Consider the following 46,384-nt stretch of genomic DNA (forward strand, 5'->3'; position numbering starts at 1 on the left):
CAGCACTCTGAACACTTGGTTCTATTTATGATAATTTCAAGTGCTGATCCCATAATTTCTATAAATACCGGTGAATTCCGCACATTTTTTCCATCATAAACATGTTTATAGTTTTTGTGAGCAGTATTGATACATAGCTTTACATTTTCTTCGTCAAAAGAGTCCTCCTGCGGATCAGTCCATGAGCATACTATCCACCATAAGGGTTTATCATTTTCTGCTACTTCAACTATAGGAAATATTGAACCGCTTCCCTCAATAACAACGTTAAATCTATTAATTGTTCCCAGAATTGTACCAGGAAGGTCGGCGAGCGCTTCTTCTTCTTCTGATAAAGCCTCCGCACTTTCTTTAACATAAATTACTATTTGAATACTAAGTTCTTTCTGCAGAAAACCTTCCGGAAACTTAAGTTCCAGTTCCGGCGTTAATGAGTTCCCGCCGTCTGTGAAGTTGCATATTTCTACAGCACCCCGATGATTGGAGCTTTTACAGGTCCAGATCGCACCCATTCCCAGAGTACTTCTTTTACGGGCTACTCCATCTGAACCGAACAAAAAGCTAGGCTGTGTAACTGTCATTTTCTGCCGGATAGTCAAATTATGCTTATCCGGTTCCCAAAAATCTTCGTGATCTTTTAAAAAAATGGTCTGGCTTGATTTGTTTCCATCCGGGTATTGAGCGCTCAGCTGATAAGTTTTATTTTTATAATAGCTGAAATTAACTTCTCCGAGCTGAACCCCCATCTTCACTAAAAGATCATCATCGATTTCCGGATAAAAACTTAACTGCACACTCATTTTATTCACCGACCTCATCCATATTAGAAATTGTAGCTTTCAGTGACCTTTCTGAGGACTGAAATTCAATTCTCCCGCTAATTATTGCAGCTGCTTCTACAGTCTTATGAAAAGATATCCCATATGGGACTTTAAATTTAGAGGTGTATATTAATTCTGGCTCAATTATTTCAACACCGTCAATTGCGCTCTTCTGACCCATAACATTGTGGACACTGATTGCATTATTTTTTGTTTCGATTTTTTCAATTTCCAGATTTGTAACTTTCAAAGGGAAAGGAGTCCCTATCTCCTTTTCATCTTCCCATTTCATTTCACTGATATTTCCAGTTTCAGAACTTACCAGCAGCTTTAAAGTTGCCTTTTCTACTTTACCCCCAATATTTAGTTGAAAAGGAATAATTGTCTTTCCTTTATCGTATTGAGCTTTCCCATTAATACTCAAACTGGACTTTTTACTCTTATCAGTTAACTTTGAATCGCTTTTTTTCTTTATTCTATTCCCATTTGAAGCAGCTTTACCAAACTGTTCAGGAGGAAGCAGAATAGAGGCGAGCGAACGGCCCATTCCTGTCTTTACTACTTCTGAGGGGCTCTGTTCTGATACTTTATAAAGGTCATTTATTTTTTTGCCGCTTTGATTTTTAATTTTTGCTACAATATGCGGATTAATGTCACCAAAAGTATGATCGTTCCAAGAAGTATGGTCTGCTTTTTCCCCAGCTCTCAAATATTCTTCCAAAGAGACAGAACCATATTCGTTTTTCAATAAATTTTTTGAATTTGGGACAAAGATTCCAATAATGTATTCATCACCGGTAGTTGGCTGGATATTGTTAACCCAGGAACCGGTAGCGTCGTAATTTATCAGCATGCCTGCCTGCCTAACAAATGTGATAACAGGCGGATTTAAATCACCTTCATTATAAATAACATCCGCCTGAGCATATGGAGCAGAATGATTATCAGGAGGATCCATTTTAAGATCCGCTTTTTTTAACTTACTGAAAACCATTTGCCCTGCTTCTCCAGACTTTTCAAAAATATTACGCAGGTGGATTTTTTCAACCTTTATTTTTTCTCGGTTGATAATAAGTGAGGGCATTTTATCCCCCGTATAAGACGATGCATTATATAGATCCTGGACAAGCTTAAATAAGGGAAGCATCTCTGTCCGGGAAATAACTTTGTTATTTATAGATACCTTCATCCATTTATTTAACTTATAATCTCTATTTTCGATTCTGGGAGCATACCATCTCTGTACTGCAACTTTCAGATACTCCTCAAGGCCGTTTAACCACCAATATCGTTCACCTTCATAACTGGCTTTTGCAGTTTGCATTAATTCCTCTTCGCTTACAAAAGGCAGAATTACAGCTGTGCCTGTTTCCTCCCCTTTAAAGGGGATTACATTCATATCTTTAAGAATTTCAAGCACTTCAGCCTCGTTGGTAACTGGAACAGTCTGATTTTCTTTACGCAGCTCCCCCCACCAGGCAATTCCGCGCTTAGGTCCTTTAGATTCAGGCTCTAGAAGTGTATTTTCTTCTTTTTCATTCTCAACTAAACATGCAGCAAGCCGGCTCTGAAAACTACCGTCTGAAAGTTTAATTCTAGTATAATATACTACCAGTCCCATACCTGCGCGGAAATAGATAGTCTTCCCAAGACCCCAGGAACCTCCGGCTCCCTCTTTCTCCTGAGGCTTACTTATCTCATAAATCAGAGTAAGCAGGTTTCCGTATTTATCACCTTCTACCTCATCGATATGAAGAGGCCCTTCCAGACCTGTCGTATTTTTATCTTTTATAACGAGACTTTGGTTCTCACCGCCTCCATAACGCTGCACCAGCTGTTTATCGATCCCATGAAAATGACGGCTCATTTGATCTGTTCGAAATTTCCTGATATTAAAGGTAATGTCCAAGTATTCTTTATCCTCCAGTACAGCATCTGAACTGTTCTGAATCGATTCTCTAACCAGCAGATCCAGAGTTGGAAGTTCATCATTTTGTATCAATCTGAGAAGAGAGCTTCCACTCTGCGACATTCTTTCCGGTTTAGCTATCTCTATATCCATTATCAACTGTCTCCAATCTGCTCCTGCGGTATATTAATAGTTAATGCACCTGTTCCCCATCCGTCTTCACTTTCCAACTCTGGAATCATTAGGGCCAAACCAATAATGTCTTCTTTTGCCTTCAGATCTCTTCTTAAATCAGCGTCTTCTATGGTTCCATCATTGGTACGGGCTGTAGAATCCTGATCAATACAGTAGATAATGAGAAGTGGTGTTCTACCAAGGTCCGCATCACGACGGGTTTTCATAACTGCTTCCTGTTTAGTGCTCGGCGTACTCTTTCTCAATTCCTCTTTCTGTTCAGAAGAAAGACCTGGATGATCGATATCAACATCTGCATAAAGGTCTGAAGGAGCTCTCAGAACTCCGATATTTATAGTATCTTCTTCTGTGGAGGAAGCTTTACGCGTACGTGTTACTTTCCCTACTTTTTTCCCGTTGGAAAGGCTCCATATGTCTTCTGTCCCACTGTCCGCTTTCTTTCCTGAGACGATAATATTCCATGGTCCTATTTTTTCATTATCAGTCATATACTGAACCCACTCTAACATCTGTGGCATCTCATGATCATTAAAAACTCTTGCCCGCTCGTGGAATGACATCTTTTTAAACAAATTTTCTTTAATTGTTTCAAAGGGAATACCCTTCCATATATATTTTGTTTTATAAGCCTCAGGTTCTTCTAGTTTGTTCAGAAAGATTTCTGCCGTGGACTTATTTTGCTTCAGCACATTCTTATCATTATCAAACAGAATTGTCTGAGGCCTAACACCACCAAAATCCATTTTCACATGCATGGCTGACTGCTGACGGTTCGCCGCTGTAATTCGAAGCCATGATACACCAGGGGAGTTTTTGACTTTTGGTCCATATTCTGAAGGGTCTACGAGAGACCGGGAATATAATGAAAGTGTTTCTCTCAATTCGTATTCCAGTGTGGCCAAAAATTCAAATTTGCTCTGCAGATCTTGGCCCATCCAAATCCGTGGATACAGTTCATATCGAAGACGGTACCCAAACCACCTGCCCATCTGCATTAATGTATCTGCCTGCTTGGAGTTACGATGAAAAAAAGTACTTATTAAGCCTTCCATAGTTAATCCCCTGGATAAAGTTGTTCCTCCGACCACTATAAAAGCCGGGGGGAAATCGAGTGTTTCTAATTTTTCTTGGGAAGGATAGGCAAGTCTTACATGCATTCCTTCATCATTGATCCCATTATTTGAACAATTGTCTATGCACAAATGTAGGTGTTCGTGATAATCAAGGTCTCCGTACCCGTCCAGCGGTATTGAAGTAATATCTTTAACCAGCTTTTTTATATTAGGAATAAAAAGGTCAAAGTCCTGAAATTGATATATTTTATCTTGATCTCCCGAATAATCTTTGTAGGATTTCTGAAAATGTCTTAAGTTAAATTTATGAGTTTCTTTTTCCCAAACCGCTCGGCATTCTCTGATTATTTCTTCGGTAGAGGTGTTTAACAAATAGTTTTTTATAGCCTCTGCTACAGCGGTATGATGGCGCTGATTTTGGCTTGTATGTACCATCATTGTCAATGGCTTCTTATACCCATGAAGTTTTAAAGAGCTGTGAGCACCCAAAAACCAGCATAGGCTCTCTTTGAGTGAAACAGGCAGTTTGATGGAACCTTGGTGCAGTGCTTCAATCTCCTCCTGATCACCGTCATATATATTTCTAACAATATTCATCCCTTGAAACTCTTCCACGCCCTCGATGCCAAATATTTCTTTAGGACCGAAATAAGTGTTTGTTGTACTCAGTGCTTTAACAAAATCTCTTGGATAAAGAGCCTCTTCTCCAAATTCATTTAAGAAATTTGCATAAGGTGTAGCGGTGTAACTTACGTAATTCACAGCTTCGGGAGTTTTATTCATCACTTTATTCTGTTTATCTTTACTGTTAACTAGGTTTACAATCAACCGGTTAATGGCTTTTCGTTCAATTTCATTATTCTCATTTGTATCATGAACGTCTGCAGTATTAATACTGCCTTGATCTGCTTCATCATCTATAATTAATATCTTCATCTGCTGATATTTAGCAGTATTTTCTTGAAGAGCATCCAATAAGTCCTCAAGTCTTTTTCGGTTTTTTAGACATACGTATAAATGCGCATTTTTCACTTCACGAAAATGCATTTCGGATATCCCTTGTCCGATGGGAGCATTCTTTTTAACATTTTCCAGCGATATCCAGTTAATGTTCCCTGGGTGATTCAAATCGCTGATCAACCTTTCTTGCGTTTGTTTTCGCAGATTTTCTACAAGTCCTGAAAGCACAATGAACATATTCCACCCGTGATCAGCCGCCATTGCCATAAGTCCTGCCATGTTAGCAGTTTTTCCTGATTGAACATTCCCTACAACCATCCCTTGAACAGGTCTTCTATTCCTAGTATCTGTGCTGAGACGTCTCAATACGCTGAGACTTGCCTGTTCAATTTTAGTGACCGCTATCTCTGGAAGTCCTTTACTCTCAAGTTCTTCCCTATAAAGTTGCCATGATGTTCTAGGATCTTCAGGAACTACAGCAGTGTTATTGTCATAATCTCCAGTAAGCATGGCCCCTTGGTTTCTATGTTCTGAGGCGATAGTTAGTTCCTCGATTTCCTTTACTCCTGCTACTAGGTCAAACCATTTTTCTGTATTCATATTAGGCCAATGATTTAAATCCTGTTGCTGGCTGATAAATTCTTCGAGCCCTTTCATGTCATTTCTTTTAGCGTATGTAATGCTAGCCCAGTCTCGTCCTCTTTGACGTTCTTCTTTAATCCATCCTCTGGGCTTATCGTAGATAACTTCAAATGTACTCATAATCTGCACTCCTTATATTATCTTTTCTTATCTTTTTAGTCCTATATCATTGGTACCTATATTATAACAAAAAATGTACCTCCTAAAATGTTTATAAGGAATTCTATATGTGAATATTAATTAAAAAGGAGTTCCAATGAATAATCTTACTGCAGAAAATCGGTGAAAAAACATAAGGCTATTAAATTAGGATCGCAGATTAAAAATTTTATTTTAAAAGAATTGTATAGAAAAGGACTCCGTTACCAACGTAATTTATGCTCTCTTTACGGTTCACCAAACTTTGCAATTTAAAATTAAAATGGTTAATTTTGCAGATTCATGCTTTTGACACCAATGTCCTCAATATGGGTATATGTTTGAAACGAATCACGATTTCTAGCAGAAGTCACTGCATAGTTATGTTCAATAGGCACATGAAGTAAACAACTTTCATATTAAAGAAGACTAGCATTAATTAAGGCTTTGAAAACACGAATTTAAACAGGATTTTCACAAGGCCAGCGATAAAATAGAGAAATTTGTCCTTCAATATAAGAATAATACCTTTAGTAAATAGTTTGAAAGCTGTAAAAATTCACCATGGTAAATTAATGATATCTTATAAAGATATATAGTATTAATGTAACTGAAGTTGCATTATTTTTAAGAAAATTTGTGATTCTTAAGATAATTAATAAGATTGATAAATCGTCTAATAATACAAAAAATAATAACTTACGGCTGACCAGTCCTTATACCTTGTTAGAGGAAAATAAGAAGAATATAGCAAGAATAGTTACATACTATTAGCAATTTTCTATTCTCGTTTTGGTCAATTTCGTAAGTTATTATTAAGTTTAATGGATTACAATTTTGGGGTTAGTATACTTTCTCCAGCCGCACCACACATTCCACATGCGTCGTCTGAGGAAACATATCCACCGGCTGCACTTCCTTCGTTGCATACCCTTTTTCACCTAAGATCTTCAAGTCCCTTGCCAGTGTTGCCGGGTTGCACGATACATACACAATCCGCTCCGGCTGCATTTCCACCATCGTATTGAGCAGCGACTCGTCACAGCCTTTTCTCGGCGGGTCTACTACAATCACGTCTGCTTCAATCCCCTGCGCTTTCCACCATGGCATCACATTTTCTGCTTCTCCGACGAAAAACTCTGCATTGTCGAGATGATTCAGCTTTGCGTTTTCCTTGGCGTCCGTAACTGCTTCCGGTACCACCTCTACGCCGTACACCTGCTTTGCCTGTTTCGCAAGAAACAGACTGATCGTACCGATTCCACAGTAGGCGTCAATCACGTTTTCTTTGCCGGTCAGCTGGGCGTACTCGAGTGCTTTGCTGTACAGAACTTTCGTCTGGGCCGGGTTTACCTGGTAGAACGACCTCGGCGAAATCGCAAAGCGGATGTTATCGATCTCATCGTAGATTACGTCTTCTCCCCAGAGCGTGGTTGTTTTATCTCCAAAGATCACGTTCGTACGCTTCGGGTTCACGTTGTGTGCAAGCGAAGCAAGGTTCGGAAATGCTTCTCTGAGCTCGCGGATGAGGTGTTTTTTGTTGGGAATCGAATCATTTTTCGTTATCAGCACGATCATCAGCTGATCGGTTGTTTTTGCATGGCGGATGACGACGTGGCGCAGCTGTCCTTTATGCGTTTTGTCGTCATAAGCGCGGATCCCGTAGTCTTCCGCAAGCTTCTTCACGAGGTTCATTGCCTTGTCTGCATCCTGCCCCTGGATCAGGCACACATCGGTATCGACAATCTCATGGCTCCGCTCTGCGTAAAAGCCGGCTTCGATTTTGCCATTCCGCTCTCCGAAAGGAATCTGGGATTTGTTGCGGTAGCGCCACGGGTCTTCCATCCCGAGCGTTTTGTGTACGGGAATGTCTGTGAGCCCGCCGATTCTTGCGAGTGTTTCTTTTACGAGCTTCTGCTTGTGCGCAAGCTGGCCTTCGTAGCTCAGGTGCTGGAGCTGGCAGCCGCCGCAGCGGTTAAATACCGGGCAGGGCGGATTCGTGCGTTCGGTGCTTTCTTTCTCTATATGAACGAGCCGGCCGAAGCCGAAGTTTTTCTTTGTGTTAATGACTTTAATTGCGGCAGTTTCGCCTGGGAGCGCCTGCTTCACGAAAATCGGGTAGCCGTCCACCTTGGCAACCCCTGCCCCATCGTGGGTTAAATCCTCAAATGTCACGTGGATTTCTTCATTTTTCTGTACGGGTATCTGTTTACTCATATACGTCTATCCTTTCCTCTCTGGCTTTGTTGATTGTACCATATTCTGTAGTGGGAAAATACGATGCGAACTGGTATGATTAACGTGGTACGAGCAATTTTAAAGAGGTGGAAAACATGGCAGCATTAAAACGGAATGATCCGTGTCCCTGCGGCAGCGGCAAAAAATATAAAAAGTGCTGTCTGAAAAAGCTGGAAACAAAATCCCGCTTTGATCAGGCAGAGCTTCGCGCATTTAACGAGCTGCTCCCAAGGATCTTTGACTACAGCAAACAATATGATGAAGTTTTAAAACCCGCCTATGAGGCAAAAATAGCATCGTTTGAGACCCTTTCCGTCCCGGACGCCCGGGCATTTTCCCAGCTTCTGTTCCACTGGATGCTGTTCAACTGGAAAGGCGGAGAGAAGCAGGCGATTCTGGATGACTATCTGGAGGAACACCGTGATAATTACACAAAGAATTTCGCAGAGTTTCTTGATAACTGGAAAGGGATTGAACCGCGCTTATTTTACGTCGTGCATTCCGACAGTGACTACCTTGCTTTAAAGGATATGTGGTCGGAAAAATCGCAGACGATCCAGAAGACCCCGGTCGCAGATACGATCGGCGCGGAGCAGTATGTGATCGGCTACTTATATCATACCCCGGACGGACCTGCGCTCGGCAGTGACGCGATTGAGCTTCCTCCGAAGCTTGGGGAAGCGTTCCAGAAAGCGTGCAAAACAGCTTCCGTGAAAAAGCAGAAGCATTTCACGAAGCACTTTGACCAGGTGCTGCAGCTGCTTGCCGTCTTAATCGAGCATGGCGCTGCACTCAAGCAGGAAAAGGAATACGAGGAGATTCTGGAAAAACTGGATCTTGATTCGAAAAATTCCCACGCGGCAGCGGCAGTAGTGCTGAGAAAATTCCTTGCTGCAAACGAACCGCGGATTACGAAAACCGAAGCGTTCGCTGCAACACTCGAATACTGGGCAGGCCAGACGCTTTCTCACGAAGAGCCCCGCTCCCAGCGCGGACTCGCGAAAAAGTACGGCGTATCCCCAAGCACGATTGCAGCAAAGTACAAACAGCTGACAGCATAGCTGGAATTACGAGAGGACTGATGACGACATTCGTTATCGGTTCTCTTTTTGTTTCCGCAGCAGGCGCTTTTTACACCCTGCACTCCCTCCTGCTGCCCCTGCCATATCGTTCATCATTGTATTTTTCATCAAAAAAACAGCCTGCAAAAGAGGAACAGCTCCCCGCTTTTTACAGACTGTCGAAACATTCCTTATGTAATGAGAAAAAGAGAGGAAAAACTCCTCTCTTCTCTGACATATTACTGTTTAAATGTGTGCTGGCCGATCACTGTTTCTGTCGCAAGCGTATCGAGCCATCTGTTTGTTGCGATGTGTGGATTGTAGAAGAACAGGGCATTTCCTGCATAGGAACTTCCGCCAAGTGCTTCTTCTACTGCCTGTGCAGATTGACTTGTTGCTGCATTATTGATGGAACCGTTTCTGACAGGATCGAACTGTCCCGGCTGATGAATCACAGCGCTGACAGAGTTAGGAAACTCTCCTGCTTCCACGCGGTTCAGTACAACTTCTGCCACTGCTACTTTTCCGCTGTAAGGCTCTCCCTGTGCTTCTGCAGTAACAAGGCGTTCAAGCATTGCCTGTTCAGAAGCAGTGATGTCCACGCTGGAAGAAGTATCTGCAGCGCTGCTGCTTTCTGAGGAAGTATCAGTTTCATTACTGCTGCTTTCGCTGCTTCCGCTGTTACCATCCGTATTGATCTGCTCGCCGATGCTGATCACTGCAGGATCATTTATCTGTGGGTTAAGTGCGACAAGCTCATCGAGTGACATATTGTTCTGGCTTGCAATATTATACATTGTATCTCCGCTCTTTACCGTATGCGCTGAAACACTTGTAGCAAATAACATAGAAGCACCGATCGTTAATGCAGTAACTCCCGTTAGTAATTTTTTCATAATGTGAAACACTCCTAGCTGAAAAATATTTGAAGAACATCTGAACGGCGGGCTTTTCTTAAATACTGAGCCGCGTTCGCTGTGACCTGTTCTTCATTCCAACGCACAGTCTGTCACAGGTGAAGAATCCATGTCAAACTGCTTTCGATAATATGCGGTGTGTTCTTACATATTGAAAAACTTCTGTAACATTCACTTATTTTCTATAAATCAAGTGAACTATGTTTAGGAATTTTCACTTCTCCTGCCATCTCAAAAAACTGCAAAGCCTGTATTACAGGAGACGCAGCTGCCGGGGGAATTTAGTATCCGGCCGATTCTCTTTTCTTTTCTGGCCAGAAAGGATGCGAAAATCCTGGAATTCTTTGGGACACACCGAATTTTTTGCGTAAAGTTCTCTCCCGTGAATGGCAGGCATGACAAAATGCTGCAGTACACTCACAGCAGGCACTTTCGCAGCTTCTGCAAGATTCTTTGCAGGATTCTTTGCCCCTGATTGTTACAGCGAAGTTAAAAACACATTTCAAGCAGAAAAAATGGTTTATTAACCTGATTTTCAGCAGATAATAGTTTACTTTTTCTTTGGAAAAGGCAGATAAATGACAGGAGGGAAATCATATGATAGAAAAAGTGATCATCGTAGAAGGGAAAAATGACCGTGCCCGCATGCGGCAGGTGCTCGATGAACCGGTGGAAATCATCTGCACACACGGGACGCTCAGTGTGGAAAAGCTGGAGCGGTTTATTTATCCGGTGGAGGATCTGGATGTGTTCATTCTTGTCGACGAGGATGATGCCGGCATAAAACTGCGCAGACAATTAATGCACGAGCTTCCAAATGCCGTCCACCTGTACATTGAAAAAGAATTCCGCCAGGTGGAAACGACACCGCTGCATTACCTGCAGGATCTGCTCGGAGAGTATTTTGCGGTAAAAAATTATTAAAAGAAGCAGCTTTGCCTTTCTGCACAGAAAAGCTAATCACTTTTTTCAATCATTTTAATGATGAAAGGCAGTGACAGGAAAATAGCAATCACTCTTAAAATCTGCAGGCTTGCGACCAGGGTCGGTGCCAGTCCTAGTGCAAACGCAGTCGCAGACATCTCGGCCGCTCCTGCAGGCACGATACTCAGCAGGCTGACCACATAGGAGGCGCCGGAAAGCACGTGAAACACATACGCCAGCAGAAACCCGAGCACCAGAAACAGAAAAATAATACGTGCGCTGATAAAACCAACCTGCTTTAACCGCAAAAAGGTTTTCCGGTCAAAACGGACGCCTACCATGACCCCGATCAGCGCCTGGCCGATTCCTCCTATATAGCTCGGCACTTCCTCGATATCAAATACAAATTCCCCGAGAAAGAATCCGAGCAGGATCGCATATAAAAGTGCCCCGGCCGGAATCTTCCATCTGCTGTTTAAAAAAGAGGCAGCTGCAATGACCAGAACAAAAATCACAAAATGCTCGACGGTAAATATGCTGCTTTCCTCCGGCAGCTCAAATGTGTCTCCGGGAGACCATACTCCGGCAATTAAAGGAATGAGCAGTACAAAAAAGGTGATTCTCGCGGTATGAAAAGCGGCTACAATCCGGCTGTCGGCACCGTAGTCTCCGCTCACGCTGATAATCTCTGAAGCTCCGCCGGGAATGCAGCAGAACAATGCCGTGCGTTTATCAAGCATCGGCGCCCTCTTAAACAGGAGCCAGCCGAGACAAAAGCTGCCTGCAAACGTCAGCAGAAGGCTGATAAATAACGGAACAAAATAAGTGCCCAGGACACCGAACAGCTCCCGTTCCATTAAGATGCCGATATTCGCCCCGACGAGCGTTAAGGCAAGCTTGAAGGGTACTCCGTCATACGTTACGTCCGACCGGGAGAGCCCGTACAAAATACCAAACAATAGCGCGCCGAGCAGCCATCCCGCCGGTATATTTATATAATCAAACATAAACCCTGCAGTCAGCCCGAAGATCAATACGGTGAAAGCCCGGATCATATGTATCGACTCCGTTCTTTAAGTGAAATCCGTTTCGTTACGTTTTAAAAGATTTTCTGCTCACAGCGCTATTTTTTCTTTACCCACTTTATCAATCTGATGAATAAAGGAAGCAGTAAAGAAACAGCTGCTAATATTAACAGAGTGAAAGAAATCGGCTTATCAATAAAGATCATCCAGTCCCCCTGGGAAATCTGCAGAGAACGCCTCATATTTTCCTCCATAATCGCTCCGAGAATCATTGCTAAAATAAGCGGAGCGGCTGGAAACCCGTACATTCTCATTGCAAAACCAATTAAACCAAATATCAGTACAAGCATCAAATCAAATGGATTAAAACTCAATCCATATACCCCAATCATACAGAAAACAACGATAAGGGATAACAGCATGGCCCGCGGTGTATTAAGAATTTTTGATATGAGCGGAATAAGAGGGAGATTTAAAAGCAATAAAATAATATTGCCGATATACATACTCGCTACTACGCCCCAGAATACATCAGGTCTGTCTTCGAGCATTAATGGTCCCGGGGTAACCCCCATCACCAGCAGTGCGCCCAGCAGAACAGCGGTAGTACCTGATCCCGGCACCCCCAGAGTCAGCAGCGGCACGAAGGAACCGCCACTCGCTGCGTTGTTTGCAGCTTCCGGAGCTGCCACTCCTTTGATATTTCCTTTTCCAAAAGTGTCTCCGTCTTTCGCGATTCTTTTCTCCATAGAGTATCCAAGAAAAGATCCAATGGTTGCGCCCGCCCCTGGCAGCACGCCTGTAAAAAAGCCCAAGACAGAACTCCGGCCGATCGGCGGTGCAATGGCTCTTACTTCCTGGCGTGTAAGTTTAAGCGATCCCAGCGGATTTTGTTTAGAAGCACCTGTTCTGTTCTTAAGGAGAACAAATACTTCTCCCAGGGCAAAGATTCCCAAAGCCACTATCAGGAAATCTACCCCGTCCAGCAGGTTGATGTTTCCAAATGTATACCTTGCCGTACCTGTCTGCAGATCCATTCCCATTAAAGAAACCATCACGCCAAAAACGGCCGCAATCAAACCTTTGATAAGAGATTTTTCAGATAAGCTGACGACGGCTGTTAAACCGAATACCATCAGAGCAAAATACTCTGCAGGCCCAAAAGTAACTGCTACGCGCCCAAGCAGAGGAGCAATTAACATTAAGCCTATGACACTGACAGTTCCGCCGATAAAGGAAGCATATGCAGCAATTGCCAGCGCTTTTCCGGCCTTTCCTTGCTTTGATAATGGGTAGCCATCAAAAGAAGTGGCCACTGTCCCCGCTACCCCTGGAGCGTTTAACAGAATAGAAGAGGTGGAGCCTCCAAAAATTGCTCCATAATAAACCCCTGCCATTAAAATGATCCCTATTGCAGGATCCATTCCATAGGTTACGGGGATCATCAACGCTAATGCACTGATGGGCCCGAGTCCCGGAAGCATCCCAATCACGGTTCCTGCCAACACTCCAATAAACACGAACATAAGAGCTTCCGGCTGAAGCGCCACTTCAAATCCATATAATAAATTTTCCCAAGCATTCATCGTTGCATCACCTCTTCTCTAAGCTGGGAGCAGACCAGGAGGCAGATAAACCCCAAGTCCCCTTGTAAGCAGCACATAAAAACCAATACTGACAAATAAAGCTACAATTAAATTAGATACATAATGTTTATAACCGTAAAAACGAGTCATTCCAAAGATAAAAATGAACGTAGTTAATACGAAACCTGCTCTCTCCAACAGAAAAATATAAGCGCCGATAGCTATAGCAGTTACTACAATCTGTGTATTGGAACGAGCCCAGAAAGGAAGACTTTTTTCTTCTTTTTCCTGCTCGCTTTCTTCTTTTTCATTTGCTGCATCTTTTTCGAAGAAAAGCCCAATAGATAAGAGCATCATGAAGCTTCCTAATATTTTAGGAAATAAGTCCGAATCAACGGGACGGGGAAGAGCATAATCAGGTATTTGAAAAGCAAGAAATAAATAAAAGCAGGAAAATAAAAATAATATGATAGAGATTGTTTGATTTGGCTTCAGCTTTGATACGTGGTTCACCTGGTTCACCTCCTATATGTATTAACGAAAGAAAAGGATCGCTGAAAGAAATATTCAAGCATCCTTTTCTTTCATTTTTCTGCTTAAATTAATCAATCAATCCCACTTCGGATAGTACATTTTCAAAAAGATCAAACTGATCATCCAGGAATTCTTCAAATTCTTCACTTGACTGATAGTTATCAATCCATCCTAATTCCTCTGTCTGTTCCTGCCAGGATTCTGTTTCAAGCATTTCTGCATACATTTCTTCATAGTATGCTACTGCTTCTTCCGGCATGTTCGGCGGCCCCATTATTCCTCTCCAAATATCAAACGTATAGTCAATGCCCTGATCAATAAAGGTCTGTCCGCCTGCTTCTTCCAGAGACTCAATTGGCTCTTCCGAAGAATAAGCGATTGGCCGGAGCTCTCCTGAATCGACTTGTCCCGTAGATTCACCAACTCCTGTAACTACTACATCCACATGTCCCCCGAGAAGGTTTGTCATAGCTTCTCCGCCGCCGGAGAACGGAACATAGTTAACTCCACTGGCATCTAATCCATATTCTGCTGCAGCCCCGGCGATGGAAATGTGGTCCATGCTGCCGGCAGCTGACCCGCCACCGATAGAGATAGAACCTGGATCCTCTTCAATTGCTTCAAATACATCGTTAATGGATTCAAATTCAGAATCAGGCTGCACAAGCACGATGGAATAATCAGTAATTAAATTCGCCACTGGTGTAAAATCTGTATGATCATATTCAGATGTTTCTGTTAAAGGAACCAATATAATAGGAGGACTCGCAGCGAATAACGGCTGTGCTTCCCCATCATGTGAAGCTACTTCCGCCCATCCGATAGCGCCCCCGCTTCCTGGAATGTTTTGAGGAGCGAAATTAACAGGAGCCAGTTCTTCTTCATCGATGACCCGCGCAGTCGTTCGAATAAGTGTATCCCATCCGCCCCCTGCATCTGCTGGAGCAATATACTCTACATCATTTTCCGGTTCCCACTCACCAGCTGCCTGAGAATCGTTATTCTCTCCATTTTCTTCATTCCCATTATTCTCCATGTTTTCGCTTTCCTCATTCGTGTTCTCTTCTGTGTTTCCGGCAGTTGCCTCTGTCTCATTGCTGTTATTCGGTTCTTCCGGCGGATCTCCACATGCAGAAAGCATAAGTAAAGTAGCTGCTGAAATTCCTGCTGTCCTTGTAAAGCGCTTACATTTTTGATTCATAAAAAAACCTCCCTGAATTTATCTTTTGATGTTTTCGTCTTCACATCATAATAGATAATTCAGAGAGGAATAAATATTGTCTGCATAATTTGTATATTGTTCATATTGTTCACGACAAAACAAAAAATTATTGGAAAAAATATCTTCTTTCCGGCCGGCCTACTTCGCCATAAATTAATTCCGCTTTTGCTTCCCCTGCTGTAACAGCAAATTCCAAATATCGACGGGCAGTAGAACGGCTTGTTCCTGTACTGTCTGCACAGGACACAGCCGTCACCCCCTCTGAAAGATGCTCTTTTAAACATTGGTGCACCTTTTCCAGCGTGATCGGGTCTATTCCTTTGGGAAGCTCTTTAAATACTTTGGAAGGAGCAGGCGCGGCTTCACCGCTGCGTAACTCGTCTAATTCTTTTTGAGAAATACTTTCTTTCTGAGACAGTGCCTGTCTTTCTCTGTGAAATCGATGAAGCATGCTGTGCACTCTTTCTTTTTTAACAGGTTTCATTATGTAGTCGAAAATACCTGCGCGTAATGCTTCCTGGATAGTGGATGTTTCTTTTGCTGCGGTTATCATAATAATCTGTATGGAAGGATAATTTTTTCTGAAAAACCAAAGCAGCTCCAGCCCTGTCACGTCCGGTATATAAATATCAAGTAAAATTATATCCGGCAGCGTGGAAGATGCAATAAAAGATTTTGCTTCCTCTCCACTTTTCGCTATGTGCACTGGTTCAAAGCCGGGCATTTCCGAGACAAAAGCTTTGTTAATTTCGGCTATATGAAAATCATCTTCTACAATAAGCACTTGATACATGGCTGCACTTTCCTTTCGTTTAAGGTTTTTATTCAGATTCGTCTTTAGGGAGGATAATAACGAAACGCGTCCCCTTGCTGCTTGTTTCTTCAATAAAAATATCACCGTTTAAATTTTGTACAGCTTCCATCACTAAAGCTAATCCTACTCCACGATGCTTGGATGAGGACTTCGTTGAATATCCGCGCTCGAAAACCTTTTGCATGATTTTTTCATCAATTCCAGGCCCATTATCTTCCACTTCAAAAACAATCTCCCTGCCGATGTCTGTAAATGAAATAGAAACTGAAGGAATGCCTGATTGATGTAGGCTCGCCGCTTCCACGCCATTTTCTATAATATTTCCTAAAATGGTTACTATATTTTCTTGCTGCCGTTTATTCAACTCTACCGTTAACTGGCTGAACTTGTCGATAGACATATATACTCCTAATTCACTGGCCCGGTTAAGTTTTCCGAGCAGCACCCCGCTTACCATCGTATCAGAAACATTCTCTACTAAAAATCGCACCCAATCCTGCTGGTTCTTCGTTTCCTGATCAATGAACTCCACTACCTCTTCCACTTTATCCAGCTGCAGAAGACCTGAAATAGTTGAAAGTTTGTTTGAAAACTCATGTGTCTGCGCACGGAGCCCTTCTGTATACTGCTGCACTTTTGACAGTTCCTTTGACAGTTCACGAATTTCTGTGCGATTTCTAAAAGTGGAAACAGCCCCGTTTATATCTCCATTACTGAAAATAGGCACTCTGTTAACTATGTAAAGTTCATCGCCAATCCAAAGCTCGCTGTTAAAATCAGGCTTTCCCGTCTTTATTACTTCCAGTAGGCCTGATTGCGGAAGCACGTCCAAGAGCAGCTTTCCTGTATATTGATAATCTTCTTCCTTTTCCGAAGTCAGATAACTTCTTGCTGTCTGGTTTATCATCGTAATGTTTCCATCCTTGTCGATAGCAATCATTCCTTCATGAATCGACTGAAGAACAGCCTGGTTTGTATCAAACAAATGACCAATTTCTTCCGGTTCCAGCCCATGGATCGATCGTTTCACATGCACGGAAATTAAAAAGGCTCCTATTACTCCTATGCCTAAAATAGAAGCAGTAATTACCCAGGTATCGGATAAAAACTCTGCTACACTAAGTTCCACATCTTCTTCTAAAAATCCTACAGAGACTACGCCGATAATTTCTCCATTTTCGCTGAACACTGGTGTTTTCCCGCGGATGGAAGGACCCAGGGAGCCTACTGCTGTGGAAACATATGATTCTCCATGAATCAGAGCCCTGTCATTATCCTCTCCCACCATAGGTTTCCCTAAACGGTCCGGAAGCGGATGGGAATATCGTATTTCATCTCTATTTCCTACCACTATAAATTCTGCTCCAATCTCTTTGCGAATCCCATCTGCCAGTGGTTGAATTGTTTCGGCCGGGTTTTCGTCTTCGAACGCATCTCTAAGTGCAGGTATGGAAGCGACGCTTAGTGCAGCGCTCAGGGCCTGCTGGCCGGTGTGATCCCAAACCTGATTTGAGTACTGCTGATTAAAATAAAAACCCAGAGAAAGGATTAGCAGAGTTACAAGCATCACTACTAGTAAAGTGATCTTTTTCAATAGGCTGAGCCTGAAAAATAAAAATTTATTTTTGTTTCGTTTTGGCCCTTGTGCATCCAAGTTCATTCTTTCACCTTTCTTTCTTTAAAATCTTTATTATGAGACTGCCAAAACTATTAAAACGCTTTCAACGTAAGTGAATATCAATTACAGAAACTTATAATTTCATGTAAATGCAGGTTTTAAAGAATATGGTTATGAACTGATTAGTAATAACGATTTTAAAAATAAGGTATGAACATACGAGGGAAAATATGAAATTTCAATTATAAGCTCTGATCCTGCAAGGTTTCTTCTTTCCGTAATGAACCAGATCATATGTCGCGTTCCCGCTCTATTAGTAAAGTTTAATACACGAATCTTGAATTGAACAGGACAGACTTTTTTACTCTGCCGCTAAAGTATCCGGGGAGTTATAAAGTGAAAAATACGAATCGTTTCCTGATGCTGATTTGAAAAGAAGCCGTGGGCGTATCTTTCTTATTAACACCGGTAACAAAGCTTTTTAAAAAGCGGAATCCATAAAAAGCAGCATATAATTTCCTGTTAAAGAACAAAAGTTCTATTTTTGTATTTTCACTCGATAGACTGGTTATGCAAAAATTCAGTACGACTTTTGTGCAGGGATAAGGTCCTCGTATTCTGTCATTAGCAGCAGTTATCTGTACACGATGACGTATTATCTGCTTTTAGCAGTGGGTATTCTGTTATTAGTGTGTGTACCTGTTACTAAAAGGGTGGAATCTGATTTTAAGAACGCAGTTTCCCTGTTTATCTGTCATTAGTAGATGATAATCTGTTATTAGCAAATAAGTACTACACTCTCCTCTTTTATCGATTAGCAAATTACCCACAAAAACAGCAATATATAATTTCCTGCATCACGAAAAAAAGAGCCCCGGCTGCGGAGCTCTTTTCCCTTCACTAGTGAATATCTATTTTACGGCCATCTGCCCGGCCGGTGTCGTCCTTCGGCACTTCCAGCTGCAGGACGCCATCTTCAAAAATCGCTTCAATGTCTTCGTCTTTTACATTCCTCATCTGGAAGGTGCGGACGAATTCACCATAGCTGCGTTCCTGGTACACATAGGACTTGCCATCGGACTCTTCTTTCTGTTCCCGTTTGGCGCGGATTGTCAGCTGCGGTTCCTTATACTCCACGTCAATATCTTCTTTCTTGAATCCTGGCAGCTCCGCTTCTACAAAGTAGCGGTCTCCCTCATCGCGGATGTCGATCTTAAGCTTATTAAAATTCTCAAAGGGAGCGGAAAATCCTTCGTTAAACAAACTTCCAAACGGTGAAGTGAAATCCGGAAAAAGCTCGCGATTTCTTTTTCTTGGCTGTAAGTCTGCCATCAGAAATTCCTCCTTTGTTAAATTTTAATAATGTTTTCACAGATTTTATATCCAGGGTTCATGAATTTTAAACGTAAAAAAAGAAGATTTTTACGAAAAATTTATCCCCCTGCCCGCTTCTCTTCCTCTCTGTCTTCTCTGTTGCGGCCGCGGTTCTCCATCGTTTCTTTCTGCGCCTGCGTATCGGCGTCTTCCTGCTCCTCGCTTTCTCCGTCCTGGTAACTTTTCACATAACTGGACTGCTGCTGATGCCAGAGGAGGTCAAAGATGGCGCGTCCGTTCGTTGGCTGGCCGTCGGGAAGATACACCGGCAGCATATCAAATAAAACAAAGTAAAATACGTAAAATAAAAACGTCTGCCAGAAAATATTGCTTGCAAGAATCCCCTGCCCCACCAGGAAGTTTACGGTCAGCCCGACAATCATGTTGCTGAGAATCGGGGAGGCATACAAAAGGAGGGTCCAGAACCTGCTTTCCGGCCGCACTTCATCATATTCCACCCAGCTGTACATAAAAAAGTACCGGCGGATTTCAATCGTTTTCAGTTTAAGTACCGTCGGTCCGCTGCCGATAATCAGCTTTTTCTCCGTGGCACCGAGCAGTGTCGCCACTACATAATAACCTGTTTCCCGAATTACGGTAACCATAGGCAGAATAAAAAATATCGCCAGCAGCAGGCGGATCAGATCTCCAAATCCAAACATGGCAGGGACCTCCTTTCTCTGGTGCAGTAAATTTCCATTTGTACGTATTCCACTTTTTCTCTTTCAATATGCTGTTTTTGCATAAAAAAACCGCAAGATTTTTACATCTGGCGGTTTCGCTTATATATGATTAAATTAATAGCCATTTTGCTGCTTCACTTTTTCAATTAACACTTTCGCTGTATATTGATCTGTAATCAGTGTGTTGGCATATTTTCCGTGCAGGGCACCCATAATTGCGTCTACCTTCTTGAGTCCTCCTGCAACGAGAATCGCATGCTCCTTTTCCCGCAGCTCTTTTAAGTCGACGCCGATCGTACGTGAATCAATGCCTTCATCGCATATATTGCCTTCGATATCAATCATGCGGGAACAGATATCCCCGACCGACTGGCGGCGCTTCAAAAGCGCTACATCTTCCTCTGTTAAGTAGTCCGCTTTGACGAGGGCTGACTCTTCATGCCGGTGCCCTACCGTGAATAAAGCGATATTCGCTTTTTTACCGAGCTCCAGGACGTGCCGTATATGGCGGTCAGACACAATCGCCTGCTTTACCACAAGATGGTCCACCACCGCCGGAAGCGGCAGAAAGTGGGGCGATGTATGAAAAGCACGGCCGAGATAATTTAAAATTTCCGCAGCGTGGGTATTCGTTTCTGAATAGCTGACGCCGCCATTCAGCTGGGTTACACTCACATCGTGGACGCTTTTCTGCTTCATCTGCTTGGCAACTTCAAAAATTGTCGTCCCCCACGTGGTTCCTACGATATCCCCGTCCTGCACAATCGAATATAAATATCCTGCGGCACTGCGGCCGATTTCTTCTTTAATTACCTGTTCATCATTTACCGGAGAATCAACAATCACGCACCGCTTCAGCTGGAACTTTTCCTGCAGCGTTTCTTCCAGCTCCTGCACATCCTGCTCCGGATCAATTATACGGATCTGGACAATGCCGCGGTCTTTTGCTTCCTGGAGAAGCCGGGATACAGACGGCCGGGAAATTTTCAGTTCTTCTGCAATTGACTGCTGGCTGTAATCCAGCTGATAATACATTTTTGCTGCTTTTACGACCCGGGCTAATTTATCTTTCGCCATATCTGCGGCACCTCCATCAACTTATGTAAACTAATGACAATTCATTTATGAACATTATTTCATATACACTGTATAATAGCAATAGTTTTTTGCAGAAAAATACTCGTCAGAGCCTGCTGTGACGCATTTTCCGGCACAAAAAAGCATAAGCAGAAAACCGCTTATGCTTCGTTTTATTATGCGGGTATGGTTAACACTGCTCCGATCTGGAGAAAGCGCGGATCGGAAATATTGTTTTTGTCCTGAATTTTCTTTACAGACGACCCATGCCTGTTTGCAATCGAATATAAGGTATCCCCCGCTTTTACTTTGTACGTCGTGGCAGATTCTTTCTGCGTGGTCTGATTCGGCACGGTGAGCACCTTGCCGATCTGCAGCGTATGAACGTTTGTGATATTGTTTGCTGCTTTCATCTGGTTTACAGTCACGCCGTATTTCCTTGCAATCGAATACAGCGTATCTCCTGCTTTCACTTTATAAGTCACTTTACTTGAGGAAGGTGGTGACGAAGCAGGCGGCGACGATGTTCCTTTTGGAATTGTCAGCACCTGTCCCACACGGATAAGATTGGCGTTGGACAGCTTGTTCGCAGATACCATCTGACTGACAGTAACTCCATGTCTTTTCGCAATAGAATAGAGCGTATCTCCCGATTTTACTGTATACTTCGTGCCGGAGACCGGAGCAGTTCCAGGATCTTTTTTCAGGTTCAGCATTTCTGAAATAGTAACGAATTTATAGCCTTTTGCTTTCAGCTGTTTAATCATGTCCGGAAGCGCTGCCGGTGTTCCCGGAGCCCCCGCGCCGGTATGCATGAGCACAATGGATCCTGGCTGGACATTATTGACCACTTTATTCAGAACCTGCGTTTTTGAGAGGCCCCTCCAGTCGATCGTATCGATATCCCAGTGCAGGGTATGCGTGTAGCCTGCTTCCCCTACTGCTTTCAGCACTGCGCTGTTTGTGGCGCCATAAGGAGCTCTGAAAATCGGCTTTGTAGTTTTACCGGTGACCCTTTTTACAATAGCTTCTGTTTTCTCCAGCTCTGTTTTTATTTTGGAAGCACTGATCGTCGTGAAATCCGGGTGGGAATAAGAATGGTTGCCAATCTCATGGCCCTGTGCAGCAATATTTTTAATTGACTGCGGATGGTGTTCCACGCCTTTTCCGGTAAGAAAGAAAGTAGCTTTTACATTATGGTTCGAGAGCGTATTCAGGATTTTGTTAATATTCGTTCCGTCTGCACCATCGTCAAACGTGAGCGCTACCACTTTGCTGGACGTATTTCCCTTCACAATGAATTTAGAACTGGCAGCTTCTGCGGTTGTCGGCATAAAAGAAAACATGGCTGCAAACAGCAGGACCGAGGCAATGAACAACTTGAACACCCTGTTCTTCATCTTATCCACCTCTTTCTACACATGCCAATCCTATGCAGCATATGTATTGCCGGAACCGTTTTTGCATATATGTAAAAAATCATTGTGGTAAAAATGTTCTTCCCTTACATTATACTACGATCTCCACTTAAATAACTGAAAATTAAAAATATATTGTACTTTATTAAGAACGGTTTTTCTCTCCCGTCAAAGCAGATATTTTTCGCCGATCCGACGCTGTTTCTGCTAAAAAATCTGCTTCTTCCTCTCTTTCTCAAAAGGATGCTTTTTATTGCTCCGGCAGCTGCTGTTAAAATCTGCTTCTAACGCGAAAAAGCACTGAAACCGCAGCCGGCTTCAGTGCATTGTATTGAAATTAGTAATCTGACGACGCCTGTTCACCTTTTACAATCTGTACGCCGGCGCTTGCGCCGATACGCGTCGCACCCGCTTCAATCATTCCTTCAGCATCTTCCAGGGAGCGGACGCCTCCGGAAGCTTTAACGCCGGCATGTTTTCCTACAGTTTCCCTCATTAATCTTACGTCTTCGACCGTGGCGGCACCTGTAGAGAACCCAGTGGATGTTTTTACAAAATCCAGTCCTGCTTTCAGGGCAATTTCGCACGCTTTAACTTTTTCCTCATCTGTAAGAAGGCACGTTTCAATGATGACTTTCGTCAGCGCTTTTCCTTCTGCAGCCTCCTGTACGGCTTTCATATCACGTTCTACAAGGTCGTAGTCTCCGCCTTTTAACGCGCCGATATTCATTACCATATCTACTTCAGCTGCGCCATTCTCGATTGCATTTTTCGTTTCAAAAGCTTTCGTTTCGGGCGTGGAAGCTCCCAGTGGAAAACCAATAACGGTGCATACCACCGCTTCTGCATCTTTTAATTCTTCTGCTGCAAGCGCCACCCATGTCGGGTTTACACAGACAGAAGCAAAATTATATTCTGCTGCTTCCTGGCACAAAGAAAGAATTGCTTCCTTTGTCGTTTCCGGCTTCAATAATGTGTGGTCAATCAATCCTGCGATAGAGTTCGCCATAATCAATCTCTCCTTATAGTTGGTTTTATTTTAGAAAAACATTCCTGCAATAGATGCGTTCAGCAATGAAGCAAGCATCCCTGCAAATACTGCTTTAATTCCAAGCTGGGCAATGTCTCCCCGGCGTGATGGTGCAAGTTTCCCAAGACCCCCAAGCAGAATCCCGAGAGAGGATACGTTTGCGAAACCGCATAACGCAAAGCTTACAATCAGTGCTGTTTTCGGATCGAGCTCGTCAATCTGCGGTGCAAAGGAAGCGTAAGCCACGAACTCATTTAAAATAAGCTTCTGGCCGATAAAAGTACCTGCCTGTAACGCTTCGGACCAGGGTACACCGATGGCAAATGCAAGCGGCGCAAAGATAAATCCGAAAATATTCTCCAGTGTCAGTCCTTCTATCTGGAACGTGGTAAAGAATTCAAGTACATAATTGATTCCTGCCTGCAGTGCCCCAAGTCCCCCATTCAGTAGTGCCACAAGAGCGATAAAGGCGAGCAGCATCGCACCGATATTTAAGGCAAGCTGCAATCCTGTGCTGGCACCTCTGGCTGCGGCATCAATCACGTTATAGGATTCTTTGTCGTCATCCATTTCTACCTCTGCAAAATCAGAGGATTTCTCCGGCGTTGTCTCCGGCATAATCATTTTTGCCATTACCAGTCCGGACGGCGCGGCCATGAAACTTGCTGCAAGCAGGTATTCCAGCGGTACCCCGAGCTGGGAATAGCCGACAAGAACGGAACCGGCTACAGAAGCAAGTCCACCGGTCATTACTGCAAAAAGCTCCGAACGGGTCATCGTTGGTAAAAACGGCTTTACAACAAGCGGCGCTTCTGTCTGCCCGACAAAAATATTTGCCGAAGCTGAGAGCGACTCTGTTCTGCTCGTCTGCAGGAGCCAGGAGAGCGCCCCGCCGATAATTTTAATGAAGAACTGCATTATTCCTAAGTAATAAAGGATCGATATTAAAGAAGAAAAGAAAATGATAATCGGCAGTACTTCAAAGGCAAAAATCGATCCCATGCCTTCTGCTTCGTACAATCCGCCGAATAAAAAGTCAATCCCTTCTCCAGTATATCCGACGATAGCGTTTACAACTCCCGTAAACCACAGCAGTATTTCCCGGCCGACTGCAGAATACAGTACAATGTACGCAAATAAAATCTGAATTGCGAGTCCGCCTAAAATCGTGCGCGGCTTAATCGCCTTACGGTTGGAAGAGAGTATTAAAGCGATTCCAAGAACGACCGCAATGCCTAATATTCCCCACAATATATTCATATTATAGCCCCCGTATCTATGTTAGTTTCACAAGCTGCAACCCTACTATAGCAAATTAATTAAACAAATGTAAATATCAAATTAATCAAAATTTCATTTTATACTAAGTGAAACAATATCAATTATATTGGTCGAAAAAATAAGCGGAAGTCTGCACCTGAAGGCCCTTAACATTCGGCTGCACTGATCCACTGCTGCAGTGAACTGTTTTTTCATAAAAGTATTTTTCTTATCAACTTACATTCCAGTGTTTATAATTAATATGAAGCGGGAACGAATAAGGTATCTAAACTTTAGTCATTGCTTCGCCGGAAAAAGGATTGTTTTTAAGGAAATTTATTTAGGAACATGCGCTTGAAGCACTGTTCCGGCAATGAATAGCAGCATGCAGGAAAGGCCGCGGCTGTTTGCCAGCCTGCCGCTTACCGGATTTTTTTGCTGAATCGCTTGATATATTCTGCGTAAGCGGAGATGATGAAGAGGGAACGAAAATTTTGAAAAGAGGTGTTACATATGGATTGGTTAGGAATTGGAGTATTCATTTTAGCAATTGCCATTTTTGTAGGGGTGCTTTTATTGATCCCCGTACTCAAAAAACTCACAGACACGCTCGGTAACACAGCAGATACGGTTTCGACGTTAAACAAAAGCCTGGGCGAGATCACTTCTGAAACGACATTGATTCTTTATAACACAAATGAAACGCTGGTGGATGTAAACGACAAGATCGGGAAGCTCAACCCGCTGTTCGATATTATTCACGATACAGGCGAAGCAGCCCATCACCTTACAGGTACGCTTGCCAGCTACACTTCCGTAAAGCATGACCGTGCAGAATCAGGTATTTCTTTTATCGACCGTAAAAATCTGGAAGGCATTATGCGGGGCGCAGCATTTATCTACTATCTGCGCCAGGTAAAAAAAGAATCCGACCGTGTCTCCCAGCCGCGTGAAACGGTAACGAGTAATCACGATCAGCCGGTGGAAGGCTCTCCAAGCCAGCCGGTATAAAGAAAAATCCCATCCTTTACCGGGTGGGATTTTTTTCGTCCTCATCTGCCTGAAAACATTTATGAAACTGATCTGGAACCATCATTCTGATGTGACGATGAAGATTGACAAACCGTTCCTTCAGCGCACCACCGTTTTCTCCATCAAGGTTCATCTGCAGCTGGTTTTTCGCCTGAATATCTATATCGGCAGCCTGAATATAAATGACTCTCTCATCCTTTAAATGCTCTCCACGCATGGCAGCTCCGGTTAATCGGACGACGTCTGCCAGATTTGTTTTCTTAATAATAATCAGGTCAAATAACCCGTCATCCAGGTACGCATCCGGTGCCAGCTTTTCAAAGCCGCCGACAGAATTTGTGTTGGATACGAGAAAGAGCATAATTTCCCCTTCGAACGTCTTCCCATCATATTGAATATTTACATGGGTCGGCTGAATACGCGGCAGTTTTTCAAATCCTTTAACATAGTACGCCATCTGCCCCATCATCGTTTTCAGACGGCTCGGCACTTCATACGTCAGCTCTGTCAGCGTTCCCGCTCCCGCAATATTGATGAAGTATTTTTCACCGACCTGCCCTACATCAATCTCTCTTTCTTTTCCAGAAACGAGCGTGCTGCATGCGTCCGGTATATTTTTTGGAATGTGCAGCGCTCTGGCAAAGTCATTGGTCGTACCTCCCGGTAAAAGTCCGAGCATCGGTCGATTCGTCTGGCCGGCCATTCCGTTTACTACTTCATGGATCGTACCGTCTCCTCCGGCTGCAATGATAAAGTCGAATCCCCGCTCACAGGCTTTTGCTGCTGCCCTTTTTGCGCAGTCCGGTCCTGTAGTCGCATGTGCAGATGCCTCATACCCTTCCTGCTCCAGTGTTTCCAATATTAATGGCAGGTGCCGCTTTACTTGTTCCCTGCCTGAACTGGGATTATAGATTAACCTCGCCTTTTTGTTCATGTGACATCCTCCGCATTTCCTCATTAAGTAATCCTGCTTATTATACCACTTTACGAAAAAATACGCACAGAAAAGCGGTCCTTTGTCTCTACCCTTTCTTCAGACAAAGAACCGCTTATGTTATCGATTCATCTTCCATTAAGTTAATAATTCCCTCCTCCAGCAGTAATATTGTCTTGCCAGGTTTGGTTCAGTCGCATAACCCCTTTCGTTATGTGTTAGCAATGATGTATTGCTTGAGTCTTACTATATATCATTAATTATTTATTGTAAATATTCAGAATTATTAATTTTAAGGGGTACAGCTGGTATATCTTCCTTCTTTCTCTCTTTATCAGCCATTTACCGACTTTTTCAAAAAATTCACTAAATAGTAATGACAGCTTTTTCATCCTCTTGTTACAATATAACCATATTTGATTTGGGAGGGAGATATATTGTTGGCAACAGCTCGGAATCAATGGACATTTCTATTGCTGCTGGCTGTGCTGCTTCTCGTGGTGGTGCTCGTAGGGATGAATGAAGCAGGTGTGCAGCAGGCCCAGGAAATGTGCCGCAATGCTGGTGGTGTACCGGAGGTTTCCAGAGGTTATTTTGTGATTCAGCCGGAGTTTCAATGCAAGGGGATAAATTATTAATGATGAAAGGCCTCCTGAAAATATCAGGAGGCCTTTTTTATGCTTATTCTGCAGAAATCTGCACTGTCGGTGTTTTATATTTTCTTACAGACCGTACGAGCATGGTGTAGGCTATTCTTGCAATAATCGTCACGCTCATAATAACTGCAGCGAGACCGACCGCTGAAAAAGCAATATCTGCAATTCTCGTACTGATCGTCGCCATATACATGGAAAACAACACTATCTGCACCGCGGTCACAAAGTAAGGAAACATTATCCGCTTGATGCGGCGCTGTACTTTAATCAGCTTCAGCCAGTCAATTACCTGTACCGGAATAATCCAAAGCAGGGTGGCAAAAGAAAACAGCAGAAGTGCAGACCAGGAATAAACGATGATCTCTCCTCCCAACACAGCTGATGCCATCTGTACGAGAAGCGCAATTCCTCCTGTCAACAGCATTGTATAAATACTTGCACGCAGTAATATCGTCATTAATAATTTCATATTAGAACAAAACAACCTTTCCGTGTGTAAGATTTCTTTTCCAAACACATGGTGATGATTATAACGAGAATCCAGTCCGAATGTAAAACTGCGTAAGCCTGCATATACACGCGTAGTACTTCCTGCCCCGACTTCTCCTCGGTTAGCTCTGCTTATCTATGTAATAACTCCAGAATCAAGCGCTTACACTCTTTCGAATGAAAAATCAGGCGCGGATCACGGTGTGAAAAGTCCCCGTATTGAGGGGGTTGTGGACGATGGGGGCCTGGTGCGGACGGGACGGATAGAATGCCCGCTATTTTACTGTCAGCGGCCTTAATTTACTCCGATCCCCTTATAATTTACTCCAACTCGGCTATACTTTACTCCAAAACTTCTATATTTTACTTAAACCCGGCTATGCTGCATTTTCACTGTCCTCTTGTGCCATGCTTGCCACATCTCTCCCAGGAACCCAACACCTTTAAGAGCATATGAGTCTGTTTTATTTCAACCGGTGTGAATGAAAATCAGCTGACTTTCTCTATTCTGCCCCGCTATTTTACTGCCGGCGGCCTTAATTTACTCCGATGCCGCTATGTTTTACTCCGACCCCCTTATAATTTACTCCAACTCGGCTATACTGAACTCCAAACCTTCTATATTTTCCTTAAACCCGGCTCAGCTGCATTTTCACTGTCCTCTTGTGCCACGCTTGCCACATCTCTCCCAGGAACCCGACACCTTTAAGAGCATATAAGTCTGTTTTATTTCAACCGGTTTGAATGAAAATCAGCTGACATTCTCTATCCTCTCCCGCTAATATACTGTCGGCGGCCTTATTATACTCCGATGCCGCTATGCTGTACTCCGATCCCCTTATAATTTACTCCAACTCGGTTATACTTTACTCCAAACCTTCTATACTAACACCCCACGGCCCTATGCTGACACGGAGCCCTCCGATAACCCAAGGCCCGCCCCCACAAAATAAAACCGCCCTGCTTCTATCTGCAGGACGGCCTCAAAGTTATCTTTTATCCAGTTCTTCTTTCAGCAGCTGGTTTACAAGCTGCGGGTTGGCTTTTCCTTTGGATGCTTTCATTACCTGTCCGACAAGGAAGCCGATTGCTTTACCTTTTCCACTCTTATAATCTTCGACAGACTGGCTGTTGTTATCAAGTGCCTCATTCACCATCCCGCGGATCGCTCCTTCGTCACTGATCTGCACAAGCCCTTTGTCCTCGACAATTTTCTCCGGATCGCCGCCGTTTTCAATCAGTTCTTTGAACACCTGCTTGGCAATTTTCGAGGAAATAGTTCCTTTTTCAATTAACTGGATCATTCCCACCAGCGCTTTCGGAGTCATCGGAATATCCTGAATTTCTTTCCCTTCCTGGTTCAGATAGGCATTTACTTCTCCCATCAGCCAGTTGGAAAGCTGCTTTGCAGGACCGCCAAGTTCCAGTCCTTCTTCAAAAAAGTCACTCATTGCTTTCTGCTGGGTCAGTACATCCGCATCATAAGAAGGAAGATCGTACTTTTTCACATAGCGTGCTTTCCGTGCATCGGGCAGTTCCGGAATAGAAGCTTCCACGCGCTCCTTCCATTCTTTCTCAATATAGAGATTTTCCAGATCCGGATCCGGGAAGTAGCGGTAGTCATCCGAGCCTTCTTTTACACGCATCAAAATCGTCTTCTTCGCACTGTCATCCCACCGGCGTGTTTCCTGCTCGATTACGCCGCCGTCGGAAAGTACTTCTGCCTGGCGCTCTTCTTCATGCTCAAGTCCTTTTAACACGTGCATGAACGAGTTCAGGTTTTTCAGCTCGGCTTTTGTACCGAATTCCACCTGTCCTGTCGGACGCAGAGAAATGTTCGCATCACAGCGAAGTGATCCTTCTTCCATTTTACAGTCGGACACTTCTGTGTACTGCATGATTGCTTTCAGCTTTTCCAGATAAGCGTATGCTTCCTGCGGCGTACGGATATCCGGCTCAGACACAATTTCGATCAATGGTGTGCCGACACGATTATAGTCCACAAGCGAGTGCCCGGATTCGTCATCATGCGTTAATTTCCCCGCATCTTCCTCCATGTGCACCCGTGTAATACCAATCCGCTTTTTTTCCCCGTCAACTTCAATATCGATCCAGCCGTGCTCTCCAATCGGCTTGTCAAACTGGGAGATTTGATACGCTTTCGGGTTATCCGGATAAAAATAATTTTTCCGGTCGAATTTCGTTACCTCAGCTATCTCACAATTCAGTGCCATGGAGGCCTTCATCGCATAATCCACGGCCTGCCTGTTTAATACAGGCAGCACCCCAGGATGGCCGAGGCATACCGGACATGTATGCGTATTTGGCGGCGCGCCGAACTCAACGGCACAGCTGCAGAAAATCTTGGAATTTGTTTTTAATTCTACGTGTACTTCCAGGCCAATTACAGTTTCAAAACTCATGAATCGGCACCTCCTTTAAACTGCGGTTTTTCAAGGTGATGCTCAGTTGCCTGCTCATAGGCATGGGCAACACGGAATACTGTAGCTTCATCGAAGTGCTTTCCGATAATCTGCAGTCCCACAGGCAGTCCTTCTGAGAGCCCGCATGGAACGCTGATCGCAGGTACTCCGGCAAGGTTTATCTGGTTCGTTAAAATATCATTTACATACATCGTCATTGGATCATCCACCGCTTCTCCCAGCTTAAAGGCAGTCGTTGGAGCAGTTGGGCCTATAATCACGTCATACTTCAGGAAAAGATCTTCAAAGTCCTGTTTGATCAGCGTGCGGACTTTCTGCGCTTTTAAATAATACGCATCATAATAGCCGGAGCTGAGTGCAAACGTACCGAGCATAATACGTCTTTTTACTTCGTCTCCAAATCCTTCACTGCGTGATTTTTTATACGTATCAATCAGGTTATCTCCTGTGTGGCGCACCCCGTAACGAATCCCGTCAAACCTGGCGAGATTGGAAGAGGCTTCAGACGATGCGAGCATGTAGTAGGCAGATAAAGAATATTTGGCATGCGGAATCGAAACTTCCTCCCACTCAGCGCCGAGTTCTTTTAATACTTCCAAAGCTTCGACCACTTTCTCGCGGACACCTTCACTTACGCCTTCTCCTAAATATTCTTTCGGCACGCCGATCCTTAAGCCTTTTACTTCCCCGGTCAGCGCTGCTAAATAATCCGGCACTTCCACATGTGCACTGGTGGAGTCCCGCTCATCGTGTCCTGCGATTTTTTGCAGCACATACGCATTGTCTTCTACAGAAGTCGTCATTGGACCAATCTGGTCGAGCGAAGAAGCAAATGCGATCAGTCCGAAACGGGAAACACGCCCGTACGTCGGTTTAAGCCCCACTACGCCGCAGTAAGATGCCGGCTGGCGTACAGACCCTCCGGTGTCGGAACCAAGCGCAAACGGCACTTCACGCGCCGCTACTGCCGCGGCTGAACCACCGCTGGAACCACCTGGTACGTAATCAAGGTGCCATGGGTTATGTACTATTTTATATGCCGAATTCTCGTTCGAGGATCCCATCGCAAATTCATCCATGTTCAGCTTCCCGACAGTGACCGTTCCCGCATCACGCAGTTTTTCTACGACTGTCGCGTCATGCACCGGAACAAAATTTTCAAGGATTTTACTCGCTGCTGTCGTACGGAGCCCTTTGGTTACCATATTGTCTTTAATTCCTACCGGCAGGCCGAAAAGAATATTTCCCTCGTCCAACTCTCCGTTTTCCAGCTGTTTATCGAGATCCTTTGCACGCGCTATTGCGTTCTCTTCATCCAGCGTTAAAAAAGCCCCTACTTTTTCATCAACTTCTTTAATGCGGTCAAATGACTGGCGCACAAGCTTTTCAATCGTTGTTTCTTTATTTACTAACTGTTCATGCAGTTCTTTTAATGAATAATCAAATGCTTCCATGATGTGAACCTCCTATTCTAATACGGACGGTACGCGCACTTGTCCTTTTTCTGTTTCCGGTACGTTTCTCATTGCATCCTCATTCGACAGGGACGGCTTCGTTTTATCTTCCCGCATTACATTTCTTACATCGATGACATGCGAAGTAGGCTCCACATTGTCGGTAGACAGCTCATTCAGCTGCTCTGCCGCATCAATAATATCATCCAGCTGCTCTCCAAAATGAGCAATTTCTTCTTCCTTTAATTCCAGCCTTGCTAAATTTGCCACATGGCGTATTTGTTCTTTTGTTATTCTTTCCATAAAATACCCTCCTCAACTGCTTTAATACAATAGTATGATGATACCAAAGAAGCTTTGTACAGGCAATTGTAAAGATAGCGAAACATGCTGTAGGGGGCAGAATTCTGTCCACCTCAGCATTTATTTTGAAGCCAGTTAATTATAAAGAATTAGAAGGATGGATACATAGGACGAAAGGAGATGGAATTATTAACTTTTTCTTTCGCATCTGATAAGATAATAAAGTTAGCACGTCCGCTGCAAAGAGAAAGGATGCTATTTCGTGACAGAAATTTTACTTGTGAATTTTTTATTTTTACTTTTTCCGGTTTCGATGTATTTAATTTTCTTTGAAAACCGTGCTGTCCCGCGCCAGGGAAAAATATTACTGATCATTTTCTCTGCTGTTTCTTTGATCTTGTGTATGTCTTTTCCTATACAGATGGAGCAGGGTTTTATATACGATTTACGATATATTCCATTTGTACTTGCTTCTTTATTCGGCGGTTATCTTGTTGCTTTTCCGCTTTATGTAATTCTGAACGTTTACCGCTTTATGATTGGTGGAGAATTTGCAGTTGATTCTTTTATATTTTCCACGATTATTTTTATTGCCGTACCTGCATTAAAAAATTATTTTTTAAGGAAATCATCCAGAAGCCGCATTATTATTGCGAGTCTGGTTTCCCTGCTTGTCATGCTATTTTATCTTATTACGCTGCTGCGTTTTTTCACTTTAAACGATCCCTACTTTTGGGAAATTACCGCGAATGTTCTTTTAATCCATGTGATTGGTACTGCTTTTATTGTCACGTTGATCGAGAGAATCATTATTAATATTGATACGCGGGAGAAGCTGCTTCAGTCCGAGCGGCTGGCCCTGGTCAGTGAGCTTTCTGCAAGTGTAGCTCATGAAATAAGAAATCCGCTGACGGTAACAAGCGGCTTTCTGCAGCTTCTGAAGCAGTCCGGAAACCTCCCTTCCAATGAAAAGCGCTATGTGGACCTTTCCTTACTGGAAGTGCAGCGTGCTGAAAGTATTGTAACGGATTTTCTATCTCTGGCAAAACCGCAGGAACAGAACATGGTCACTTCAATTTTACAGGAAGAAGCAGAATATGTCCGAAATATCATGGTTCCTTTCGCAAACCTGCATCTTGTAAAAATTTCACTTCGCTTCAGTAACACTCATCAGCTGTATTTCGATCAAAATCAGATGAAGCAGTGTTTAATCAATATTTGCAAAAATGGAATCGAATCGATGAAAGATGATCCAGGAACCCTTTATATGGATATTTCAGAACGAAAAAATAAAGTAATAATTAAAGTTACTGATTCCGGTTCTGGAATGAATGCAGAAGAAATATCACGAATTGGAAAACCGTATTATTCCACCAAAAAAGAAGGCACCGGACTCGGGATGCTCATGGTTTACAGTACGATCGATAAACTCGGAGGCACTGTTGCTATAGACAGCACCCCTGGAAAAGGCACCAGGATTACGCTCACAATTCCAGTAAATGAATGAACGCAATCCCGCTCCTAAAAGCAGCTCCCAGCATGGCGGAAGCTGCTTTTAGTATTCTTAAGGTTATACATTCCGTTTGAAGGAACGCTATAATAATCCTTTAATGTTGTTTACATCCAACGATAATACAATCCCATTTCCTGGTTCGTTTAATCCTCCCGTTTCCTGGACGGTGGAGAGAATTTCTTCTTCCTGCTGTTTTGGCACAATAAATAAAACCCTTTCTCTTTCAGGTTCCACCTGCATCCCAAAAAAATCGCCGCCTGAATCACCGTGACCTCTTGCCAGAAAATAAGTCTGCTTTGTAATGCCGTGTTGTTCTTCCAGGTCCATTACTACATCTTCTCTTACTTTTTTATCCAGTACGGCAACAACCAGACTCACTTTTGTATTCATATCATTCTCCTTGCCTAATGAGCTCCTAGTTATCTTTTTCACAGCTGCTTATTGTTTAATCTTCTTTTGCTCTGTACCTCAGGAAGCGGCTTTTCAGTTCTGTTGTTTTTCCAGAGACCTCGGCAGGAGGTGATTTCTTCCTTTAAGACATAAGCTCTGTTAAAGCTTTAACAGAGCCAGGACACAAAAAAACACCATCCTTCAATTAAGAATGATGGTGTTTTAACTTATTTATAAATGTGCATGAACGGTTCTTCTCCTGGATACTGGATGACCATTGCTTCCCTGCCTTCGACAGAATCTATATACACGTATACAGGGGCCTGCGCCTGAAGTAAATTTTCGAGACGGCCGCTGATAAACTGAGTAAGTGCAATTACTTCCGGTTTCCCATGGGACTGTAAGTTCATTTCAATTTTCATTTCATCGAGATTATCATCTTTATAGCGTGCTTTTCCGACGGTACCTACCTGCTGTCCAAAAAAATCATCTACATCATCTTTAAACTGTGTAAAGCTTTCCGACAATGCCGGCTGCACATCACGCGCATTGCTTGATGGGAAGACAAGGCTTGTTTCACTTATGTTTTCCCAGCCCTGAATATTCATATCCCCTGCGCCAACCTCCGTCATCCGGCGGAACGTCCCCGGATTCAGAGACCCGCGGGGTTCTTCACGAAAAATAGCAAAGGTAATCGGCACTTCCTGCAGTTCTTCCTGCGAACGCATCCGCTGAAGGATATCTCCGGCAGCCTCTTCCGCATATTCAATCGCATATTCTTCATCCACTGGTTCTTCAAAGAAATTCAGGCGTCCATCTTCTGTTTCTGTTCTGAAGTAATATACCGAACGAACGGAAATACCAACAACAATTCCACCCAGTTCCACGCCGTCTTCTTCACTGCCTCTGAAATAATTGTGTTCTACAATATTAGAAAGCACCAGCGGGGCATCTCTCATTCGTTCTTCATCGTCCTCTCCATCTCCCAGGGGCGGATTTAAACCGGCAGATTCTTCAATTTCCACTGCGGCTTCCTCTTCCTCCGCATCAAACCCGGCTGCGTCTTCACTTTCTTCCTCTTCTTCCTCCTCTGAAGGTTCATATCTGCGGAGCCAGCTGTTCACCAGTTCCCCGTCGAAATGATTCCCTTCCTGGAAGTAGTAGTTTTCCTGATCAAATACGCCGCTGGCAATTTCCATCAGTCCAAGTTCAAACTGCTCAATATCCACCCGGTTGTTCATTGCGTGTGCTACGTTTCCCCGTGCACTGCTGCGGCTGTATGTACCATCTTCCAATACATTTCTATAATAGGCATCCGGTGTATTTATTGTAGGGGTAATGACAAATTCCTGCTCTTCTTCTTCCTCAGTTTCTTCTACGACAATCACTTCTTCTTCCGGCTGATTGATGGTAGGCATACATCCAGTGAGAAAAAGGAGTGAGGCGCCCCCCGTAATCATCCATCTCTTATTCATTTCTTCCACTCCTCGCCACACTTGTTCTTTTAGCATTTTCTCACAAAACATGCTGTTATTCCAGTATGTCATGAGACCTATTCCATACAAAGGCGGCGAAGGAAATCAGATTACTGTCCTCCGCCGCCTGTCTGCTATTTACTTTCGCTCAGCTTTTCCAGGAAGGCTGCTTCATTCCAGACTTCTATTTCAAGCTCTTCTGCTTTGGAAAGTTTTGAACCGGCTTTTTCCCCGGCAATCAGCACATCTGTTTTCTTTGTAACACTGGAGGTTACTTTTCCTCCGAGCAGTTCCACTTCTTTTTTCGCTTCTGTACGGGTCATTTCTTCCATAGAGCCAGTTAAAACAAACGTTTTTCCGGCAAATGGGGAATCTCCCTCCTGCACTTGAGATGGCCGCGGTCCTTTATACTCCATATTGATCCCGAGCGCTTCCAGTTCGTCCAGCAGTTCCAGTACTTCGTCATGCGTAAAGTACGTCGCGATCGCATCTGCCATTTTTTCGCCGATTTCTTCAATGGCAGTTAAATCTTCCACTGATGCTTTCTTTAAAGCGTCCATCGTGCCAAAATGCATGGCAAGCGTTGTCGCAGCTTTGGAACCTACATAGCGGATTCCGAGACCGAACAATAACTTTTCCAGAGAATTCTCTTTTGTTACGTGGATCGCTTCCAGCAGATTGTCGACAGATTTTTCTCCCATCCGCTCAAGCTCCAGCAGTTCTTCCCGCTTCAGCCGGTAAAGGTCTGCCACATCTTCTATTAATTTATGTTCAAATAACTGTGTAATTACTCTTTCTCCGAGTCCGTCTATATTCATCGCATTTCTGGAAACGAAGTGAATCAATCCTTCCCGAAGTTGGGCAGGACATTTTGGATTCACACAGCGGAGCGCAACTTCCCCTTCAATCCGCACCAGCTCACTTTCACATTCCGGGCAGTGCGTCGGCATGTGAAAGTCTTCTTCATCCCCGGTGCGCTCTTCCGTCAGCACGCGTACAACCTTCGGAATCACGTCTCCTGCTTTTTTGATCAGTAGCCGATCGCCGATTTTAATATCCTGTTCCCGGATAATATCTTCATTATGAAGCGTCGCACGCTGCACTGTACTCCCAGCAACGGTCACGGGTTCCAGAATCGCAGTGGGCGTTACCACTCCAGTGCGGCCTACATTCAGCTCAATTGTACGCAGCGTTGTGACTACTTCCTCTGCAGGGAATTTATACGCTGTGGCCCAGCGCGGATTTTTTGCGGTAAAGCCGAGCTGCTGCTGATCCTCGAGAGAATCCACTTTGATAACGATCCCGTCGATTTCATACGGAAGATCTGCTCTCTTATCCTGCCAGCTTTCGCAGAATTCAATTACTTCTTCGATCGATTCCAGATGGTGCGCTTCCCGGTTTGTTTTAAAGCCGAGACTGCTCACATATTCGAGTGCTTCGTGATGGGAATTTAATTCTTTTTCCGGATACTCTCCGAGAGAATAAATAAAAATATCCAGGTGGCGCTTTGCTGCAATTTTCGGATCCAGCTGCCGGAGCGAGCCGGCTGCTGCATTCCGCGGATTTGCAAACAGCGCTTCTCCATTTTCTTCTTTTTCTTTATTCAGCCGCTCAAAGGATTTCTTTGGCATAAATGCTTCGCCGCGCACCTCAAGCGTCACCGGCTCATTCAATGTTAACGGGATGGAAGATATCGTACGCAGGTTGTGGGTAATGTCCTCTCCTGTGGTTCCATCTCCCCGGGTGGCACCTAATACAAGTTTTCCCTCTTCATATTTCAAGGTCACTGCAAGCCCATCGATTTTCAGTTCACAGCTGTAAGTTGGGGTTTTGCCCAGCCCGCTCCGGACCCTGCGGTCGAAATCTCTGATGTCTTCTTCGTTAAATACGTTGGATAAAGAAAGCATCGGCACATCATGCTGCACTTTGCGGAATTGATCCAGCGGTTCCCCGCCGACTCTTCCCGTGGGAGAGTCTTCATGTTTTAATTCTGGATGCTGCTCTTCCAGTTCCATTAATTCCTGCAGCAGTTTATCATATTCTGCATCTGAAACCACAGGCTCATCAAGAACATAATATTGGTGTGCATATTTTTTCAGCCTGTTTGTGAGTTCATCTATTTTTTCCTGCGCCACAGCGCCTCACCTCTATTCTTTCGTGATAGGAGCGAACTTGGCGAACAGCCGCTTAACGCCTACTTCCGGAAATGCAATATCCAGTTCGACATTTTCCCCGCTGCCTTTGATGCTTACAACCGTACCGGTGCCCCACTTTTTATGCGCCGCTTTATCTCCTACATTCCAGCTGAAGGATGCACCGGCAGTCGTTGTTGTCTGTGTTTTCATTACTTTCTTTCTCGGGGCGGTCCGTGCCGGCGCAGCACGGCGCTGTGCTCCGGCCTGCAGCCCGGAACCGCTGCTTCTGGAAGCCTGTGCCCACGGTAGTTCTTTTTCTTTCGTCTCCGGCTGCTCCAGTACTTCCTCCGGCAGCTCGTGCAGGAATCGTGATGGCGGGTTCATGTTCGTTCTGCCGTATAACGTGCGCATGCGAGCACGGCTGATATAGAGCTGCTGCTCTGCACGGGTAATCCCTACATAAGCAAGACGCCGCTCTTCTTCCATTTCTGCTTCTTCCATTAAGGAACGGCTGTGCGGAAACACACCTTCCTCCAGACCAATTAAAAATACAATCGGGAATTCGAGTCCCTTCGCGGAGTGCAGCGTCATCAGCAGTGATTTCTCCGATACTTCTTCCTGTTCATCCACCTTGTCAATATCTGCGACAAGTGCGAGATCTGTTAAAAATGCAGTAAGCGTCTTATCTTCACTCGCTTCTTCAAATTCTTTTGCTACAGAGAGAAATTCATTGATGTTTTCCAGTCTTGCTTCTGATTCCAGGCTTTTATCCATCTTCAGCATATCCCGGTAGCCGGTTTTCTCCAGCATTTCCTCGACCAGCTCCATGACAGGAAGATATTCCTGCATTTCCACCCAGCCGCGAAGCTGTGCTGCAAATTCCTGCAGTGTCTTCGTGAATCTTGCACTGAGTCCCACCTGCTCAATTTCCTGTACAGCATCAAACATGGATAAATCATTCTGTGCTGCGTAGGCAGCCAGTTTTTCCACCGTCGTATTTCCGATACCGCGCTTCGGCACATTTACTATTCTGCGGAAACTGATGTCATCACTCGGATTGGAGATCAGCCGCAGATAGGCAAGCAGATCTTTAATCTCTTTTCTGTCGTAGAATTTCGTACCCCCGACAATCGTGTAGGACATGTTGGACTTTACCATCAGTTCCTCCATTACCCGGGACTGTGCGTTTGTCCGGTACAGGACTGCGATCTCTGATGGCTTGTATTTGCCGCTGTCTATATGTTCCTTCATTTTCCCGACGACAAACCGTGCTTCTTCATGTTCATTGTCTGCTTCATACAGGGTTATTTTTTCTCCGTCAATATTATCGGTCCAGAGGTTTTTGGGCTTGCGGCTTGTGTTTTTCTCAATTACCGCGTTTGCCGCCTGCAGAATACGCTTTGTAGAGCGGTAGTTCTGCTCAAGCATAACGACCTGGCAGTTATCATAGTCCTTTTCAAACGACAGGATGTTCTGAATGTCCGCTCCGCGCCAGCGGTAAATGGACTGATCGGAATCCCCGACCACACAAAGATTCTTATGACGGTCTGCCATAAGCTGTACAAGTTTATACTGCGCTTTGTTTGTATCCTGATACTCGTCCACCATAATGTAGCGGAACCGGCGCTGATAATATTCCAGTACTTCCGGCACCTGCTCAAAGAGGCGGATCGTTGTCATAATCAAGTCATCGAAATCAAGCGCCTGGTTTCTGCGCAGTTCTTTTTCATATTTTTTATATACTTCAAATACGGTTTCTTCATAAAATCCGTTTGCAGTTTTTCCATAATCCTTTGCCATCTTCAGCTCGTTTTTTGCGCTGCTGATTGAACCGAGCATAGAGCGGGCATCAAACTTTTTCGGATCAATATTCATTTCTTTAATAATTCGTTTTAATACCGTCTGCTGATCTCCCGAATCAAGGATTGTAAAGTTGCGGTTGTATCCGATGCGGTCGATATCTCTTCGTAAAATACGAACACACATGGAGTGGAACGTGGAAATCCACATTTCCTCCGCTTCGCCGCCGATAATGGAAGCAACACGCTCTTTCATCTCCCGGGCTGCTTTGTTTGTAAAAGTAATCGCGAGAATGGACCAGTGCGGAACGCCTTTTTCTCCAATAAGATACGCCATACGGTGCGTTAATACGCGTGTTTTTCCACTGCCTGCACCTGCCATAATTAACAGTGGTCCTTCATTGTGCTTTACTGCCTGCTGCTGTTCATGATTTAACCCTGTCAATAATTCGTTTTTCACTTCTCCACCACCCAAACATTTGTTCTTAAAGTATAATCTATTCTGTTCCTTTTGTATACGCCGCTTCCTTTGCTGCGTCCACCGTTTTCAAGGCTGTTTTCAAATCTGTATAAATTACATTTCCTACAACAATCGTATCTGCAAAAGCACTCATTTCTTTTGCCTGTGCTGCAGATTCAATTCCTCCGCCGTAAAACAGCTGAGACTTTTCCAGCACATCATTTACCTGGGAGACAATATTGGGATCGCCATAGGCACCGCTGTATTCCAGATAAAAAATAGGCATATGAAATAAGCGGTCTGTCATTCGTGCATAAGCAATAATATCCTCGCTGTCGAGTCCGGTCGCGGCATCGGTCACCTGCGCCACCTTTGCTTCCGGATTCAATACACAGTAGCCTTCTGCAAGAATTTCTTCTTCATCGATTAAATGGCCGAATTCTTTCAGCGCCCGGTGATGCAGGCCATTAATCCACACTGCCTGCCGCGAGTTCAGAATCGAAGGAATTAAATAATAGTCAAATCCCGGGACAATGCTGTGCAGATTGCTCACTTCAAGCACGCAGGAGACACTGAATCTGCGCACACGCATCAGTAAATCGAGAGTATTATCTTCGGTTACTCCGTCTGTACCGCCGACTATGACTGCATCCGTACCTGATTCGCAGACTTTTTCCAGATCTGCTTCAGATATTTCTTTTGCCGGATCTAATTTAAACACATGTTTCCATTCATAATAAGCTTTCATCGCTATATCCCTAACTTCCATTATATTTTTTCGTCTGTGGAACAGTATATCAAAAATCATCGAAAGACTCGATTGAAAACCCGTGCTTCTCTGGAGAAAAGCAGATGGGGGAGGCAAAATGATTTCACAGTCTCTTAATAATAGAGTCAATTTCATCATTCTCCACTTCTTTTGAAAAGCAGCTGCCCCGCATTGCATGCGAAGAACAAAAGTTCTATATTTGCTTTTTCATTCGATAGACTGGTTATGCAAAAATTCAGTACGATTTTTATGCATGGATAAGGCCCTCTTATTCTGTCATTAACAGCAGTTATCTGTACACGATGACGTTTTATCTGCTTTTAGCAGCTGGTATTCTGTTATTAGTATGTGCATCTGTTACTAAAAGAAAGGAATCTGATTTTAAGAACGCAATTTCCCTGTTTATCTGTCATTAGTAGCTGCGAATCTGTTATTAGCAAAGAAGCACCTGACCTGATCTCTCCTCTTTCATCAATTAGCAAATTACCCGCAAGACCACAAAAAAACTGTTCTGCATCAGCGGGTGGTCCGCTCTGCAGAACAGTTTGTATCAGGATTCATGCTGCTTGCTGGGAGTATGCACTCGGTCCAAGGTGAATTTATAGCCGTCGTTCCCATAGTTAATGCAGCGTTTCACCCGCGAAATAGTCGCTGTACTTGCTCCGGTTTCCTGCTCTATCCTTTGATAGGTGTCTCCTTCCATCAGCATTCTTGCTACTTCCAGACGCTGTGCAAGGGATTGTATTTCATTCATCGTGCAGAGGTCATCAAAGAATTCATAGCACTCTTCCCGATCTTTTAAACTTAAGATGGCATCGAACAGCTGATCCAGCTCTTTGCCGCGCAGCTTATCAATTTGCATGGCGATTTCACCTCTTTTTCCGGTTATTTATTTTACCTTTTCATTTTGCAGTTTGTGCATCAATGGAAAGAAAGTATAGTGCAGCGTGCATGTACCGAACCTGAAAATATTTCGGCTGAAAAGAGGAAGTATAAAAAAGGCTTTCTTTTCCATCCCTCACTTTACTAGTTTACCGCATAAGCGCGGGAAAGAGTACCCTTTTCTTTTTCACGTCTACAATCCCTTTCTGTGTAATGCGTATATAAGGCAGGTGCGTGGCGGAAAAAAACAACAGACTGTATACAGGATCGGTAAACGGATACCCGCAGGAAACAAGTGCTTTACGCAGTTTTTCTTCCTGCTGGACAAGGCCGTCTTCCATCGGCAGCTCGGAAAACATTCCTGCCACACCTAAATCCACCGCTGTTTCTGTGCCGTCTTTATCTAATAATATAATACCACCATTCCTCCGCTTTAAAGCGTGAAAGGCATCGCGCATTCCTTGTTTACTTTTCCCGATCAGGATGATGTCTCCCGAAGTGGAAAAGGAGCTCGCGAATCCATGCAGATTTCCAGCAAATCCTTTGATAAGTGTCGCTACATTCCATTTCCCTTTTTTATCAAGAAGCACCATGAAATTCTCATCAGAATCCTCCGGCAGTTCCTCGCGGGTAAGGTCAATCTGAATCTGATAAGGCTTCATAATTACTTCGTTTTCCATTTTCATCCCGAGCGGCATAGAGAAGTGGAAATCACTTTCTTTGAGGTCCCAGTCCAGATGAAACGGCTCAAATCCATATTCGTTCCAGTTAATTTCTTTATCAGGAAAGCATGGCTGGTTATCCCGGCGCACCCATTTTCCTTTGGCAAGCACGTCCACCGGCATTGGATTCTCCTTACTTTCCAATATGTTAATATTCGCGAGTCTTCCCGGCGCCAAAATGCCGATAACATCATCCATATAAAAATGTCTCGCTACATTTCTCGTCACCATATGCACCGCATCAATAAACGGTACGCCTTCGTCTATGGCAATCTGGATCAGATGCTCCATCATGCCATTTTGCATAAAATGCGGCGGAGAACCATCTGTGGTCATGAGAAGAGAATCATAGGAAGCAAGCCCTTCTGCATGAAGTTCCCGCAGCAGGCGCGGCAGGTCGGGACGGATGGAGGAATAGCGGAGAGAGGCAGTGAGTCCTGCGTCCAGTCTTGCCAGCACTTCTGCTCCCGTCATAGATTCATGATCTCCGTCCACACCAAGGAGCGCCATTTGGGTAAGTGTTTTTTCCCCGGCTCCCGGCAGATGCCCTTCAATCGGCTTCCGCCTATCTTTCGTTTCGAGCATGCTGTGAAGCATCTGCTCGTCGCCTTTCAGCACCCGCGGCCAGTCGGTGAGTTCTCCGCCCTGAACAACATACGGGTGTTCCAACCACGCGTGGAGATTTGCGTAAGAAAAAACATCATTTCCGTTCTGCAGTTCTGTCTGCGCATCATATCTTGCTGACCATAAAAGGCAGGCTGGCGACCGCTGCAGCTCCTCAATTAAAGAAAGCGCTTTCTCTTTTGGTAAATGTAAAAAGAACGGCAGGTTGTCTCCTACGATCGTAGTCGTTCCCCGTTCTGCAGCAAATTTTGCCAGAGACATCGGCTGGTACAGCTGAAATGGATGCGCATGATGCTCAATATATCCGGGTACTGCAAACTGTCCTTCCGCTTCCACTACTTCTGTATGTGAAAGATCTGCTGGAAGTGAATTTCCAATATATACTATTCTGTCGTGATGGATCCATATATTCGCCTGAACCCAGGCTTTCCGCAGGCTGTTTAAATACGTAATGTCTTTAAGTACCATCGTCGGCGCAGCTTCTCCGCGCACCACCTGCAGCTGTTTTTTTATTTGTCGTTTTGTCCAATAGTGAGAAAACCCTTTCACCATTTTGAATCACCTGCGCATTTCTATCAGTTTGTTTTTTTCTTCACAAGCCTATTTAAAAATAAAAGCGGACTGCCGCTTTTATTGTTCTTATACTTTACTGTTATATCAACAAAGAAAACGTTTTCATAATTGTAACATAATTCTTTTGGAAAACGCATGTGACAATTATGTTAAATATTTATAAACCTGAATTTTTTCCAGTTACTTCATTAAAAGACAAGTTATTTTCCAAAGAAAATGTTATGATAAAAGTTATATTCATGCATGAGATGATTTTGAAGGAGGAGTCGGTCAATGAAGCGAATAGCGGTTTACTGTGGCTCGAGCAGCGGACGAACGGCCCTGTATGAAAATGAATCGACAAAGCTTGGGAAGGCTTTGGCAGAACGTGATATTGAACTTATATACGGCGGGGGCGCAGTCGGTATGATGGGAATTACAGCGAACGCTGCCCTCTCCGCCGGAGGTCGTGTCACCGGAGTGATGCCTAAAATGCTTCAGGAGCGTGAGATCGCCCATCCAATGCTTACAGAATTAATTATTGTTGATTCTATGCATGAGCGAAAGTCCAAAATGGCTGATTTGGCAGATGCTTTTCTTATTCTCCCAGGCGGCGCAGGCACCATGGAAGAGTTTTTTGAAGTTTTTACCTGGGCACAGCTTGGTATTCATAAAAAATCCATCGGCATTTTAAATGTGGAAGATTATTATGATCCGCTCTTGAATATGCTCGATCACATGGTCCGTGAAGGCTTTCTCCACGAAAGCTATATGGCCATGCTTCAAATTGGTACAGAATCCGGTAAACTGATTGATACGATGCAGCAATACGATCCTCCTTCTTTGCAGCGCTATATTAATGAACCGGAAGAATATTAATATTAAAACGAGACGAGGAAATTTCCCCGTCTCGTTTTTTCTGTAAAATTAAACATTATCTTCCCATGCCTGCTTTTCTGCATCTTTCATCTGATCCTCAATCTCCTGTGGATAGGCAGTCCGGAAAGCGTGATGATCTGCTTCAATTACTTCTACCATTTTATTGATCATATCTTCCGGATTATACTGTTCATCCAGGATTTTTTCCTGTTCTTTAATTGATTCTTCCTTCGTAAAGTTTTTCTCAGGATCATACCACTTCCACTTTTCTTCAAACATTCTGTCATTGAATCCTGTCTCAAACGGTCCTGGATTGATCGTTGCCACCTGCACACCGAATTCATCCAGCTCTGCCCGCATTGTTTTGGCAATAGATTCAACTGCATGCTTCGTAGACCCATAGGCGGCAAGATAAGGCATTGGTACAATCCCGACAATCGAGCTTAAAAAGATAATTTTCCCCTGCTTCTTTTCTACAAATTTCTTTGCGGCTATCTGCGCATTCTCGAGCGTACTGAAGACATTTGTTTCATAGACCTCTCTCACTCTGTCCACAGGAATTTCTGAAATCGGACCACCTTCTCCAATTGCTGCGTTTGCGACAAACACGTCGTAATCATAATCTGCAATATACTTTTGATCCTGCTTATCTTTAATATCAAGTTTAATCACTTCGACATCTAATCCTTTTTCTTCCACTTCTTCCCGAAGCGGTGTTACCTGAGAGATAATTTCCACACCTGCAATTACTTTATGTCCTTTTTTAGCAAGACCGAGCGCAGTGCCTCTGCCTAAGCCGGTTCCTGCCCCGGTAATAAATATTGTTTTACTCATAGTGAATTTCCTCCTCATTTGAAACTACTTGAAAAATTCCCAATAAAATCAAATTTAAAACATTTAAATAAGACTTTCCTTGTGGATTTGATAAAACGGCTACCTTGAAAATAAAAGTTCCGCTAAAAAGAAGTAATACTGCTGCTTCACTTTCGGAGAGGCTTACCCAAGGGCTTGTTCTCGACTAATTTTGACGGAAAGAACGTCCGCCAAAATGGATTCTCCAACTGCGCTTCTCCTTTGGGTGTCCTCTCCTTCGTTACACAGCAGTATTAATTTTCATACTTCATAGTGCAAAAATTTTGCATGAGTGTCTCTGTTAAAGGCTAGTGTTGATATAAGAAAGGTACGCCTAAGGATCTTTTTTCTTCGCCTGCCGCGGAGAAAACCTTTAGCTATCCCTTCCTTTCACCCGGGATGATCTTCACGCTTTCTTTTTCCGCAGGCGTCTAAACCGCCTCGGCTTCGTTTTTTATGGAGAAGAAAGTATGAAAAAAACAGTCCCTCACTTTTGTTTTACTAAGGAAAGAACGAAGCGAAAACCGGCGGACGCCTGTGGAAGAAGGAGGTCGGAAGATCCCGGAAGACGTTAGTCTGAGTTATCATGAACGAAACTGGCACCCTATCCGTAAATACGTAGGTTAATCGGGTATAGAGATCTGTAAGAACCTCTTACCCCCTCAGAGCTACATTACGAAAGGAGCCAGCTTATCATGAATGATACCACAAAATTTGTTGGTCTGGACGTCTCCAAGAACACGATTGCTGTTGCGATCGCCGATGCAGGTCGAGATGCTCCTCGCTTTTGGGGCACCATCCCGCATACGGTAGAAAATGTTCGAAAGTTGATGCGTAAACTCGGTCCATCGGACCATCTGCGTGTCTGTTATGAAGCCGGTCCTACGGGCTATCCATTGTATCGGCTGCTACTCTCTCTCGGTATCTCTTGTGACATTATCGCCCCCTCTCTCATTCCCCAACGACCGGGTGAGCGGGTGAAAACAGATCGTCGGGATGCGCTTCGGCTCGCACAACTGTATCGTGCCGGAGAGTTAACCTCGATTTACGTGCCGACGGAAGCAGATGAAGCACTGCGCGATCTGGTGCGCTGCCGAGAAGATGCAAAAGAAGATGAACTTCGGACCCGTCAAAGGTTGAGCAAGTTTCTCCTGCGCCACGAGCTTCGACCGCCGCAAGGCGTGAAGCGCCAAACGAAAAAATACAGAGAGTGGTTAGATACACTGAAGTTCTCTCAGGATACCCTGCGGGTCGTTTTCCGGGAATATTACCATCAGCTCAAAGAAATGGAACTACGCGTGCAACGGCTGGAAGACGAAATCTATACTCAGTCGATTCAAGGGGTTCACGCCCCCATGATTCAGGCACTTCAATGCCTCAAAGGGGTGGCACTCATTACAGCCATCGGAATTGTCGCAGAAATTGGATCCTTTCATCGGTTCCGCACCCCCGGACAATTGATGGCATACGCCGGTCTCGTCCCCTCCGAATACTCGAGCGG

At 44.0% G+C, this 46,384-nt stretch carries 37 protein-coding genes (1 of these 37 cut by a window edge); 7 read left to right on the top strand and 30 right to left on the bottom strand.

Features of this window, described 5'->3' with window-relative positions:
* The 4 genes from BLP92_RS07900 to rlmD all read right to left on the bottom strand — a co-directional run.
* On the bottom strand, window positions 1–809 hold the 5' portion of the coding sequence (locus BLP92_RS07900; protein WP_090842297.1) for a hypothetical protein. It extends 145 nt beyond the left edge of the window; the window shows 809 of its 954 coding nt (coding positions 1–809); its start codon is at window positions 807–809; its stop codon lies off the left edge, out of view.
* Entirely contained in the window at window positions 802–2,442 is a 1,641-nt protein-coding gene (locus tag BLP92_RS07905) for a hypothetical protein (protein WP_139148933.1), read from the bottom strand. The genes BLP92_RS07900 and BLP92_RS07905 overlap by 8 nt, the downstream gene beginning before the upstream one ends.
* Before the next feature lie 443 nt (window positions 2,443–2,885).
* Window positions 2,886–5,720 (bottom strand): Z1 domain-containing protein, encoded by a 2,835-nt coding sequence (locus BLP92_RS07910; protein ID WP_090842300.1) that lies wholly within the window; start codon window positions 5,718–5,720, stop codon window positions 2,886–2,888.
* Between the two features lie 861 nt (window positions 5,721–6,581).
* Entirely contained in the window at window positions 6,582–7,955 is a 1,374-nt protein-coding gene (gene rlmD / locus BLP92_RS07915) for a 23S rRNA (uracil(1939)-C(5))-methyltransferase RlmD (protein WP_090842302.1), read from the bottom strand.
* A gap of 116 nt (window positions 7,956–8,071) precedes the next feature.
* Here rlmD and BLP92_RS07920 point away from each other — a divergent pair, with 116 nt between their 5' ends.
* Window positions 8,072–9,037 carry an SEC-C domain-containing protein gene (locus BLP92_RS07920; RefSeq protein ID WP_090842304.1) on the top strand — a complete coding sequence of 322 codons (966 nt, stop codon included), beginning with the start codon at window positions 8,072–8,074 and terminating at the stop codon, window positions 9,035–9,037.
* A 239-nt stretch (window positions 9,038–9,276) separates the two neighbouring features.
* Here BLP92_RS07920 and BLP92_RS07925 read toward each other — a convergent pair whose 3' ends face one another.
* Window positions 9,277–9,933: a cell wall hydrolase gene (locus BLP92_RS07925; RefSeq protein ID WP_090842306.1), complete on the bottom strand. Its 657-nt coding sequence runs from the start codon at window positions 9,931–9,933 to the stop codon at window positions 9,277–9,279.
* 618 nt (window positions 9,934–10,551) lie between these two features.
* Between BLP92_RS07925 and BLP92_RS07930 the strand changes: the two genes are divergently transcribed.
* The gene (locus BLP92_RS07930) at window positions 10,552–10,878 is read left to right on the top strand and encodes a toprim domain-containing protein (protein ID WP_090842308.1); all 327 of its coding nucleotides are present in this window, start codon (window positions 10,552–10,554) and stop codon (window positions 10,876–10,878) included.
* A 32-nt stretch (window positions 10,879–10,910) separates the two neighbouring features.
* On the opposite strand, the gene BLP92_RS07935 is transcribed toward BLP92_RS07930, so the two are convergent.
* The 12 genes from BLP92_RS07935 to BLP92_RS07990 form a co-directional block, all read right to left on the bottom strand.
* On the bottom strand, window positions 10,911–11,933 hold the full coding sequence (locus BLP92_RS07935) for an AbrB family transcriptional regulator (protein ID WP_090842310.1): 1,023 nt from the start codon (window positions 11,931–11,933) through the stop codon (window positions 10,911–10,913).
* Window positions 11,934–12,001: 68 nt separating this feature from the next.
* On the bottom strand, window positions 12,002–13,489 hold the full coding sequence (locus tag BLP92_RS07940) for a tripartite tricarboxylate transporter permease (RefSeq protein WP_090842311.1): 1,488 nt from the start codon (window positions 13,487–13,489) through the stop codon (window positions 12,002–12,004).
* 18 nt (window positions 13,490–13,507) lie between these two features.
* Window positions 13,508–14,002 (bottom strand): tripartite tricarboxylate transporter TctB family protein, encoded by a 495-nt coding sequence (locus BLP92_RS07945; RefSeq protein ID WP_175444218.1) that lies wholly within the window; start codon window positions 14,000–14,002, stop codon window positions 13,508–13,510.
* Window positions 14,003–14,090: 88 nt separating this feature from the next.
* Entirely contained in the window at window positions 14,091–15,224 is a 1,134-nt protein-coding gene (locus BLP92_RS07950; RefSeq protein ID WP_090842315.1) for a tripartite tricarboxylate transporter substrate binding protein, read from the bottom strand.
* A 127-nt stretch (window positions 15,225–15,351) separates the two neighbouring features.
* Window positions 15,352–16,038: a response regulator gene (locus BLP92_RS07955; protein ID WP_090842317.1), complete on the bottom strand. Its 687-nt coding sequence runs from the start codon at window positions 16,036–16,038 to the stop codon at window positions 15,352–15,354.
* Window positions 16,039–16,066: 28 nt separating this feature from the next.
* Window positions 16,067–17,719: an ATP-binding protein gene (locus BLP92_RS07960; protein ID WP_090842319.1), complete on the bottom strand. Its 1,653-nt coding sequence runs from the start codon at window positions 17,717–17,719 to the stop codon at window positions 16,067–16,069.
* An 858-nt stretch (window positions 17,720–18,577) separates the two neighbouring features.
* The gene (locus BLP92_RS07965) at window positions 18,578–19,009 is read right to left on the bottom strand and encodes an Hsp20/alpha crystallin family protein (RefSeq protein WP_090842321.1); all 432 of its coding nucleotides are present in this window, start codon (window positions 19,007–19,009) and stop codon (window positions 18,578–18,580) included.
* Window positions 19,010–19,110: 101 nt separating this feature from the next.
* Window positions 19,111–19,713, bottom strand: a complete 603-nt coding sequence (locus tag BLP92_RS07970) for a hypothetical protein (RefSeq protein ID WP_090842323.1) — start codon at window positions 19,711–19,713, stop codon at window positions 19,111–19,113.
* Between the two features lie 135 nt (window positions 19,714–19,848).
* Window positions 19,849–20,811, bottom strand: coding sequence for a sugar-binding transcriptional regulator (locus BLP92_RS07975; protein ID WP_090842325.1), 963 nt, complete (start codon window positions 20,809–20,811; stop codon window positions 19,849–19,851).
* 176 nt (window positions 20,812–20,987) lie between these two features.
* Complete coding sequence (locus BLP92_RS07980) at window positions 20,988–22,211, bottom strand: LysM peptidoglycan-binding domain-containing protein (protein ID WP_090842327.1); 1,224 nt, start codon at window positions 22,209–22,211, stop codon at window positions 20,988–20,990.
* Between the two features lie 355 nt (window positions 22,212–22,566).
* Window positions 22,567–23,238 (bottom strand): deoxyribose-phosphate aldolase, encoded by a 672-nt coding sequence (gene deoC / locus BLP92_RS07985; RefSeq protein ID WP_090842329.1) that lies wholly within the window; start codon window positions 23,236–23,238, stop codon window positions 22,567–22,569.
* 30 nt (window positions 23,239–23,268) lie between these two features.
* Window positions 23,269–24,519, bottom strand: a complete 1,251-nt coding sequence (locus tag BLP92_RS07990) for a NupC/NupG family nucleoside CNT transporter (protein ID WP_090842330.1) — start codon at window positions 24,517–24,519, stop codon at window positions 23,269–23,271.
* 513 nt (window positions 24,520–25,032) lie between these two features.
* On the opposite strand from BLP92_RS07990, the gene BLP92_RS07995 reads away from it, so the two are divergent.
* Entirely contained in the window at window positions 25,033–25,530 is a 498-nt protein-coding gene (locus BLP92_RS07995; protein WP_090842332.1) for a DUF948 domain-containing protein, read from the top strand.
* Between the two features lie 16 nt (window positions 25,531–25,546).
* Here the strand turns inward: BLP92_RS07995 and BLP92_RS08000 are convergent, their stop codons facing one another.
* Window positions 25,547–26,485, bottom strand: a complete 939-nt coding sequence (locus BLP92_RS08000) for a diacylglycerol kinase (RefSeq protein ID WP_090842334.1) — start codon at window positions 26,483–26,485, stop codon at window positions 25,547–25,549.
* A 437-nt stretch (window positions 26,486–26,922) separates the two neighbouring features.
* Here BLP92_RS08000 and BLP92_RS08005 point away from each other — a divergent pair, with 437 nt between their 5' ends.
* Complete coding sequence (locus BLP92_RS08005; RefSeq protein ID WP_090842336.1) at window positions 26,923–27,123, top strand: hypothetical protein; 201 nt, start codon at window positions 26,923–26,925, stop codon at window positions 27,121–27,123.
* Between the two features lie 43 nt (window positions 27,124–27,166).
* Here BLP92_RS08005 and BLP92_RS08010 read toward each other — a convergent pair whose 3' ends face one another.
* From BLP92_RS08010 to gatC, 4 genes are all read right to left on the bottom strand, one after another.
* Complete coding sequence (locus BLP92_RS08010) at window positions 27,167–27,610, bottom strand: hypothetical protein (protein WP_090842338.1); 444 nt, start codon at window positions 27,608–27,610, stop codon at window positions 27,167–27,169.
* Window positions 27,611–28,619: 1,009 nt separating this feature from the next.
* Entirely contained in the window at window positions 28,620–30,053 is a 1,434-nt protein-coding gene (gene gatB, locus BLP92_RS08015) for an Asp-tRNA(Asn)/Glu-tRNA(Gln) amidotransferase subunit GatB (protein WP_090842340.1), read from the bottom strand.
* Window positions 30,050–31,528, bottom strand: a complete 1,479-nt coding sequence (gene gatA / locus BLP92_RS08020) for an Asp-tRNA(Asn)/Glu-tRNA(Gln) amidotransferase subunit GatA (RefSeq protein WP_090842342.1) — start codon at window positions 31,526–31,528, stop codon at window positions 30,050–30,052. Before gatA ends, gatB begins: the two co-directional genes overlap by 4 nt.
* Window positions 31,529–31,540: 12 nt before the next feature.
* On the bottom strand, window positions 31,541–31,831 hold the full coding sequence (gatC, locus tag BLP92_RS08025) for an Asp-tRNA(Asn)/Glu-tRNA(Gln) amidotransferase subunit GatC (protein WP_090842344.1): 291 nt from the start codon (window positions 31,829–31,831) through the stop codon (window positions 31,541–31,543).
* A 262-nt stretch (window positions 31,832–32,093) separates the two neighbouring features.
* Between gatC and BLP92_RS08030 the strand changes: the two genes are divergently transcribed.
* Complete coding sequence (locus BLP92_RS08030) at window positions 32,094–33,338, top strand: ATP-binding protein (RefSeq protein WP_090842347.1); 1,245 nt, start codon at window positions 32,094–32,096, stop codon at window positions 33,336–33,338.
* Window positions 33,339–33,425: 87 nt separating this feature from the next.
* On the opposite strand, the gene BLP92_RS08035 is transcribed toward BLP92_RS08030, so the two are convergent.
* The 7 genes from BLP92_RS08035 to BLP92_RS08065 form a co-directional block, all read right to left on the bottom strand.
* Window positions 33,426–33,734: a P-II family nitrogen regulator gene (locus BLP92_RS08035; protein ID WP_090842349.1), complete on the bottom strand. Its 309-nt coding sequence runs from the start codon at window positions 33,732–33,734 to the stop codon at window positions 33,426–33,428.
* Window positions 33,735–33,961: 227 nt separating this feature from the next.
* Complete coding sequence (locus tag BLP92_RS08040; RefSeq protein WP_175444219.1) at window positions 33,962–35,209, bottom strand: CamS family sex pheromone protein; 1,248 nt, start codon at window positions 35,207–35,209, stop codon at window positions 33,962–33,964.
* 134 nt (window positions 35,210–35,343) lie between these two features.
* The gene (gene ligA, locus BLP92_RS08045) at window positions 35,344–37,344 is read right to left on the bottom strand and encodes an NAD-dependent DNA ligase LigA (RefSeq protein WP_090842352.1); all 2,001 of its coding nucleotides are present in this window, start codon (window positions 37,342–37,344) and stop codon (window positions 35,344–35,346) included.
* 12 nt (window positions 37,345–37,356) lie between these two features.
* The gene (gene pcrA / locus BLP92_RS08050) at window positions 37,357–39,603 is read right to left on the bottom strand and encodes a DNA helicase PcrA (RefSeq protein ID WP_090842354.1); all 2,247 of its coding nucleotides are present in this window, start codon (window positions 39,601–39,603) and stop codon (window positions 37,357–37,359) included.
* A 37-nt stretch (window positions 39,604–39,640) separates the two neighbouring features.
* A complete protein-coding gene (gene pcrB / locus BLP92_RS08055) occupies window positions 39,641–40,351 on the bottom strand; it encodes a heptaprenylglyceryl phosphate synthase (protein WP_090842355.1) in 711 nt (236 codons plus the stop codon).
* A gap of 571 nt (window positions 40,352–40,922) precedes the next feature.
* Complete coding sequence (locus tag BLP92_RS08060; RefSeq protein WP_090842357.1) at window positions 40,923–41,234, bottom strand: YerC/YecD family TrpR-related protein; 312 nt, start codon at window positions 41,232–41,234, stop codon at window positions 40,923–40,925.
* Window positions 41,235–41,403: 169 nt separating this feature from the next.
* A complete protein-coding gene (locus tag BLP92_RS08065; protein ID WP_090842359.1) occupies window positions 41,404–43,152 on the bottom strand; it encodes an adenine deaminase C-terminal domain-containing protein in 1,749 nt (582 codons plus the stop codon).
* A gap of 294 nt (window positions 43,153–43,446) precedes the next feature.
* On the opposite strand from BLP92_RS08065, the gene BLP92_RS08070 reads away from it, so the two are divergent.
* A complete protein-coding gene (locus BLP92_RS08070; RefSeq protein ID WP_090842360.1) occupies window positions 43,447–44,031 on the top strand; it encodes an LOG family protein in 585 nt (194 codons plus the stop codon).
* A 48-nt stretch (window positions 44,032–44,079) separates the two neighbouring features.
* Here BLP92_RS08070 and BLP92_RS08075 read toward each other — a convergent pair whose 3' ends face one another.
* On the bottom strand, window positions 44,080–44,865 hold the full coding sequence (locus tag BLP92_RS08075) for an SDR family oxidoreductase (RefSeq protein ID WP_090842362.1): 786 nt from the start codon (window positions 44,863–44,865) through the stop codon (window positions 44,080–44,082).
* Between the two features lie 713 nt (window positions 44,866–45,578).
* On the opposite strand from BLP92_RS08075, the gene BLP92_RS08080 reads away from it, so the two are divergent.
* Window positions 45,579–46,384: IS110 family RNA-guided transposase (locus tag BLP92_RS08080; RefSeq protein ID WP_090842364.1), on the top strand; the 806-nt coding region annotated here is incomplete at its 3' end.

The organism is Alkalicoccus daliensis, from assembly GCF_900103955.1.
GTDB classification, from domain to species: Bacteria; Bacillota; Bacilli; order Bacillales; family Salisediminibacteriaceae; genus Alkalicoccus; species Alkalicoccus daliensis.

Bases quoted from the DNA above. Each gene is read 5' to 3' on its own strand.
- BLP92_RS07990 (WP_090842330.1), bottom strand. From the start codon at position 24,519: ATGAATATATTGTGGGGAATATTAGGCATTGCGGTCGTTCTTGGAATC.
- BLP92_RS07950 (WP_090842315.1), bottom strand. From the start codon at position 15,224: ATGAATCAAAAATGTAAGCGCTTTACAAGGACAGCAGGAATTTCAGCA.
- BLP92_RS08065 (WP_090842359.1), bottom strand. From the start codon at position 43,152: ATGGTGAAAGGGTTTTCTCACTATTGGACAAAACGACAAATAAAAAAA.
- BLP92_RS07910 (WP_090842300.1), bottom strand. From the start codon at position 5,720: ATGAGTACATTTGAAGTTATCTACGATAAGCCCAGAGGATGGATTAAA.
- gatC (WP_090842344.1), bottom strand. From the start codon at position 31,831: ATGGAAAGAATAACAAAAGAACAAATACGCCATGTGGCAAATTTAGCA.
- BLP92_RS07955 (WP_090842317.1), bottom strand. From the start codon at position 16,038: ATGTATCAAGTGCTTATTGTAGAAGATGATTTTCATATAGCCGAAATT.
- BLP92_RS07940 (WP_090842311.1), bottom strand. From the start codon at position 13,489: ATGAATGCTTGGGAAAATTTATTATATGGATTTGAAGTGGCGCTTCAG.
- BLP92_RS07995 (WP_090842332.1), top strand. From the start codon at position 25,033: ATGGATTGGTTAGGAATTGGAGTATTCATTTTAGCAATTGCCATTTTT.
- BLP92_RS08035 (WP_090842349.1), bottom strand. From the start codon at position 33,734: ATGAATACAAAAGTGAGTCTGGTTGTTGCCGTACTGGATAAAAAAGTA.
- BLP92_RS08040 (WP_175444219.1), bottom strand. From the start codon at position 35,209: ATGAATAAGAGATGGATGATTACGGGGGGCGCCTCACTCCTTTTTCTC.
- BLP92_RS08075 (WP_090842362.1), bottom strand. From the start codon at position 44,865: ATGAGTAAAACAATATTTATTACCGGGGCAGGAACCGGCTTAGGCAGA.
- pcrB (WP_090842355.1), bottom strand. From the start codon at position 40,351: ATGAAAGCTTATTATGAATGGAAACATGTGTTTAAATTAGATCCGGCA.
- BLP92_RS08000 (WP_090842334.1), bottom strand. From the start codon at position 26,485: ATGAACAAAAAGGCGAGGTTAATCTATAATCCCAGTTCAGGCAGGGAA.
- BLP92_RS08060 (WP_090842357.1), bottom strand. From the start codon at position 41,234: ATGCAAATTGATAAGCTGCGCGGCAAAGAGCTGGATCAGCTGTTCGAT.
- BLP92_RS07965 (WP_090842321.1), bottom strand. From the start codon at position 19,009: ATGGCAGACTTACAGCCAAGAAAAAGAAATCGCGAGCTTTTTCCGGAT.
- BLP92_RS07905 (WP_139148933.1), bottom strand. From the start codon at position 2,442: ATGGGACTGGTAGTATATTATACTAGAATTAAACTTTCAGACGGTAGT.
- BLP92_RS07925 (WP_090842306.1), bottom strand. From the start codon at position 9,933: ATGAAAAAATTACTAACGGGAGTTACTGCATTAACGATCGGTGCTTCT.
- deoC (WP_090842329.1), bottom strand. From the start codon at position 23,238: ATGGCGAACTCTATCGCAGGATTGATTGACCACACATTATTGAAGCCG.
- BLP92_RS08010 (WP_090842338.1), bottom strand. From the start codon at position 27,610: ATGAAATTATTAATGACGATATTACTGCGTGCAAGTATTTATACAATG.
- BLP92_RS07970 (WP_090842323.1), bottom strand. From the start codon at position 19,713: ATGTTTGGATTTGGAGATCTGATCCGCCTGCTGCTGGCGATATTTTTT.
- BLP92_RS07930 (WP_090842308.1), top strand. From the start codon at position 10,552: ATGATAGAAAAAGTGATCATCGTAGAAGGGAAAAATGACCGTGCCCGC.
- rlmD (WP_090842302.1), bottom strand. From the start codon at position 7,955: ATGAGTAAACAGATACCCGTACAGAAAAATGAAGAAATCCACGTGACA.
- BLP92_RS07980 (WP_090842327.1), bottom strand. From the start codon at position 22,211: ATGAAGAACAGGGTGTTCAAGTTGTTCATTGCCTCGGTCCTGCTGTTT.
- BLP92_RS07920 (WP_090842304.1), top strand. From the start codon at position 8,072: ATGGCAGCATTAAAACGGAATGATCCGTGTCCCTGCGGCAGCGGCAAA.
- BLP92_RS07975 (WP_090842325.1), bottom strand. From the start codon at position 20,811: ATGGCGAAAGATAAATTAGCCCGGGTCGTAAAAGCAGCAAAAATGTAT.
- BLP92_RS07960 (WP_090842319.1), bottom strand. From the start codon at position 17,719: ATGAACTTGGATGCACAAGGGCCAAAACGAAACAAAAATAAATTTTTA.
- BLP92_RS07935 (WP_090842310.1), bottom strand. From the start codon at position 11,933: ATGATCCGGGCTTTCACCGTATTGATCTTCGGGCTGACTGCAGGGTTT.
- BLP92_RS08070 (WP_090842360.1), top strand. From the start codon at position 43,447: ATGAAGCGAATAGCGGTTTACTGTGGCTCGAGCAGCGGACGAACGGCC.
- gatA (WP_090842342.1), bottom strand. From the start codon at position 31,528: ATGGAAGCATTTGATTATTCATTAAAAGAACTGCATGAACAGTTAGTA.
- gatB (WP_090842340.1), bottom strand. From the start codon at position 30,053: ATGAGTTTTGAAACTGTAATTGGCCTGGAAGTACACGTAGAATTAAAA.